This is a genomic window from Providencia rustigianii DSM 4541 (assembly GCF_000156395.1).
Lineage (GTDB): Bacteria > Pseudomonadota > Gammaproteobacteria > Enterobacterales > Enterobacteriaceae > Providencia > Providencia rustigianii.
The window spans coordinates 116,156-173,826 of record NZ_GG703820.1 but is presented as its reverse complement, the minus strand read 5'-3'; the positions used below and the strand labels follow the sequence as shown (position 1 = coordinate 173,826).

44 protein-coding genes, 1 tRNA gene and 1 other RNA gene (2 of these 46 running past the window's edge) are annotated in these 57,671 nt (G+C 41.4%); 19 read left to right on the top strand and 27 right to left on the bottom strand.

Annotated elements, in window-relative coordinates:
• On the bottom strand, positions 1–662 hold the 5' portion of the coding sequence (gene queC, locus PROVRUST_RS15150; RefSeq protein WP_006815747.1) for a 7-cyano-7-deazaguanine synthase QueC. 34 nt of this gene lie to the left of the window's left edge; 662 of the gene's 696 nt are visible here — the first part of the coding sequence; the start codon lies at positions 660–662; its stop codon lies off the left edge, out of view.
• A gap of 227 nt (positions 663–889) precedes the next feature.
• Here queC and PROVRUST_RS15145 point away from each other — a divergent pair, with 227 nt between their 5' ends.
• The 3 genes from PROVRUST_RS15145 to PROVRUST_RS15135 all read left to right on the top strand — a co-directional run bounded on the left by PROVRUST_RS15145 (position 890) and on the right by PROVRUST_RS15135 (position 4,952).
• Complete coding sequence (locus tag PROVRUST_RS15145) at positions 890–1,351, top strand: Lrp/AsnC family transcriptional regulator (RefSeq protein WP_006815745.1); 462 nt, start codon at positions 890–892, stop codon at positions 1,349–1,351.
• A gap of 74 nt (positions 1,352–1,425) precedes the next feature.
• Positions 1,426–3,171 (top strand): SmdA family multidrug ABC transporter permease/ATP-binding protein, encoded by a 1,746-nt coding sequence (locus PROVRUST_RS15140; RefSeq protein WP_039855593.1) that lies wholly within the window; start codon positions 1,426–1,428, stop codon positions 3,169–3,171.
• Positions 3,168–4,952, top strand: a complete 1,785-nt coding sequence (locus PROVRUST_RS15135; RefSeq protein ID WP_006815743.1) for a SmdB family multidrug efflux ABC transporter permease/ATP-binding protein — start codon at positions 3,168–3,170, stop codon at positions 4,950–4,952. The genes PROVRUST_RS15140 and PROVRUST_RS15135 overlap by 4 nt, the downstream gene beginning before the upstream one ends.
• A gap of 106 nt (positions 4,953–5,058) precedes the next feature.
• Here the strand turns inward: PROVRUST_RS15135 and tesB are convergent, their stop codons facing one another.
• Positions 5,059–5,925, bottom strand: coding sequence for an acyl-CoA thioesterase II (tesB, locus tag PROVRUST_RS15130; protein ID WP_006815742.1), 867 nt, complete (start codon positions 5,923–5,925; stop codon positions 5,059–5,061).
• 241 nt (positions 5,926–6,166) lie between these two features.
• Between tesB and PROVRUST_RS15125 the strand changes: the two genes are divergently transcribed.
• Both PROVRUST_RS15125 and ffs read left to right on the top strand, forming a co-directional pair.
• On the top strand, positions 6,167–6,625 hold the full coding sequence (locus tag PROVRUST_RS15125) for a YbaY family lipoprotein (RefSeq protein ID WP_006815741.1): 459 nt from the start codon (positions 6,167–6,169) through the stop codon (positions 6,623–6,625).
• A gap of 144 nt (positions 6,626–6,769) precedes the next feature.
• Positions 6,770–6,866, top strand: an RNA gene (gene ffs, locus PROVRUST_RS19035) — signal recognition particle sRNA small type.
• 330 nt (positions 6,867–7,196) lie between these two features.
• Here ffs and PROVRUST_RS15120 read toward each other — a convergent pair.
• The 4 genes from PROVRUST_RS15120 to gloB all read right to left on the bottom strand — a co-directional run bounded on the left by PROVRUST_RS15120 (position 7,197) and on the right by gloB (position 10,580).
• Positions 7,197–7,400 carry an HHA domain-containing protein gene (locus tag PROVRUST_RS15120; protein ID WP_006815740.1) on the bottom strand — a complete coding sequence of 68 codons (204 nt, stop codon included), beginning with the start codon at positions 7,398–7,400 and terminating at the stop codon, positions 7,197–7,199.
• A gap of 71 nt (positions 7,401–7,471) precedes the next feature.
• The gene (gene tomB, locus PROVRUST_RS15115; RefSeq protein ID WP_006815739.1) at positions 7,472–7,840 is read right to left on the bottom strand and encodes an Hha toxicity modulator TomB; all 369 of its coding nucleotides are present in this window, start codon (positions 7,838–7,840) and stop codon (positions 7,472–7,474) included.
• Between the two features lie 527 nt (positions 7,841–8,367).
• Positions 8,368–9,744: a murein transglycosylase D gene (gene mltD, locus PROVRUST_RS15110; RefSeq protein WP_006815738.1), complete on the bottom strand. Its 1,377-nt coding sequence runs from the start codon at positions 9,742–9,744 to the stop codon at positions 8,368–8,370.
• Positions 9,745–9,827: 83 nt separating this feature from the next.
• Positions 9,828–10,580: a hydroxyacylglutathione hydrolase gene (gene gloB, locus PROVRUST_RS15105; protein WP_006815737.1), complete on the bottom strand. Its 753-nt coding sequence runs from the start codon at positions 10,578–10,580 to the stop codon at positions 9,828–9,830.
• A 34-nt stretch (positions 10,581–10,614) separates the two neighbouring features.
• Between gloB and PROVRUST_RS15100 the strand changes: the two genes are divergently transcribed.
• Entirely contained in the window at positions 10,615–11,340 is a 726-nt protein-coding gene (locus PROVRUST_RS15100) for a class I SAM-dependent methyltransferase (RefSeq protein WP_006815736.1), read from the top strand.
• A gap of 8 nt (positions 11,341–11,348) precedes the next feature.
• Here PROVRUST_RS15100 and rnhA read toward each other — a convergent pair whose 3' ends face one another.
• Entirely contained in the window at positions 11,349–11,819 is a 471-nt protein-coding gene (gene rnhA / locus PROVRUST_RS15095) for a ribonuclease HI (protein ID WP_006815735.1), read from the bottom strand.
• A 54-nt stretch (positions 11,820–11,873) separates the two neighbouring features.
• Here rnhA and dnaQ point away from each other — a divergent pair, with 54 nt between their 5' ends.
• On the top strand, positions 11,874–12,635 hold the full coding sequence (gene dnaQ, locus PROVRUST_RS15090) for a DNA polymerase III subunit epsilon (protein WP_006815734.1): 762 nt from the start codon (positions 11,874–11,876) through the stop codon (positions 12,633–12,635).
• A gap of 121 nt (positions 12,636–12,756) precedes the next feature.
• Positions 12,757–12,833: transfer RNA gene (locus tag PROVRUST_RS15085), tRNA-Asp, on the top strand.
• A 139-nt stretch (positions 12,834–12,972) separates the two neighbouring features.
• On the opposite strand, the gene yfdE is transcribed toward PROVRUST_RS15085, so the two are convergent.
• The 5 genes from yfdE to frc (PROVRUST_RS15060) all read right to left on the bottom strand — a co-directional run bounded on the left by yfdE (position 12,973) and on the right by frc (PROVRUST_RS15060) (position 19,512).
• On the bottom strand, positions 12,973–14,106 hold the full coding sequence (gene yfdE, locus PROVRUST_RS15080; RefSeq protein ID WP_006815732.1) for a CoA:oxalate CoA-transferase: 1,134 nt from the start codon (positions 14,104–14,106) through the stop codon (positions 12,973–12,975).
• Positions 14,107–15,378, bottom strand: coding sequence for a formyl-CoA transferase (gene frc / locus PROVRUST_RS15075; protein WP_006815731.1), 1,272 nt, complete (start codon positions 15,376–15,378; stop codon positions 14,107–14,109).
• Between the two features lie 66 nt (positions 15,379–15,444).
• Positions 15,445–16,389, bottom strand: a complete 945-nt coding sequence (yfdV, locus tag PROVRUST_RS15070) for a transporter YfdV (RefSeq protein ID WP_119246409.1) — start codon at positions 16,387–16,389, stop codon at positions 15,445–15,447.
• Positions 16,390–16,488: 99 nt separating this feature from the next.
• The gene (gene oxc / locus PROVRUST_RS15065) at positions 16,489–18,192 is read right to left on the bottom strand and encodes an oxalyl-CoA decarboxylase (protein WP_006815729.1); all 1,704 of its coding nucleotides are present in this window, start codon (positions 18,190–18,192) and stop codon (positions 16,489–16,491) included.
• Between the two features lie 69 nt (positions 18,193–18,261).
• On the bottom strand, positions 18,262–19,512 hold the full coding sequence (gene frc, locus PROVRUST_RS15060) for a formyl-CoA transferase (protein WP_006815728.1): 1,251 nt from the start codon (positions 19,510–19,512) through the stop codon (positions 18,262–18,264).
• Positions 19,513–21,801: 2,289 nt separating this feature from the next.
• Here frc (PROVRUST_RS15060) and PROVRUST_RS15055 point away from each other — a divergent pair.
• The 9 genes from PROVRUST_RS15055 (at position 21,802) to fbaA (ending at position 38,250) form a co-directional block, all read left to right on the top strand.
• Positions 21,802–22,311 carry a hypothetical protein gene (locus tag PROVRUST_RS15055; protein WP_006815727.1) on the top strand — a complete coding sequence of 170 codons (510 nt, stop codon included), beginning with the start codon at positions 21,802–21,804 and terminating at the stop codon, positions 22,309–22,311.
• A 64-nt stretch (positions 22,312–22,375) separates the two neighbouring features.
• Entirely contained in the window at positions 22,376–27,280 is a 4,905-nt protein-coding gene (locus tag PROVRUST_RS20215) for an Ig-like domain-containing protein (RefSeq protein ID WP_084789710.1), read from the top strand.
• Positions 27,281–27,364: 84 nt separating this feature from the next.
• Positions 27,365–28,624, top strand: coding sequence for a TolC family protein (locus PROVRUST_RS15035; RefSeq protein WP_006815725.1), 1,260 nt, complete (start codon positions 27,365–27,367; stop codon positions 28,622–28,624).
• Positions 28,625–28,628: 4 nt separating this feature from the next.
• Positions 28,629–30,842, top strand: coding sequence for a type I secretion system permease/ATPase (locus PROVRUST_RS15030; protein ID WP_006815724.1), 2,214 nt, complete (start codon positions 28,629–28,631; stop codon positions 30,840–30,842).
• Position 30,843: 1 nt separating this feature from the next.
• A complete protein-coding gene (locus PROVRUST_RS15025; protein WP_039855589.1) occupies positions 30,844–32,079 on the top strand; it encodes a beta-barrel domain-containing protein in 1,236 nt (411 codons plus the stop codon).
• A 415-nt stretch (positions 32,080–32,494) separates the two neighbouring features.
• Entirely contained in the window at positions 32,495–34,489 is a 1,995-nt protein-coding gene (gene tkt / locus PROVRUST_RS15020; RefSeq protein WP_006815722.1) for a transketolase, read from the top strand.
• Between the two features lie 337 nt (positions 34,490–34,826).
• Positions 34,827–35,846 (top strand): erythrose-4-phosphate dehydrogenase, encoded by a 1,020-nt coding sequence (gene epd, locus PROVRUST_RS15015; RefSeq protein ID WP_006815721.1) that lies wholly within the window; start codon positions 34,827–34,829, stop codon positions 35,844–35,846.
• Positions 35,847–35,949: 103 nt separating this feature from the next.
• On the top strand, positions 35,950–37,113 hold the full coding sequence (gene pgk, locus PROVRUST_RS15010; protein WP_006815720.1) for a phosphoglycerate kinase: 1,164 nt from the start codon (positions 35,950–35,952) through the stop codon (positions 37,111–37,113).
• Positions 37,114–37,173: 60 nt separating this feature from the next.
• Positions 37,174–38,250 (top strand): class II fructose-bisphosphate aldolase, encoded by a 1,077-nt coding sequence (gene fbaA, locus PROVRUST_RS15005; protein ID WP_006815719.1) that lies wholly within the window; start codon positions 37,174–37,176, stop codon positions 38,248–38,250.
• A 122-nt stretch (positions 38,251–38,372) separates the two neighbouring features.
• On the opposite strand, the gene hpaC is transcribed toward fbaA, so the two are convergent.
• The 13 genes from hpaC to PROVRUST_RS14940 all read right to left on the bottom strand — a co-directional run bounded on the left by hpaC (position 38,373) and on the right by PROVRUST_RS14940 (position 52,744).
• Entirely contained in the window at positions 38,373–38,891 is a 519-nt protein-coding gene (hpaC, locus tag PROVRUST_RS15000; protein WP_006815718.1) for a 4-hydroxyphenylacetate 3-monooxygenase, reductase component, read from the bottom strand.
• A 19-nt stretch (positions 38,892–38,910) separates the two neighbouring features.
• On the bottom strand, positions 38,911–40,473 hold the full coding sequence (hpaB, locus tag PROVRUST_RS14995; protein WP_006815717.1) for a 4-hydroxyphenylacetate 3-monooxygenase, oxygenase component: 1,563 nt from the start codon (positions 40,471–40,473) through the stop codon (positions 38,911–38,913).
• Between the two features lie 446 nt (positions 40,474–40,919).
• Positions 40,920–41,798 carry a 4-hydroxyphenylacetate catabolism regulatory protein HpaA gene (hpaA, locus tag PROVRUST_RS14990; protein WP_039855587.1) on the bottom strand — a complete coding sequence of 293 codons (879 nt, stop codon included), beginning with the start codon at positions 41,796–41,798 and terminating at the stop codon, positions 40,920–40,922.
• Positions 41,799–42,150: 352 nt separating this feature from the next.
• Complete coding sequence (hpaX, locus tag PROVRUST_RS14985; protein ID WP_006815714.1) at positions 42,151–43,521, bottom strand: 4-hydroxyphenylacetate permease; 1,371 nt, start codon at positions 43,519–43,521, stop codon at positions 42,151–42,153.
• A 157-nt stretch (positions 43,522–43,678) separates the two neighbouring features.
• Positions 43,679–44,485: a 4-hydroxy-2-oxoheptanedioate aldolase gene (hpaI, locus tag PROVRUST_RS14980; RefSeq protein WP_039855584.1), complete on the bottom strand. Its 807-nt coding sequence runs from the start codon at positions 44,483–44,485 to the stop codon at positions 43,679–43,681.
• Between the two features lie 10 nt (positions 44,486–44,495).
• The gene (hpaH, locus tag PROVRUST_RS14975; protein ID WP_006815712.1) at positions 44,496–45,299 is read right to left on the bottom strand and encodes a 2-oxo-hept-4-ene-1,7-dioate hydratase; all 804 of its coding nucleotides are present in this window, start codon (positions 45,297–45,299) and stop codon (positions 44,496–44,498) included.
• Between the two features lie 184 nt (positions 45,300–45,483).
• Positions 45,484–46,947: an NAD-dependent succinate-semialdehyde dehydrogenase gene (locus PROVRUST_RS14970; protein ID WP_006815711.1), complete on the bottom strand. Its 1,464-nt coding sequence runs from the start codon at positions 46,945–46,947 to the stop codon at positions 45,484–45,486.
• A complete protein-coding gene (locus tag PROVRUST_RS14965; protein ID WP_154611252.1) occupies positions 46,944–48,173 on the bottom strand; it encodes a Bcr/CflA family multidrug efflux MFS transporter in 1,230 nt (409 codons plus the stop codon). Before PROVRUST_RS14965 ends, PROVRUST_RS14970 begins: the two co-directional genes overlap by 4 nt.
• A gap of 24 nt (positions 48,174–48,197) precedes the next feature.
• Positions 48,198–48,581, bottom strand: coding sequence for a 5-carboxymethyl-2-hydroxymuconate Delta-isomerase (locus PROVRUST_RS14960; RefSeq protein ID WP_006815708.1), 384 nt, complete (start codon positions 48,579–48,581; stop codon positions 48,198–48,200).
• Positions 48,582–48,590: 9 nt separating this feature from the next.
• Complete coding sequence (hpaD, locus tag PROVRUST_RS14955; protein WP_006815707.1) at positions 48,591–49,472, bottom strand: 3,4-dihydroxyphenylacetate 2,3-dioxygenase; 882 nt, start codon at positions 49,470–49,472, stop codon at positions 48,591–48,593.
• 406 nt (positions 49,473–49,878) lie between these two features.
• Complete coding sequence (gene hpaE, locus PROVRUST_RS14950) at positions 49,879–51,345, bottom strand: 5-carboxymethyl-2-hydroxymuconate semialdehyde dehydrogenase (protein ID WP_006815706.1); 1,467 nt, start codon at positions 51,343–51,345, stop codon at positions 49,879–49,881.
• On the bottom strand, positions 51,345–52,112 hold the full coding sequence (locus tag PROVRUST_RS14945) for a fumarylacetoacetate hydrolase family protein (RefSeq protein ID WP_006815705.1): 768 nt from the start codon (positions 52,110–52,112) through the stop codon (positions 51,345–51,347). Before PROVRUST_RS14945 ends, hpaE begins: the two co-directional genes overlap by 1 nt.
• The gene (locus tag PROVRUST_RS14940) at positions 52,112–52,744 is read right to left on the bottom strand and encodes a fumarylacetoacetate hydrolase family protein (protein ID WP_006815704.1); all 633 of its coding nucleotides are present in this window, start codon (positions 52,742–52,744) and stop codon (positions 52,112–52,114) included. Before PROVRUST_RS14940 ends, PROVRUST_RS14945 begins: the two co-directional genes overlap by 1 nt.
• 394 nt (positions 52,745–53,138) lie before the next feature.
• Between PROVRUST_RS14940 and hpaR the strand changes: the two genes are divergently transcribed.
• The gene (gene hpaR / locus PROVRUST_RS14935; protein WP_006815703.1) at positions 53,139–53,591 is read left to right on the top strand and encodes a homoprotocatechuate degradation operon regulator HpaR; all 453 of its coding nucleotides are present in this window, start codon (positions 53,139–53,141) and stop codon (positions 53,589–53,591) included.
• 56 nt (positions 53,592–53,647) lie between these two features.
• On the opposite strand, the gene PROVRUST_RS14930 is transcribed toward hpaR, so the two are convergent.
• Together PROVRUST_RS14930 and PROVRUST_RS14925 are read right to left on the bottom strand one after the other, a co-directional pair.
• Entirely contained in the window at positions 53,648–55,657 is a 2,010-nt protein-coding gene (locus PROVRUST_RS14930) for a BCCT family transporter (RefSeq protein WP_039855579.1), read from the bottom strand.
• 830 nt (positions 55,658–56,487) lie between these two features.
• Positions 56,488–57,225, bottom strand: coding sequence for an SDR family oxidoreductase (locus PROVRUST_RS14925; protein WP_006815700.1), 738 nt, complete (start codon positions 57,223–57,225; stop codon positions 56,488–56,490).
• A 95-nt stretch (positions 57,226–57,320) separates the two neighbouring features.
• On the opposite strand from PROVRUST_RS14925, the gene PROVRUST_RS14920 reads away from it, so the two are divergent.
• Positions 57,321–57,671: the 5' end (the start) of a LysR family transcriptional regulator gene (locus PROVRUST_RS14920; protein WP_006815699.1), read on the top strand. It continues 474 nt past the right edge of the window; 351 of the gene's 825 nt are visible here — the first part of the coding sequence; the start codon lies at positions 57,321–57,323; its stop codon lies beyond the right edge, outside the window.

Genomic DNA, 57,671 nt, shown 5'->3' with positions numbered 1-57,671 from the left:
ACAGCTTGTTTATTGCTTAAGTAATAATTCAAGCCTTTGCTGCGTAAGTGGCACGCTGCACACTCTCCACAGCCATCACCTTGAATACCGTTATAACATGTTAGTGTTTGTTGGCGAATTGTCTCTAGATGCCCATAATGATCCGCTAAAGCCCAAGTTTGCGCTTTATCTAACCACATTAGTGGAGTCTCGAATCGGATATCTTTAGCTAGACCTAAACTTACAGCATGGTTGAGGGATTTAACGAACTCATCACGGCAATCAGGGTAACCAGAAAAATCAGTTTCGCAAACTCCCGTGATCACCGCTTCGGCTTGTACCTGATAAGCATAAATAGCGGCTAACGTGAGAAATAAAATATTTCTACCAGGAACAAACGTACTCGGGAGACCGCTAGCTTCACTCTCCTTAAAGTCAGGAACCGGAATATTGTCTCGGGTAAGGCTGCTAATGGCTAATTCACTAAGTAGAGTGACATCAAGAACTTTATGAGCTTTAGCGCCTAATTGTAGGCTAAGTTTTTGTGCGACTTCGATTTCTAAACGATGGCGCTGACCATAATCAAAAGTGATGCAATGAACTTCATCATAATGTTTAAGTGCCTGTATTAGGCAGGTTGTGGAGTCTTGCCCCCCGCTAAAGACAACAACGGCTCGTTTCATAAGAACCTCCTGAACTCGAATAGGATTTAGATTTAAGGCTATGTTAGCGATGGGGAAAGGGAATGAACAGTCTATTTTTTTACTCTATTACTATTTAGTAAGCAATTTATGCTATATTCCCGCGATTTTTATAAAGTTATTCTACAATATTCACAACACGTAACACCTTTATTGTTTTCACATGGTAGAATTTTGATGATGAAAGTACATAAGGAAGGGGGCTAAATATGTTGGATAAAATTGATAAAAAGTTACTTTGCTTATTACAAAATGACAGTGGTCTATCATTAAGCGCATTAGCGGAAGCGGTGAACTTAACATCAACGCCATGTTGGAAAAGGCTAAAACGGTTAGAAGATGAAGGTTATATCCGCGGTCGAGTGACACTGCTGGATGGCGAAAAATTAGGTTTAGGACTTACGGTTATCGTAATGATTAAAACTCAGCAGCATAATAGCGAATGGTATGAACAGTTTGTCTCTTTTGTCGAACAACTACCTGAGGTATTAATGTTTTATCGTATGGCTGGGGAATATGATTATCTAATGCAAGTCGAAGTACATGATATGAAATCGTATGATTTATTCTATAAAAAGCTGGTTAATGGCGTTCATGGTTTAATCGATGTGACTTCCAGTTTTGCGATGGAAAAAATCAAATATACGACGGTGCTACCTATCCCCGATTAGTGGGCTATATCAATAGAACGCCAATATATAAATAGAAATTCGGTCGTTATTAACATCATTCAAGGCAGTAATACGTGCGATTATTTTCACAATTACGTTGGTACTTTTTTAGTGAATGGCGACGCTACTGCGGCGCTATTTGTTTTTTAATTATCATCGCTATTTTACAAGTCATTCCTCCGCGCCTAGTCGGTGAAGTTGTAGACGGTATCAGTAAAGGGTCTATGACTAACCCGCAGTTGGTCAATTATGTCTTAGCCATGTTGGTCATTGCACTGGCGGTATACGGATTACGCTATGTTTGGCGTTTATGGCTATTTGGCGCCTCATATAAGCTCGCCGTTCAATTAAGACAGAAAATTTATCAACGACTCAGTCAGCAAAACCAATCTTTCTATTTAAAATATCGTACTGGGGACTTGATCGCCCGCTCAACAAATGACGTAGATCGGGTTGTTTTTGCTGCTGGGGAAGGGGTATTAACCTTTGTTGACTCCTTAGTCATGGGCTGTGCTGTATTGGTCATGATGAGTGTAGAAATTAGTTGGCAACTGACATTACTTGCCTTGATCCCTATGCCGATAATGGCTTTAGTCATTAAGCGTTATGGAGATCTACTTCATCAACGCTTTAAGCATGCTCAAGGTGCTTTTTCTTCATTAAATAATCATGCCCAAGAGAGTTTAACCAGCATTCGTATGATCAAGGCATTTGGTCTCGAGGAGCATCAATCAAATCAATTTGAGCAGGTGGCGACAGAAGCTGGACGCCGCAATATGCATGTTGCGAAAGTCGACGCACGTTTTGACCCAACCATATTTGTGGCAATTGGTATGGCAAACTTATTGGCAATCGCAGGGGGAAGCTGGATGGTGTTGAATGACACATTAACCCTCGGCGAGTTAACCAGTTTTGTGATGTATTTAGGATTAATGATTTGGCCTATGTTGGCATTGGCGTGGATGTTTAATATTGTTGAACGAGGCAGTGCTGCCTATAGCCGTATATTGAGTTTATTGGATGAGCCTTTAGTTATCAAAGATGGTGCTCACTCTTTACAGCCAGATAAAGGCATATTAGAAGTTAATATTGGTGTATTTCAATACCCAGAAACTCAACGTCACGCCTTAAAAGATATTCGTTTTACTTTAAAACCGGGAGGTTTTTTAGGGTTATGCGGACCTACAGGCTCGGGTAAATCTACTCTAATAACCTTGTTACAGCGCCATTTCGATATTGATGAAGGGGAGATTTGCTACCAAAATCGCCCATTAACAGACATTCATTTGAATGAATGGCGAGCTAGGTTATCGATAGTTAATCAATCTCCATTTCTGTTTTCTGATACGGTAGCCGGAAATATTGCTCTTGGTCACCCTGACGCGACTCAAGCCCAGATTGAAGAGGCTGCACGTATTGCTTGTGTGCATGAGGATATTTTAAGGCTGCCTGAAGGTTATCAAACTGAAGTTGGTGAGCGAGGTGTGATGCTTTCTGGCGGGCAAAAACAACGTATTTCCATTGCTAGGGCTATTTTACAAAATGCGGAAATATTGATTTTAGATGATGCGCTCTCCGCGGTTGACGGGCAAACCGAGTTCACAATCTTGCAAAACTTAAGCCATTGGCGGCAGGGAAGAACGTTAATCATCAGTGCACATCGATTATCAGCATTAGTAGAAGCTGATAATATTTTGGTGTTGTGCCATGGCGAAATAGCAATGCAAGGCACTCATGAAGAACTCAGCCAACAGGTGGGCTGGTATAAAGATATGTATCACTATCAGCAGATTGAAGCGGCTTTGGATGGTGATCTATGAGTCAAAAAAAATCACTTTGGCCAGCATTAAAACGGTTGCTGTCTTATGGAAAAGCGTATCGCGGAACCATGGGAATTGCGGTCGGGATGCTATGGTTAGCGGCGATTGCGGAAGTCAGTGGTCCTTTATTGATTAGCTACTTTATTGACAATATGGTAGCTAAAAAACAGATTATCATGCCACTGACGCTGTATATGGCTGTTGGGTTTGTTTTACTGCAAATTACAGCGGCACTGCTTCATTATTATCAAAATATTTTGTTCAATAAAGCTTCTGTTGGGGTTGTACAAAGTTTAAGAACGGATGTGATGAATGCAGCATTACGCCAGCCATTGAGTACGTTTGATAAACAACCGGTAGGGCAAATTATTTCGCGGGTCACCAATGATACTGAAGTGATCAAAGACTTATTTGTGACAGTCGTACCAACCGTATTTCGCAGCATTGCACTAATATGCGCTATGCTGGTGGCAATGTTTTCCTTAGAGTGGCGGATGGCTTCGATAGCGGTACTCATTTTCCCCGCAGTCTTTATTATCATGTTGATTTATCAGCGCCTTAGTACGCCAATAGTTCGTCGGGTTCGTGCGTATCTTGCAGATATTAATAATAGTTTTAATGAAGCTATTAGTGGAATGACGGTTGTACAGCAATTCTTGCAACAAGCACGATTCGGCAAAAAAATTCAAGAAATCAACCAAGAACACTATCAGGCTAGAATGAAAGCATTAAGGCTTGATGGGTTATTATTGCGCCCATTACTCAGCTTAATTTCTGCCGCAGTTCTGTGTGGGTTACTGCTGTTATTTGGGCTTGATGGTGCGAGTACGATCGGGGTTGGGGTGCTCTATGCTTTTATTAATTATCTTGGGCGCTTGAATGAACCATTAATTGAACTCACTTCTCAGCAATCTATGTTGCAACAGGCCGTTGTGTCTGGGGAGCGCGTATTTGAGCTTATGGACAGCCCTCAGCAAGGGTATGGCGATAATATACAGCCGTTACAGCACGGAACAATTGAAATAAAGCACCTTGCATTTTCTTATCGCGATGACAAAAAAGTTTTAGATGACATTAATTTGTCTGTTCCAGAAAATAATTTTCTGGCATTGGTAGGGCATACAGGAAGTGGCAAAAGTACTATCGCTAATCTGATTATGGGCTACTACCCTTGGCAACAAGGTGAAATTTTATTGGATAGCCGAGATTTAAATACGTTATCACACCAAGTGTTACGTAGTGGAATTGCGATGGTTCAACAGGATCCAGTGGTGCTCGCGGCTTCATTCTTTGATAACGTTGCATTAGGGCGAGATGTCTCTCAGGATAAAGTTTGGGAGGTTCTTGAAACTGTTCAGTTGGCTCAGCATGTTCGCAATATGCCAGAAGGATTGGATACACTGCTTGGCGAGCAAGGAAATACATTATCTGTAGGCCAACGCCAGTTGCTCGCAATGGCTAGGGTATTAGTCATTACCCCTAAAATTTTAATATTGGATGAAGCAACCGCGAATATTGATTCAGGAACTGAGCAGGCAATCCAAAAGGCATTACGAGTTATTCGCCAAAAAACCACATTGGTAGTAATTGCTCACAGACTATCAACGATTGTTGATGCGGACCAAGTGGTTGTTTTGCATCGCGGAACGATTGTAGAGCAAGGGAATCATTCTCAGCTTCTACAGCAAAAAGGTCGTTATTATCAAATGTACCAGTTACAACAGGTGGGGGATTCACTGAACTCTCGCGATGAGGTTACAGTGGAGACCGTGCTAGTTTAGTCGAACCTAACTAAATATCAATTTTACCTAATCAAAAGAGCCACCAATATTTTTGGTGGCTCTTGAACTTTCAATTTTGAGTAAGTGACTACTTATTTTTTAGCCCTCAGCGAAACTTTCTCTTCCGAATAACCCCTTCTTGGACTGTGGTTGCAACAAGTTCTCCTTGCTGATTATAGATTTGACCTTTTACAAATCCTCTGCCTCCTGAAGCTGATGGGCTTTCGATTGCATATAGTAGCCATTCATCTATTCGATAAGGTCGATGGAACCACATCGAATGATCAATAGTGGCAACTTGTAAGTCTCGTTCCATAAAGCCACGACCGTGAGGCTGTAAAGCAGCAGGCAAGAAATTATAGTCAGATGCGTAACCTAATAAGTAATCATGTAAGGCAGGGTTATTGGGCAACTTACCTTTTGATTTAAACCAAATATAGCGGAACGGTTCTTGAGGAGCACTATCAAATGGGCTGTAAAATTGAATAGGGCGGAATTCAAAAGGATTTGGGCGTAGAGCATACTTTTTTACAGATTCTGGCAGTTTATCAGCTAATCGCTGAATAATTTCATCTTGTGAGATTAATTGCTCTGGTGCGGGGACTTCAGGCATTAGATTCTGGTGATTGAATCCATCTTCTTGTACCTGAAAAGACGCAGTCATAAAAAAAATGGGTTTACCATTTTGGATTGCACTGACTCTGCGGGTACTAAAGCTACCTCCATCTCTTAAAATTTCCACATCGTATACAATTGGGCGTTGGCTATCGCCTGGACGTAAGAAATAGCTATGAAATGACGTGATAATACGATCTTCTGGTGTTGTTTGTTTAGCGGCATATATCGCTTGTCCGACGACTTGTCCACCAAAAACTTGAGGTAAACCAAGGTCTTCACTTTGCCCTCGAAAAATGCCTTCTTCAATTTTTTCGAGTTTTATTAGGCTCACTAAATTTTGTAATTCTGGGCTCATAGTTACCTTGATGATGGTTAAAAAATATCAGATAGCACTATTTTCCCATTAATTACAAAAAATAGGTAGGCAGTTTGTGTATGACTAAATAGGCATTCTTTTTCTGTTACATTTTGAAATATAATTTCATTATTTAATATGTATTAGATATAATTTTCTAAGGTTAGATAAATGAAGATGTATAGATTATAATGGCGACGTAAAAATATACAGTAAAAACAATTAGTTATAGGGATTTTTTATGGGGTTGCAGCGCAGTGTTATTAGTTTGTTGGTAATTGTTTTTTTAGTGGGCTGCGAAGGAAATAACGCTAAACCCGCAGAAAAAAGGTTACAAGGAAAAGATAACCATGACAATCAACAAGTCGATATCGGTAAGGTCAGTGGTAATCTAATGATTATTAAAGGGGCCGTGCTTCCTGAGGATGTGGATATTACGGTCACATTGGCAGATACATCGATCATTGATTTACCTGCTTTAATATTGTCACAAAAACACTATAACCAATTGAATAATAAAACATCCTTACCATTCGAGTTGACTTATCATAAAAATGAAATTAGAAAACAGGCTCGGGTGATGGTGAGTGCGACTGTGTATGGAGAAGGAAAGTTATTGTATATCAGTGATTCTTCAATTGAAGTTATCAATAATGGTATAACCGAAAATATAGATATTTTATTAGTACCGGCGAATTAACCTTATTTTTAGGTTAATTGATTTTGAAATGAAAACTCTCGATTTTTTGAGTAATAAATCAGCACTTGATTTCCACTTTCTTGCTATTTTAATGGCTATCAAGCATAATGCCCCTGCTTTGAAAGAAGCATTCAATGGGGGCTCTGTTGGTTCTCCCGCAACGCTAACTTGTTAACTAGGTCAGGTCCGGAAGGAAGCAGCCATAGCAGGGGTCGTGTGTGCCGGGATGTCGCTGGCAGGGCTCCCACCCAAATTATACCTTTCCTTTTTTGTTCTTTTTTTGAATTGATTTCCCTCTATCCCAAGAATACTGTCCAGTACACTCACTAACCCTATTCTAACCCTATTTGATAAATTTTATGATACTTATAGAATATTTTTAGGAATATTAGGTAATAACAGAGAGCTATTGAAGTTTCAAAAACTAAAATATATCAGTCAGAGATTATTTCTATAATAGAAAAATAGAATTACATTTATTGAATGCTGAAAATTAAGAAAATGAAATACTATTGAGCCGATAAAAAGTTACCGGCTATAACCATTTACTATCTGTGCGCGTAAATAGAATTTATCTAACAAACTTCCAAACAGATGGAGGGATCTTATCGTAAAGTTTATTCATGGTGAGCTCTGCAAGACGGTGGTCTGCAGCAGAGTAAAATAACTCTAACTCATCATCTGATAACTCATATTTATTTTTTTCAATGACGCGCTCAAGTGTTTCAAGAGTTGTGCATTTTCTCAAACGCATCAGATAATCAGATTTGGTCATAACGCCCTTTCTTTTATGAAAAATAATCTAAAACTTAGTATGTCATAGTTAGGAGAAGGTAAATGATATACCTATGTTTTACTTGTCAGACATTTTAGATCATCATCTAGCACGGCGACAAGATTTTGATTCATACTTTCCCAGTCAGTGATTTCGCTAAAGGTAATAACTGGACTGCCAAATAAATCATATGTTTCGTCAAGATACTCTTCGACTAATGATATAACGAGATTTTCTTTTGGGTATTTGATCTTAAATCGCCAAACAAAGGAAGTGATGTGTTCGACAAGCTCGTTAAGACTCACACTTAGGGGTGAGCTGAGATCATTTATCCAATGAGTTGTTGTTTTTTGTAAACTTGATATCGCATCACGATTCAAGCTGTTACATAGATACTTTAATTCTGCTATATCATGTTTTTTGGGTGAATATTCATCCATAATCACCTCCACGGGCGAATCTGACTTTTACTTTGTGTGTTTTATATCAAAAATAATGTCATGTTAACTAAATATAAGCATCAGTGTTCAGTATAAATAGACAGAAGTTAATATACTGAAAAATATAAGATTATCACTGCGTGAGAGAATTTTTTAGATTATCAATGCTATATAAGTAATATTCGAATATAAACTGGCTGCTCAAAACAATTTTCGCCACGTTGATAATAATAGCACTTTTATGACATAAGTCACCACCCAATAACTACTTTTTTACAGATAATCGTAACAAGTAGAACTGATATTGCCATTTATTTTCTTGGTATTGATTGAATGAAAAATGTAAATAACACTGAACTCTTTATACATTTTAGTATGCTTAATATGAAATATTACAACTAAAAATGTAACATTGATTGATAACTTGATTAAAACTAATTAAATAGTTTATTTCTAGTCATTGAGTTTTATTTAATATAAAAAACTCCGCAGTTTTGAACTGATACGGAGTTTTTTATTAAATTAATTTAAAGATATAAGTTTAAAGTCACACCCGGCTTTAAGTCTGCCATTTTAACGCCTGAGTTCCAGTTCATCAGGTCATTTAGCTTAATGCCGTGACGTTTCGCAATACCATAATAAGTATCGCCTTTTCTGACTTTATAGGTACCATTCTTACGACTATTCGCAACAGGTGCTGCTCCAGATATTTTTAGCGTTTGCCCTGGAACGATCGCTTTGGCGGTTTTTAGACCATTAAGCTGCTGAATATTTTTTGCGGTCGTATTGAATTTTCTCGCTATACTTGCTACCGATTCACCTTTACGTACTTTATAAGAGAAGGTTTTACTTTGTTTGGTATTGTTTTTAGCGATATGAGTATTACGCTTGGTCTCTTGTGCATAACGATGTTGAGACAGGGCAGTTCGAATATCATTCAAAACATCTTGATCCGTAAGTGATAGCTTTAGCTTCTCAGCTTTTGCTGTCGGTAACAGAATATAATGTGGACCATTAGGGGCAGTCACCCCGCGAGTATACCCCGAGTTATATGTTTTAATTGACTCTTCAGTCAGCCCGACTAATTCGGCAGCTTGGGTTAAACTAATCTGTTGACCAACGTCAATTTGAGTCAAACCGCGATTCTTATTACTTTTCGGTAATTTAACCTGATAACGCTCAGGCTCTCTTAATACTTGGCTTAACCCTAGAATTTTTGGAACGTATTGCTTAGTTTCTTTCGGTAGTTGCAGAGACCAAAAATCAGTTGGTAATCCAGCCGCTTCATTCTTTTTAATTGCATTTTGTACGCAGCCTTCACCACAATTATAGGCCGCTAACGTTAGCTCCCAATCGTGGCCAAACATAATATTAAGGTTTTCAAGCAAATCCAACGCAGCTTTTGTTGACGCAACCACATCACGGCGTTCATCAACCCATTGAGTCTGTTTTAACCCGTAACCGCGAGCGGTAACTGGCACAATTTGCCACAGACCTGCTGCTTGAGCAGGGGAGGTTGCTTTAGGATTAAATGAACTTTCAATGACGGGAATTAGAGCTAATTCCATCGGTAAGTTACGTTCATTAATTTCATCTACAATTAAATACATGTAAGGTTCAGCTCTTACAGCAACATCATAGATAAAATTTTGTTTGTTTGAATAGCTGTTGGCCATTTCCCTAACGGTTGAGTTGTTAGGGATATCCATCTTCAGTTCACCACTAATATAACCCCAAAGGTCGTGATCGACTTTTGAGAGTTGTCTACTCGCTGCCTGATTATGAGATGCAACAGTGTCAATTGAGTGATTAGCTGAAGATTTTTGATGCTTTGCGGTAACTTTTGGTGCACTTTGGCAGCCAGCAAGCAAAACAATGGCGATGAGGGTCGCAATTATCTTCATTATCTCTATTTATCTTTCATTTTTAATGTTTAAAAGTTGAACAGATAATACTGATTTTACCTGTCATTGACAATGATTATACGTCAATATTGATCTTTTAATTGGCGTAACAATGTGAAAATGGCTCTTAATGATGGATTTACCATCTTAATGTTCAATTTTTGTTGTAATTCTACATTATTACACTGTAAAAAAATGTTAATATTTCTCTCTGTTTTCAATGTGCTAGGTACGGTCGCCTGTTGATTTTCACGTAATGCTGTGACTTTTTCGGAATAATTCTTAATAGCTTCATTTTCAGGCCAAATATGCTGCGCAAATTTTAAGTTAGAAAGCGTATATTCATGAGCACAACAGACCAAAGTATCGTCGGGTAAAGCGGCAATTTTTTGAATAGATTGAAACATTTGTTCTGGTGTACCTTCAAAGATACGACCGCAGCCTGCCGAAAAAAGAGTATCACCACAAAATAGATACGGAGCTTGATAAAAACCAACATGCCCTAGAGTATGCCCTGGCAATCCTAGTACTTTAAAATTAAAGTTACCGATCACGACAGAATCACCATCTTCAATTAGCAGTGTTGCCCCCTTTGCTAGCGTTTCTTGAGGCCCAAAAACAGGAATATTGGGATATGCTGCAATAATATCTTTAACGCCTTGGGTATGGTCGTTATGATGATGAGTGAGCAAGATTGCAGCAGGATTTAATTGGTTAGTTTTTAATGTTGCGATTACGGGCTCTGACTCCGCAGGGTCAACGATGATACATTGTTGGTTATCAGCTAGTAACCAGATGTAGTTATCGCTTAAAGCGGAAATTCGAATTAACTCCATAAATAACCTCGATTCTAATTCTAAGGGGAATGTGATGAAACCTGCGCGTATTGAGAAAAACATTCAAATGCCCGCCAGTTGGTCCGCTATTCCTTTTGGCGAACATTATCGCCAAGCCTTGGATATTCAATTAGCACCATGGTGGCAAAAAATATTTGGTTTTCATCTGCTTAAATTAGGGCATTTAAGCACAGAAATCCAGACTAAACAGTGCATGATACCTCATCAATTTTCGCTAGGAGAAGATTCGAATATCTTTGATGTAGCTGCTGCCCCGGAAGCACTTCCATTTGCAGATAAGACAATAGATGCTTGTGTTATGTCGCATATGCTGGCGTATAGCAACAACCCACACTGGATCTTACGTGAAGTGGACCGAGTATTAATTGATGATGGATGGTTAATTATTTCGGGATTTAACCCATTCAGTTTAGCGGGGATGGCGAAGCTAGTTCCGATACTCAGAAAGCAGCAGCCGTACTGTAGCCGGTTTTTCCCATCATTAAGAGTTTTTGACTGGTTAGGGTTATTGAATTATGAAGTTCTGTATCACCAAAATTGCCAAGTAATCCCTTGGATGTCTCCGGATAAGCGCATAAATAAGTGTGGTGGAGTTGGGGTGATTAGCGTCATTGTGGCGAGAAAAAGAACCTATCCCTTAACACCGACGCCCCTAAAATTTAAACAGCCAAAAGTGAAAATCACAACGGCATTAGGGGCGACGAAGGAAATCAGTAAACAAACGAAACTAACTAAATAGTCGAATGATTATTCTTGAGCTGGCTGGTATCCAGTATCTTCTTTAGTAGGGGAGTTTGCTGCAGCGCGGGCTAATTCATCACATTTTTCATTTTCTGCATGCCCTGCATGTCCTTTGACCCAACGCCAGTCAATCGTGTGGCGAGTGATGGCTTGATCGAGACGCTTCCATAGGTCGACATTCACAACAGGCGATTTATCTGCTTTTTTCCATTGGCGACGTTTCCAATTATGGATCCACTGAGTGATCCCTTGGCGTACATATTGGCTATCCGTTGTCAGGATCACATCGCAAGGTTGAGTTAATGATTCAAGGGCGATGATCGCAGCCAACAATTCCATACGATTATTGGTGGTGAGGAAAAAACCGTCACTGAGTGTTTTTTCATGCTGCTGATAACGCAACACAATGCCATAACCGCCGGGACCTGGATTACCTAAACAAGACCCATCAGTGAAAATTTCTACCTGCTTTGTCATTTCTGTTACACTCTTTCTTATTCATCAACTTCTAGTTTGACACAAAAAAACATTATGAGCACGGCGATAACCAGACAAATTGTCCTCGATACTGAAACCACGGGTATGAACAAGCTTGGTGTTCATTATGAAGGTCACAATATTATTGAAATTGGTGCTGTCGAGGTAATAAACCGTCGACTAACAGGGCGTAATTTCCATGTTTATATTAAACCTGACCGCCTAGTTGATCCTGAAGCCTTTGGTGTTCATGGTATCAGCGATGAATTTTTGCAAGATAAACCTGTTTTTGCAGAGATTGCCGATGAGTTTATTGAATTTATTCGAGGGGCTGAGCTTATTATTCATAATGCTCCCTTTGATATCGGCTTTATGGATTACGAATTTCGTAAACTGAATCGTGGAATTCCGCCCACTGCGGAGTTTTGTTCTATTACCGATAGCTTGGTTCTCGCTCGAAAAATCTTCCCGGGCAAACGTAATAACTTGGATGCATTGTGTGATCGTTACTTAATCGATAACTCTAAGCGAACACTGCACGGGGCATTGCTCGATGCGGAGATCCTCTCTGATGTTTATCTAGCGATGACTGGAGGGCAGACATCCCTCGCTTTTTCGATGGACTCTGACTCAAAGAATATTCAACAAGCAAATGAAATCCAACGTATACAACGTCCTGCTAGTGGATTAAAAGTTCTTTATGCCTCCGATCAAGAAATTGCAGAGCATGAGGCTCGCTTAGATATTGTCGATAAAAAAGGTGGAAAGCCCTGTTTATGGCGAAAAAGTGATGATGAGGAAGATGTCCTTCACTAATTAAAGTCAGATAATGCCCTGCAAGACTAAAAATTGTTCAACTGTACGATTTTTCAAGAAAAAGTGTTGACTGTGATACCGAGTATTCGTAATATGCTTGGCGTTCCCAGTAGGGAACTTCGGAGCGGTAGTTCAGTTGGTTAGAATACCTGCCTGTCACGCAGGGGGTCGCGGGTTCGAGTCCCGTCCGTTCCGCCAAATTATGACGCCATGCTATTAATTAGCATGGCGTTTTTTTTCATCTAATGTCTAAGCATTTTGGGTTTTGTTATTACTGTAGTAACTCTAATATCTCAATAGTGCTTTTCTACTCGTAACGAAGACTTATTAATTAAAATTAAGAAAACTCTTTACGAAGTATCTCTCCATGCTCATTTAACTCTGGAGCACCTTTTCTTTCTTTAGGATCTGGGTAGCTACTTATTTTTATTGGGTTACCGGGCATCTTGATACCACCAGCTTCAATTAACATATTTCTGGCTTGTGTCTGTGGTAGTTGCATTGCTTCCGCTACACTCAATAATGGAGCTGCGGGAACTCCGGCTACATCTATAGCGTTAATCCAATAATCTGCGTTATGTTCTTTTAGCTTATGTTCAATAAGCTTTTTGAGTTGTTCTTGATTTTTAACCCTATCAATATTTGTTAAGAAACGAGGATCCTTGATTAGTGATGGTAACTCAATGGATTGGCATAGCTTAGAAAATAAAGAGTCATTTCCACAGCAAATAGTAATAGGCTTATCCTTAGTATTAAAAACATCAAAAGGGGACATATAGGGATGGCGATTTCCAATCCGTTCAGGCGCTTTCCCCGTTGCAACATATGCCATTAATCCATGTTCAAGAAATGATATTGTTGAGTCGAACATAGCAATATCAACATGAGCCCCTTTACCTGTTTTTTCTCTTGCATATAAGGCGCTGACGATACCACAGAACATATATATACCAGCGCATAAGTCAGATATTGATGTTCCAACGCGGACGGGAGGTCCATTATGAAAACCTGTTTCCATCATGATGCCACTCATCGCTTGAATAATCGTGTCATAGGCAGGAAAGTCTTTTAATGGTCCGGTATGACCAAAACCAGAGGATGAAGCATAAATGAGTCGAGGGTTTATTGTAGATAGTTCTTCATATGAAAACCCGAGTTTATCCATAGTTCCTGGACGAAAGTTTTCGGCAACGATATCTGCTTGTTTTATCATATTGATAAAAATCGCGCGATCATCGTTATCTTTTAAATTAAGAACGATGCTTTCTTTTCCTCGATTCACAAAACTATAATATAAAGATTGCCCATTAACATAAGGCCCATATGTCCGGGTATCATCACCATGACCTGGAGTTTCAATTTTTATGACTCTTGCTCCAAGATCACATAGCATTTGAGTTCCAAATGGGCCATTTAATACATGCGTAAGATCTATAACAAGTAAATCTTCGAACGGGCCTTTGCTTTTCATTTAATTACCTTTTTTATTTATTGTCATGCTTTTTTCTATTTCTATTATTTGAGTATCATTGTAATTAAGTTCTTTTAATACTTCGTGTGTATGCTCCCCCAATAAAGGTGACCTCACTATTGTAGGAGTAAATCCAGAGAATTTTATCGGACAACCGATTGTGAGATAACTGCCGCGTTTAGGATGATCTACTTCAATAATAGAGCCACTATCTCTCAGTGATTTATCATTTATGATTTCTTTCATACTTAATACAGCGGAACAAGGAATATCAAATTTATCAAAATAATCTGTTGCTTCATGCTTATCTTTATCTTTAATAATATTTTCTATTGCATCCCACACATCCTGAATATGGCTTACTCGCGCTTCAACTGTTGCAAAATTAGGATCAGTTTTCCATTCAGGACGACAGATTGCATCGCAAGTTTTTTCCCAATTGTGATCTTGATTAATAAAATAAATATAGGCATTAGGATCAGTGTCGCTTCCCTTACATTTAAGCATCGTGCCTGGTTGCCCTCCACCGCTTGAATTACCTCCACGGGGTACTGCATCACCGAAAGTACCATTTGGATATTGAGGATATTCTTCTAAGAATCCAATTTTCTCTAAGCGTTGTTGGTCCCGTAATTTTACCCTGCACAGGTTCAATACCGCATCTTGCATTGACATCGTCACCCGCTGGCCTTTACCTGTTTTTTCTCGATGTAAGAGTGCGGCAAGTAAACCGATAAGTAGATGCATACCTGTATTGCTGTCACCCAATGCAGCTGAACTCACTAAAGGTGGACCATCCCAAAAACCTGTCGTTGATGCAGCGCCACCAGCGGCTTGAGCGACATTCTCGTAAGCTTTAACGTCGGCGTAAGGTGAATTTTCATTAAATCCTTTAATGGAGCCAAAAATGAGGCGAGGATTTAATTCTTGGATGTGTTCCCAAGTAAAGCCCATATGGTCGATGGCGCCGGGATGAAAGTTTTCGACTAAAATATCGGCTTGTTTAATAAGACGCTCCATAACTTCTTTACCTTCAGGCGTTTTGGTATTGAGTTCAACGGAGCGTTTATTGCCATTCAGCATGGTGAAATAAAGAGCATCAACATCAGGAATATCTCTTAATTGATTTCGAGTGACATCACCAACGCCCGGGCGTTCGATTTTAATTACATCAGCGCCAAACCATGCCAGCATTTGGGTGCAGGATGGTCCAGATTGAACGCCTGTGAAATCAAGTACGGAAATACCATCAAGAGGTTTTGAATTACTCATATTTTCCCTTATTGAAGAATATAACCATGATAAAAATAATTTATCATGGTTATATATAGAACGAATTTAGCTCACGAGCCTTGCTATATATATCCATAATGGTGCTGCAATTATGAAACCAATAACACTGACTGCAAGCGATGCGGTTCCTGTTCTGGTATAAACATTAAATCGGCTTGCGATAATCGTTCCTGAAAAAGCAGGAGGAAGAGCACCAGCCAAGACCATCATTTGTAGTTGAGTGGATTCCATGTGAAATAACAGACCAGCAGCCAGCATTAATCCTGGCATTAAAATTAGTTTTAACATGGTGTTATAAACAATCTCACCATCAAACTCGAATTTATTTGCAGCCAGCGTTAACCCTGCTGCAAATACAGCGACACCAGAGTTGGCTTTTGCAATTAAATCAAATGTAGGATCTAATACATTTGGTATTTTAATTCCGATTAATACTAAGACGGTTGCTAAGATAGGTGACCAAACAACAGGTTCTTTAAATGCAGATTTAAGCGCACTCATACCACCACTACTTTTACCTCCACTCGTACTTGATGGATTAAGTAAAAATAACCCAATAGGTATAGTAATCGCGTTTACAATAATAGAAATAATGGCAACAACTAATCCTGTTGAAACAGTATCACCATAAATAGGATCTAATACTGCAAATCCAAGAAAACCAATAGTTGGAGAGCCTGCAATTAATGCACAAACAGCGGCTTCAGAGCGTGAATGCTTAAATAATTTTTTACAGCTAAAAAATGTAAAAAAGAAACATACTAATAGAACGACTAAAGAAATAATAGTTAGCTTCATATCAGCAAAAATCATTTCTCTATTTGCTCTAACGAGAGAGACAAATAATGCCGCGGGCAATGCATAATTTAGAACTAATTTATTGAATGCTCTCGCTTGATCTTCAGTGAAAACGTTTTTTCGACCACTGAAAAACCCCAATGCTAATATAACGATTATTGGCAATAAATCGCTCATGAATATTTTATACATGAAATCAATCATAATAATTCACCTAATATTTTCAAATAGAGCTAATGCGCTAAAAATAAATTAACGCACTAGTTACTCATGTGTTTTCCTGCCGGATAATTAATTTCCAGCAACAGACTTAGGATTTAAGTTTCCAATATGACCGCTTTCTGTACCAACCGCTGGGTCAATAATGACATTTATTAATGTCGGAGAGCGAGAGGTAATTCCTTTTTTTAAGGCTTGCTGAATTTCTTGTGGCGTTGTTGCGTAATAACCTATTCCGCCAAATGCTTCTATCATTTTATCATAGCGAGCATCAGCCATAAGAACAGTTGGCGAAGGATCTGTATCGCCATGGAGATTTTTATCATCACCACGATAGATGCCGCCATTGTTAAAGATAAGGATAGTTACTGGTAATTTATAGCGGCATATTGTTTCAATTTCCATACCACTGAATCCAAAAGCACTATCGCCTTCAATTGCAACAACGGGAATACCACTTGTAACACTGGCACCCACTGCGTATCCCATACCGACACCCATGACGCCCCATGTTCCACAATCTAATCGCTTACGCGGTTGGTACATATCAATGATATTTCTTGCATTATCAAGGGTATTGGCACCTTCATTAACAACATAAACATCTTTATGGTCTACGAGTACATCTCTGATTGCACGTAGCGCATTAAAGTAATTCATTGGTGAAGTATCGGTATTTAACTTCGTTGCCATTTTTTCAACATTCACTTTCTTATGTTCATCAATAGTGGCAAGCCATTCATTAGGGGATTTTACGGGGATTGATTTTAACCCGGTCAGCAATGCTTCTACGCTTGAATCGATATCACCGACAATAGGGGCTGAAATAGGTCGATTACTGTCAATTTCTGTCGGTTCGATATCTAATTGAATAAATTGAGTATCAGGCGACCAATGTTTACCTTTGCCATGGTCAAGTAACCAATTAAGGCGTGCACCCATTAATACTACAACATCCGCATTTGATAACGCATAGGAACGAGCAGAAGCTGCTGATTGAGGATGGTTATCGGGTAATAATCCTTTTGCCATCGACATCGGTAAATAAGGAATACCTGTTTCTTCAACAAATTGACGAATCTTTTCATCTGCTTGAGCGTATGCTGCACCTTTTCCTAAAATGATCAGAGGCTGCTTGGCTGATGCGAGTAATTGAAGAGCTTTCTTTATTGAATATGGTGATGGAAGTTGTTTAGGGGCTGGATCTTCAACTTTGAAAATGGTTTTATCTGCTTCATCTTTATCCATTACAGCCGCTAAAACTTCGGTGGTGAGGTCAAGATATACTCCACCAGGTCGGCCTGATACTGAAGTTCGTATTGCTCTGGCTAATGCAATTCCTAAATCTTCAGGTTTATTCACTCGATAGGATGCTTTTACAAATGGTTTAGCTATATTCATTTGATCCAATTCTTCATAGTCCCCTTGTTGGAGGTCTATAATTGCTCTATTACTAGAGCCACTGATTTGAATCATAGGGAAGCCATTGGTTGTTGCATTGGCAAGTGCCACCATACCATTTAAGAAACCTGGCGCAGAAACGGTGAGGCAAATACCTGGTTTTTGGGTAATATATCCGCTAATTGCAGCTGCATTACCTGCCGATTGTTCATGGCGAAATCCAATATAACGTATTCCCACTGCTTGAGCGTGCCTAGCCATATCGGTGACAGGGATGCCAACAACGCCATAGATTGTATCAATATCATTTTTTTTCAACGCATCAATAATGATATGCATACCATCTGTTAAATTTTGATTTTGGTTAGTAGACATGTCAACCTCATAAATAACATCGTAACAGAATGATGGGGAAGTTAATCTTCCCCTCTCAAATTTTAAAATTTAGATAGCTTTATTAATGCGCATAGAGGCAATTTCATCTGCGTTATAGCCCAGTTCAGCCAGAACTTCGTCGGTATGCTCACCGAGTAATGGGGCGCTTTTAATCTCTGGTGTAAATGAGGAGAATTTCATTGGGCAGCCTACAGTTAAGTAACTACCTCTTTTAGGTTGTTTGACTTCGACAATACTTCCACTACCACGAAGTGATTGATCTCGAGCGATTTCACGCATGCTAAGTACTGGTGCACATGGAACACCGTATTTACTTAGATATTCAACGGCTTCATGTTTATCTTTATCAGCTAAAAATTTTTCAATTTCAGCAAAGATATCAAAGATATGTGGCTGACGTGCTTTTGGAGTACTGTAAGCAGGATCTGTTGACCATTCCGGTTTTCCTATTGCAATGCAGGTTTGTTCCCAATCCTGTTCTTGGATAGTAAAGTAGATATAAGCATTTGGGTCAGTTTCCCAGCCTTTACATTTTAAAATCCAGCCTGGTTGGCCTCCTCCACCCGCATTACCTCCACGGGGTACTGCATCACCGAAAGTACCATTTGGATATTGAGGATATTCTTCTAAGAATCCAATTTTCTCTAAGCGTTGTTGGTCCCGTAATTTTACCCTGCACAGGTTCAATACCGCATCTTGCATTGACATCGTCACTCGCTGGCCTTTACCTGTTTTTTCTCGATGTAAGAGTGCGGCAAGTAAACCGATAAGTAGATGCATACCTGTGTTGCTGTCACCCAATGCAGCTGAACTCACTAAAGGTGGACCATCCCAAAAACCTGTCGTTGATGCAGCGCCACCAGCGGCTTGAGCGACATTCTCGTAAGCTTTAACGTCGGCGTAAGGTGAATTTTCATTAAATCCTTTAATGGAGCCAAAAATGAGGCGAGGATTTAATTCTTGGATGTGTTCCCAAGTAAAGCCCATATGGTCGATGGCGCCGGGATGAAAGTTTTCGACTAAGATATCGGCTTGTTTAATAAGACGTTCCATAACTTCTTTACCTTCAGGCGTTTTGGTATTGAGTTCAACGGAGCGTTTATTGCTATTCAGCATGGTGAAATAAAGAGCATCAACATCAGGAATATCTCTTAATTGATTTCGAGTGACATCGCCAACACCTGGGCGTTCGATTTTAATTACATCAGCGCCAAACCATGCCAGCATTTGAGTACAGGATGGTCCAGATTGAACGCCTGTGAAATCAAGAACTTTAATACCTTGTAAAGGAAGATCCATAGGTTACCTCATCATTTCTATTTTAGATTCGTATTATGTTTAACGTATATTAAGTACCGTGTAATCACGGGTTGCTTTTATACGAAATGTAATCATTTAATGATATGTAAGACGTAGTTAGTACTTAATGAATACTCTAATAAATACCCACACATCTTGTATTTTAATAGATGCAATTTGTCTCCTTTAAATTTCGCAATTTAGCTTGTAATCCTTAAAGTTACAGGAGAATAAGCACTATATGTTTAAAGTGATATAAATTTTGTGGAATTTCTTTATTTATATTCAATATGTTTTCAGTTGAGAATTCAATACTATATAGGTTTTAACTACAGCTGAAGTTATATATCTGGCCATATGGCAATATTCCGTTTTGTATTTTTAGATTAAGACCATTTTTTGTTTAACTCAAGGGATAATTGATAATAATTAACCTGTATCAAATTAATTATATTTTTTTTGCTTTTCTCTGGCTTATTTGTAAGTAAATGTTAGGTTGTGTGTTTGAATGAAACCATTTTCATTTAAATTTCATCCATAACTGATTGTCTTTAAATGATTATCTGTAATTGAATTATTTTATTTTTTATTTTTGGTTATAAACGTCATTGTAATCAAAATGAAAAAAAAGTTATTTTTCTTAGGTTCTGGGTTGAATTTGAAACAAGTTAGTACTCAATCTAAATTAAAATTTATATTTTAAAACTGTAATTTTTCGAATAAGGACCATTCGTATAAAGACTGATGGTTGGAGTTAATAACGTCTAATTATCCATAAAATGAAAATAAACAAGTCAGAAAGTGTCTCTATAAAGCTTTAAGTAAATTAATAATTTGGGAGCTATGGGGAATTTTCTATAATTAAAAAATCAGTCAAATTGATCGTATTCATCTTTGGAGTGCAGTGTTCAATATTAATTAAATCGATGTAAATGGATCTCGGTGTCGTGCTGCAAGACTTTCATTAAATAATCGAGGCTTTAGTGGTAATCGAATGATTGAGGATGTTTTTATAAACTGAAAATATACCCATCACTTTCTTATTGATGTAATTGATAGCGATACCAGCCATCAGAGATGCTTGTAGCATGTTTATGGTTTAAAGAGCATTGATAGTCGTACAAGCGTTTAGGGATGTTAAACAATGCTACATAGCATAGAGAGAACGGTGGCTGATATTGTCACTATGAAATCACTCAGATTAGTTGGAGAGAAAGCATAGTTTCTTGCACTATCGGCTCCAATTATTTGTTATGCAGACAGCTCCTTCTGCGAGCTTACATGAAAAAGCTCTGGGGATATTGAAAACGGTTGTCCTAAATGTGTTGCGATTGGGAACCGTCATATGGAGAAATGTAGTTCTGTGAAAAATATATCGTGATTTTTAAATTTTAAGAAGGTGCTTCGCTCACAGAGAAAAAATTAGCTATAAAAGGTGTGATGTAGTTACAAAATAAGTAGTCCTTATTTGAAGTATGGCAGCATAGTTCTTAAAATAGGAATAAGTCATCTAGGATTGATTAGGAATAATTCCTAGGTAAATGTTATTATAATAAAGATAATTCTTAAAATAACATCAATAATTAGATTTAGGTTATATCCAATAAGATAACTGATGAAATATAGGTTCAATTATGAGCAGAGTTAAATATTAAAAACATCAAATCAATAAAAAGATCTATTTAAATATTTAAAGCTAAATATATACTCGTACCGCGAGTATATTGAGGTAATTAATTATAAAATCGGATTTAGATACATCAATTCAATTGTTACTTATTATTAACAATAGTTGTTATCCATAAAGTGAGTAAGGATTTCCGATGGATTAATAATCTAACAATATATATATTTATAGTATTTTATGTTTATTTTATGTTTTTTTATGGTTTTTATACATATACACCATATGGGTTAGAAAAATATTCATTTTCTTAACATGTTTATTTTTTCTTTAAAAACAATCGGTTGAATTTTAATTGATAGAATAACGACTAAAATTGATAGCAATTCTAGCCATTGGTATTTTTAGAGGCGTAAAATTGACGCATATCAAGTTTGAAAGATATAATGATGAAGTTTTCACCATGTAATAAATAATTTTTATCTACACTGAGTGGATAGAATTAAGGCATAAAATAATAATAAACTTTCTATTTTTACGCTGAATTTTCATTGAAATTCGGCTTTAGTTTTATTCGTTTTTATTTCAATATTATTCCCCGAAATACATAGTTGGGGAAGTGTAATCTACATAATTTAAACACCATTAGCATTGATAGGAATATTATGAAAAAGATATATGGCGTTGTAATGCTATTATGCATTGCAGCATTGACTGGCTGTATGCGTAATACAGGGCTGCATGGTTATAATAACGAATCTTGGAAGAATAAGAACATTCTTAAAGAGAGTAATGAGATAGATAATAATAAGTCTCAAATCTCTTTCTATAGAGTAGATAATCAAGTTGAAGGTAAAACAATTAATATATTTGTGAATAAACAGTACCTAACTTCTTTAGAACCCAATGCATCTAAACAAATTAAAGTGTGCTCAGGAAATAACAATTTAACTGCACATAAAACTGATGTTACAGAACGTTATAATACGAAATTAAATGAAGAAGATAATAACATACTCGAAGCTGGAAAATCTTACTCATACTTAGTGACTGAAACCGATGGTAAGGTATCGCTAAAGCTAATGACAGAAAAAGAAGTTAATGATTTTAAAGGGAAAGTAAGTACGCAGGTTCACACGCTTCCTCGTGTAAATGTGTCCACAGAGTGCCAATAAAAAAACACCCTTAAACTAAATTTAATTCAATAAATAATTGTCTTATATGAGGCAATGGATAACTATGTCTACTAAAAAAATATCAATTAAAGTTAATAATAGTAAAGAAACTATTGAGCAATATTCTGTTACCGGTGGGGAAAACGGTGCGGGTAAATTAAAGCAGCCATTGCATATTAATGCACAAAAAGATGTAAACTATTTATTAGTTGATGAAGAAACTCAGTTTGCACCAGAAAACATTGCAGTCAAACGTGTTGATAAAAACCTCGTTATCGCTTTTGAAGGCGGTGATGTAGAGAATCCAGACTTAATTATTGAAAACTACTTCGCAGATAACGGTGCTATTGGTTATCAAGATGGAAGTTCTAACCTCATTATTGGCCAGTATGAAAATGGTCAATATTTCCCTTATGTTCCTGAAAGTGCTGTAAAAGCAGATGCAATTAGCCAGTTAGCGGATGGCCAAGCGGCTGGGCAAGCGATCGGCGGTGATGCATTACCTCCAATTTGGGCATTTAATCCATGGTGGCTGGCAGCACTGGTTCCTCTTATTGGTATTCCTGCTGTCGCTATTAGCGGCGGAGGCGGAGGCGGTGGTCATTCCAAAGTTGTTGACCATGCGCCTATTGCTGGTGATGATTCCGCACATGCAAAACATAATACCCCAGTAGCTATCCATGTTACGGCTAATGACAGTGATGTTGATGGCGACTTAAACCCGAATTCTATCCGTATTGTCAAAGAGGGTTCTAAAGGAACTGTGGCTATCGGTAAAGATGGGAAGATCATTTATACGCCTAATAAAGGCGAATACGGTGTTGATACCGTTACTTACGTAGTAAAAGATAAAGCGGGTCACGAATCTAACGTAGCAACGATTACTATCAACATTGATGCGGCGCCAGAAGCAAAAGATGATACTGCAGCAACCAAAGAATCTAAGCCTGTCACCATTGATATGGAAAACAACTACTCCGATAAAGACGGCGATGTTGACCATAGCTCTTTAGAGATTAGAACCAATGGTGGCAAAGGTTTTGCGAGGTTTGTTAATGGCAAGTTAGTGTACCAGCCGAATAAAGGTGAAGTGGGTACAGACACCATCACTTATACCGTGACAGATAAAAATGGAAACGTCTCTGAAGATGCGACTATCACTATCAACATCGATGCTCCGCCAGTGGCAAACGACGACTCAGCCAAAGCCAACAAAGCAACGCCAGTTGAATTAGATGTTTTAGTCAATGATACCGATCTCGATGGCGATATTGACCCAACGACATTAGAAGTGGTGGGTGAGCCAACCAAAGGCACTGTAAAAGTGGTTGATGGCAAGCTGGTGTACACCGCGAACCCAGAAGCAACAGGCCAAGATACCATTACGTATTTGGTTAAAGATAAAAATGGCAACGTGTCCAACAAAGCGACGGTGACCATTGATATCACTGAGCCGCCAGTAGCGAATAAAGATGAAGCGGAAACTCGCCACAGTACGCCGGTTGAAATCGATATCACAGCCAACGACACCGATCGTGATGGTGATTTAGATAAAAGCAGCGTAGTGATCACCCATCCGGGCACCAAAGGCACAGTGACTATTGGTGAAAATGGCAAGCTGACTTACACCCCAAATCCGGGTGAGCACGGCACTGATACCATCACGTATCAAATCAAAGATAAAGCGGGCAACATCTCTAACGAAGCGACGATCACGGTTAAAATCGATGCCGCGCCAGTAGCGACGAATGATAAAACGGATACACGCCACAATACCCCAGTAGAAATTGATATTACGGCGAACGATACCGACACAGACGGCGATCTGGATAAAAACAGTGTGCTGATCACCCAGCCGGGAAGTAAAGGCACAGTGACCATCGGTGAAGATGGCAAGTTGACGTATACCCCAAATAAAGGTGAGCACGGCACGGATACCATCACGTATCAAATCAAAGATAAAAATGGCAACGTGTCAAACACTGCGACCGTGACGGTGGTGATTGATGCACCGCCAGTGGCAAACAAAGATAGCGCGGCAATCAAAGAAGGTGAAACGGTCACGCTGGATGTGTTGGCGAACGACACCGACTTGGATGGCAAAGACGATATCGACCCGAGCACACTGACGATCATCACTAATGGTGGCAAAGGCACGGCAGAGTTTGTTAACGGCAAGTTGGTGTACACCGCGAAGCCGGGCGAAGTGGGCACGGACACCATCACGTACACCGTGAAAGACAAAAACGGCAATGTGTCCAATGAAACCACCGTGACCATTGTTATTGACGCGGCGCCGGTAGCAAACAAAGATAGCGCGGCGATCAAAGAAGGTGAAACGGTTACGCTGGATGTGTTGGCGAACGACACCGACTTGGATGGCAAAGACGATATCGACCCGAGCACACTGACGATCATCACTAATGGTGGCAAAGGCACGGCAGAGTTTGTTAACGGCAAGCTGGTGTACACCGCGAAGCCGGGCGAAGTGGGCACGGACACCATCACGTACACCGTGAAAGACAAAAACGGCAATGTGTCCAATGAAACCACCGTGACCATTGTTATCGACGCGGCGCCAATCGCAAACAAAGACTCAGCCAAAGCTAACAAAGCGATACCTGTCGAGATCGATGTTTTAAAGAATGATACCGATCTCGATGGCGATATTGACCCAACGACATTAGAAGTGGTGGGTGAGCCAACCAAAGGTACCGTGAAAGTTGTCGATGGTCAGCTGGTGTACACCGCAAATCCGGATGCAACAGGTCAAGACATCATTACGTATCTGGTTAAAGATAAAAATGGCAACGTGTCCAACAAAGCGACGGTGACCATCGCAATCAATGAACCACCGGTTGCTGGTGATGATCATGGTCAAACTAAGCAAGGTGTTCCAACAGTTATTGATGTGTTGAACAATGACAAAGACCCAGATGGGGAGCTGGATAAATCAACCCTGCATATCGAAAAAAATGGTAGCAAAGGTACCGCGACATTTGATGCAGATGGCAAACTGATTTACACGCCAAAACCAGGTGCAATAGGGCAAGACACGATTACTTATACCGTGAAAGATAATGACGGTAAGGTTTCAAACATAGCAACTGTGACGATTGATATCGCACCAACGCAGACAACTCCAACAGAAGTCTTTGAAAAAGGTCTCAGAACTGATGGTACTGCTGGCTCATCGGCTATCGTTGCGGATGGTGTTGTCATTCTCGCCAACCCTGATGATAAGCCAGTTGCGGAGCAAGACATTCAAATTACGAAACCAACAACGGAGTTAACATCCGGTGGTAAACCTATCACTTGGGAAAGTACCGACAATGGTTTCGTTGGTAAAGACGCGGGCGGTAAAGACGTTATTACGCTGACAACCAATAGCTCTACTGAAAATGGTCAGACAAAAGTCGGCTATGAAGTGACTCTGAAAGGTTTGGTTGACCATCCAGTAGGCAAAGAATCACTGAATATTGAATTTGGTGTGAAAAATGGCAACGATGAAGTGAAAACTGAAATCGTGGTCCATGATGATAAGCCAGAAGCTGCGAATGTTGAGTTGTCGGTAGAGCCGCCATCGGAGAATACATTCTACGCTAACCTGATAATTTCATTAGATCTATCCAGTAGTATGGGTAAGGATGACAGTGGTATTCAAAATAGCAATTCATCAGGAATGAAAACACGATATGACGCTGCGTTAGACTCAATTGATAGCCTGTTAAACAGTTATGAAGAACGTTTAAATAGTGCTGATGCGGGAGAAGTTCGCGTTAGTATCAATGGTTTTGCTAAAAAAGCATCAGCGATTGGCGCTGAAGTTGGCTATCCGATGGATCAGCCTTATTGGTGCACCATTGCTGAAGCAAGAAAAATTGTTGAGGGATTACGTGGTTATGAAGCGCTACGCCCAGACTGGGGTGTTATCGGTGTAGATACTAACTATGATGCGGCATTGCAGCAGGTGATTAGTATTTTCCAAAAAACATCCAGTAGTGGCATGGAACCTATTGATGCTAAAAATATTGATGGGAAGTTAGATAACACATTATTTGTGATTACTGATGGTATCCCGAACTTTGGTAACCAAGACTATACCCAGCAAAAAGGGGCAGGTGCAGGTATAGATCCAACATCCCCTGAAGGTTATGTTCCTGGTAGTCCTACCTCGGATATTGGTGAAGATAATTGGAAGTCCTTCTTAACGGAAAAGGGTATTCGTTCAGTAGCGATTGGTATTGGTCAAGATATGCTCAAAAGTTCCAATGGTAAAACAGGGGAAGAGTTTATTAAGCCAATCGCTTTTGATGGTCAAAAAGGTGAAAACAACGACGCTAACGACGTTATCGTCCTGAAAGATATGAGCTCTTTAGGCAATATCTTGAGCAAATATGTTCCTAACGAAAACACCATTGAAAGTAACTTCGCAGAAGGTAGCGACGGTAAAACAACCTTGAGCTTTGGTGCTGATGGTAAGTCGTCAATTAGCATTGATGTTGATGGTGTGACTTACACCTATGACGCCAACAAGGGCACAATTACTTCTAATGGTACAGATAAGAGTAAATGGGCTGATTTCGGTGAGGGTGAGGTCGCAATTAAAACTGATGCCGGTGGGTTGCTATCCATTTCTTTAGGTGACAAAAACTTCGGTCATTTAACTTATCGTCCGGGGGCGACTCGTCCTACTGGCATGACGGAAGAAAAATTCACGTTAACGCTGACAGACAAAGATGGCACGAGCTCTAAGCCAACCATCACTGTTGACATCAGCAAGCTCAAAGAGTCGGGTAATACTGGCTTAAATGACACTGACCTGACAGCGCTAAAACTGTTCTCGCCAGAAAGTGCCATGGAGCTGCATGGAGTAGACACCGATGTCAATGCAACATCCAGTCACTCAACAGGGTTCATGAATTCATCATTAGATGCATTACAAGAAACCCAACACGCTATGATTTAAAACCTTAAGAGAGGGTTACCAATTAGGTAGCCCTCCCTATTTCAATGTCGTCAACACCAGTTTCTCTTACTTTGTGTCCATTTTATGAAATTAATTATTAACAGCATTTTAGTGGCTTTAGTCGTTAAAATGTTATCGATCACTGCCATTGCAGATGTTGTTGAATTAAAAAATTTATTAAAAGATTCCTTAGATAATGCCCCTGAAGTCCAAGAGGCTTATGCCAATTATCAAGCAGCACAAAGCAATGTAAAAGCCGCAGAATCAGGGCACTATCCTGTTGTGAGTTTGATGGGAACCCAGCCACTGGCTCAGCAACATAAATATGAAAGTAACTCTATGGAGTCGGGATTCCATCTCGGCACTAAAGCCACCATGAATATCTATGCGTGGGGCGGGATTGAAGCGGGTGTCGACCGTGAACAATCCAAACAAAGTTACTATGAAAACCAATATTATCTTTCTCAGGAAGATATCAGCGTTCGTATTAGCCAACTCTATTTGTTGGTTTTACGTCATAAAGAAACTCTTGATGTGATTGATGAAAACCTGGTTCGTCACCATCAGGTTTTAAAGCAATTAACCACTATCGTTCAGCATGACCCAGGTCGCATGAGTGAATTAACTCAAGTTAAAGCGCGAACCTTAAAAGTTGAAATGAGCCGTGCAGAAACAGAACGAAACCTTTATTTAGCGCTAAGCCAATTGTCTATTTTGACTCAAAAAGAGTTAACTGTAGATCAGTTTGCCGACCCATTTAGAGAAACCACCAGCGGTGCGATTCTGGCAAAGTTTCAAGAAGATAACCTAGAAAATAATCCAAGTTATAAAGCTCAGGTCGCAGATGCTAATAGCCTTGATGCAGATGTTAAAGTTGCCAGCGCCATGAGAAAACCCGCATTGAATTTGGAAGTGAATGCAACGCCAGATAACAGCGAAGTTTTTTTACGTGTCTCGTGGAATATTTTTGATCAAGCCAGTTACTACAGCCAAGCACAAAAAGAATATGCGTTGTCAGCGGCGAATGAGCGAATTAAAAAAACGTTTCGTGAAATCAAAGAGATGAGTCAGTCTGCCGCCATTAATATGGCGCAGAGCGAAAAGCAAGGCAGTATCGCAAAAGAGTATATTGCAGAACAAAAAGTCGTGGTCAGTAACTATGAAAAACAGTTCACCATCAACCATCGTACATTGATCGACCTGCTAGACGCTTATAACGAGCTCGCCAATATACAAACCAGCGCGGTGATCCTGCAAAACGACTTCAGAGACGCAACACTCAATTATCTCAGCGTGCAGGCAAAAATGTCTGCGTGGATGAACCAAGAATTAGCATCTAAATAAAATTATGAATATTATTAATAATATATCTTTAGTCACCAAACGTTTGGGTTATACACTTTCACCTGAAATTTTATTATCACAAACCAAACGAACTGAGAGTAAATCTCTCGATTATGCCTCTTTAGTTAATGTGCTGGATTCCCATCAGTTTGATAATCAAATTATCGAAATCGACCTGCAAAAAATCCCAACCATTGCCGCCCCTTTTATGCTGTTACTGAATAACAATGAATCGGTGGTGATTAGCAAAATTGAAGAGAGTCAACAGGGCCGCCGTTTTGAAATTTTAACGGAAGAGGGTTTACGTCAAACTCTAAGCCTGCAAGAACTTATCGCAAACTATTCAGGTTATAGCTGGTTTATCAAGCGTAATATCAAATCAGAAACTCGTTCTGAGATTGATAAATATGAAAAAAGTGGTTTTTGGAAGATTATTTGGCGATATAAAAAATACTATTACCAAGTAATTATTGCCTCATTCGTCATCAACGTATTAGCGCTGATTAGCTCATTATATGTCATGAACGTCTATGACCGCGTGATCCCAAACCAAGCCTATGAAACCCTATGGGTGCTGTCAATCGGCGTGGTATTGGCGATCTGTTTTGAATTTTTAGCCAAAATGTTGCGCTCTTACCTGCTGGATATCGCAGGAAAAAAAGCGGATATCGTAATCAGTGCAATGCTATTTCACCGAGTGATGGGGATCCGTTTAGATAAGCGCCCAGCCTCATCCGGATCGTATGCAAATAATTTACGCGACTTCGAATCTATTCGTGAATTTATGACCAGTGCCAGCTTATTGGCTCTGGTCGACTTGCCCTTTATTTTATTATTCATTGGTGTGATCAGTGTGATTGGTGGTGCTCTAGCATTGGTTCCATTGACCATCATTCCGATTGTGGTGATCGCGGGGATCTTGATCCAAAAGCCACTAGCTCAAGGCATCAACGCATCCATGAAAGAAACTTCACAACGCCAAGGTTTAGCGGTGGAAGCAATTGAAGGCATTGAAACATTAAAACTGAACAATGCGGTTAACTGGGCGCAACAACGTTGGGAAATGTTAACGGAAAAAACCGCATTCTCATCAATTAAAGTGCGTAACTTAACCAACTTTATGGTGAATTTTAGTGCTGCAATGCAGCAATTAAATACGGTAGGTTTAGTGTTTGTCGGAACCTACTTGATCCATGCGGCTGATGTGAACTCACGTATCACCATGGGGGCATTGATTGCCAGTGTGATCTTATCCGGTCGTGCATTAGCACCACTGGGGCAGATAGCGGGCTTAGCGACGCGATTTCAATCTGCGCGCATGGCATTGGCTGGTGTCAGAAATATTTTTAGTCGCCCAATCGAACGTGAAGATCACAAGAAATATATTGCGCCAACTGCTGTGCAAGGGGCATTGAAATTGGCGAACGTCACTTATCAATATAATAAAGATAGTCAGCCAGCCCTGAACAACATTAATTTGACGATTCAGGCGGGGGAGAAAGTGGCGATCCTCGGTAAAATCGGTGGCGGTAAAAGTACCCTGTTGAAATTATTAACCGGACTGTATGAACAGCAGCAAGGAAATATCAGTTTAGATGATCTCGATATTCGTCAAATTGATCCGATTTTTCTGAGAAGCAAAGTTGCGCTGTTAACTCAAAAGCCACGTTTATTTTTCGGTACCTTGCGTGAAAACTTAGATTTAGCACGTCTCGATGGTTACTCCAGCGATGACGATTTAATTCAAGCATTAAAACGTTTTCATCTCGACAAGATTATTCGTCAGCATCCGGCGGGGTTGGATATGCCATTAGGGGAAGATGGCTTAGGATTGTCTGGTGGGCAAAAACAGATGGTTGCTCTTGCTCAGCTAACCTTACATCACCCAAAAGTTGTTTTACTGGATGAGCCAACGACAGGTATCGATATTGATACAGAGAAAGTGGTACTGAAAGCGCTGGAAGCGTGGACTCAAGATAAAACACTGATCGTGGTTACCCATAAGCTCCCAATTTTAAGCCTAGTCGACCGTATTATTGTTATGGATGAAGGTAAAATTTTATTAGATGGTCCAAAGCAAACGGTATTAAAAGCATTAGGGCAGACGGAAATCCCAAGAGAAACCATTGCGACGGATAAGCCTGTTGTTCAGTCAGCTCCGCAAGTTCGCGTGGTCTCTCAAGTTAGGCATGTTATTAAGAAAGAAGAGGAGGTTTAAGATGGATGACAACGGTAAAGTACCTAAACAGCAGAAAACCTTCTCAAGCGATTTTTCTCATGATCTCGCTTCAGTGATGAAAAAAGAGCGTAGTAATTTATTGTTTCTGCCCATTATTTTTCTCGCTTTATTACTGACTATTTTTATTGTTTGGGCTTACAACAGCAATTTAGAAGAAATCATTCGTGGGCAAGGGACGATTATCCCAAGCAGTCGCGAACAGGTCATTCAAAGCATTGATCCGGGCAATATCCAAGAGATGTATGTTAAAGAAGGGGATATTGTCGATAAAGGCCAGATTTTACTGAAACTGGATGATGCAAGAAGCATGGCGATACTACGAGAAAGCCAAGCTAGAGTACAAAATTTAGACGCTATTTCAGCGCGTTTACATGGGGAATCTCATAATGAAGCGCCGGATTTTTCTAAAATTGCCGATCAAGAGCTGGTTGAGCGTGAAACCAATGCGTATAACGCGAAGAAAACCCAGCGTGACCAAGCCATTTCAGGATTGCGTCAGAGCAAAGCACTACTGGATAGAGAAATTAGTATTACTAAGCCGTTAGCAAAAGAAGGATTGGTTTCAAACGTAGAAATTTTGCGAATGGAAAGACAGTCTGTAGAGTTATCGACTCAGATAAATGAGCGCATGAATAGCTACCTTGCAGAAGCGAATGCGGAGCTAGTGAAAGTTGAATCGGAGCTGGATCAAGCGGAAGAAAACATGCTGATGCGTGAAGACCCAGTGACGCGTTCTGAAATTCGAGCTCCAGTACATGGTATTGTCAAAAATATCAAAATCAACACACTAGGCGGTGTTGTGAATACGGGACAGGACATTCTGGAGATCATTCCTCTGGATGATAAGTTAATGGTTGAAGCCTATATTCGTCCTCAAGATGTGGCTTTTTTAAGACCAGGAATGCCGGTAGTGGTGAAAGTAACCGCTTACGATTATGCGATTTATGGCGGCTTAAACGGGGTAGTGAAACTGATCAGCCCAGATACGTTGAGCAATGATACTCGTCGTAGCGAATTGAAGTTAAATCCGGATGAAACTTTCTACCGAATTATTGTGGAAACGGATACCAATTATCTGTTAGATAAAAATAACCACAAGATGGAAATTATTCCCGGAATGGTGGCTTCAGTGGATATTAAAACGGGTGAAAAAAGTGTGTTTGATTACTTGATTAAACCGATCACTCGAATGAAGCAGGCGATGACTGAACGTTAATCGCAGTTTGCAAACAAAGGCGCTCATGGTAGCGCCTTTTTATTTGGCTCAAGGTTTTACATCAAAAAATTTGCCAAATATCACTAATGTTGCGGCTAATTAATTAAGAAACATAAATCACCTTGATCCTAAGTGGTGAAGTCAGGTTTAATAAGGTTAGATAATTGCGCAAAACAGATTAGTTACAGGGAAAATTTGCGCAATTGAATGGATTCAGCTTGACGATAGCTAAAAAAATCCTCAGTCTGCTGTCATGATTGTTTCAAATAATTGCTGTATGGATGAATTTGCGCTAGTTTCGTAGGGTCTTTCGCTCAACATCGAATAGCGGAGACTTACCTTATGAAAAGCAATAATCCGTATTGCGTTGTGAAAATTGGTTTAAGTACGTTCTTATCCTACTTGGAGTATACTAATGACGACTCGTAAAACCCTTGCTAATGCTATCCGTTTCCTCAGCATGGATGCGGTTCAAAAAGCAAAATCAGGGCATCCTGGCGCACCAATGGGCATGGCAGATATTGCTGAAGTTCTTTGGCGCAACCATATGAATCATAACCCAGCAAACCCACATTGGGCGAACCGTGACCGCTTCGTACTGTCCAATGGTCATGGCTCAATGTTGATTTATAGCCTGCTGCATCTGACGGGTTATGACTTATCGATTGATGAGCTAAAAAACTTCCGTCAATTACATTCTAAAACCCCAGGTCACCCAGAATATGGCTATACTCCAGGTGTTGAAACAACCACGGGTCCTTTAGGCCAAGGTATTGCAAACGCAGTGGGCTTTGCCATTGCTGAACGTACTTTAGCAGCACAATTCAACCGTCCAAGCCATGATATCGTCGATCACCACACATACGTGTTTATGGGTGATGGCTGTATGATGGAAGGTATCTCTCATGAAGTGTGTTCATTAGCAGGTACATTAAAATTAAATAAACTGGTCGCATTCTACGATGACAACGGCATCTCTATCGATGGTGAAGTTGAAGGCTGGTTTACTGATGATACAGCGGCACGTTTCGAAGCATACGGCTGGCATGTTATTCGTGATATTGATGGTCACGATGCTGACCAAATCAATGCTGCGGTTAACGAAGCGCACAAACAAACAGATAAGCCAACGCTGATCATGTGCAAAACAGTTATCGGCTTTGGTTCTCCAAACAAAGCGGGTACAGAAGCGGTTCACGGCGCACCTTTAGGTGATGCTGAAATCGCAGCAACCCGTGAAGCATTGGGCTGGAACTACGGTCCATTCGAAATCCCAGCTGAAATCTATCAAGCTTGGGATGCTCGCACTGCGGGTAAAGAGAAACAAAGTGCTTGGGACGTTAAATTTGCCGCTTATGCGAAAGCATATCCTGAATTAGCGAAAGAATTCGAACGCCGTATGGCGGGTGAATTACCTGCGAACTTTGAAGCAGAAGCGAAGCAATTCATTGAAAATCTGCAACAAAATCCAGCGAACATTGCTAGCCGTAAAGCGTCTCAAAATGCGTTAGAAGCGTTCGGTAAAGTTTTACCTGAATTTATGGGTGGTTCTGCGGACTTAGCGCCAAGTAACTTAACCATGTGGTCAGGCTCTAAACCTCTGAATGAAGATAAAGCGGGTAACTACATCCATTACGGTGTACGTGAATTCGGTATGTCTGCCATCATGAACGGTATCGCATTACACGGTGGTTTTATTCCTTACGGTGCGACTTTCTTAATGTTTGTCGAATACGCGCGTAATGCGGTTCGTATGGCTGCATTGATGAAAATCCGTAGCATTTTTGTTTACACTCACGACTCTATCGGTCTGGGTGAAGATGGTCCAACTCACCAACCAGTAGAACAACTTGCAAGCCTGCGTGTGACGCCAAACATGAGCACATGGCGTCCTTGCGACCAAGTTGAATCTGCGGTGGCGTGGAAATACGCGATCGAGCGTAAAGATGGCCCAAGTGCACTGATTTTCTCTCGTCAAAATCTGGAACAGCAACCTCGTACTGCACAGCAATTAGCAGATATCGAAAAAGGGGCTTACATCCTGAAAGATTGCGTGGGTACACCTGAGCTGATCTTTATTGCAACGGGTTCTGAAGTTGAATTAGCAGTGAAAGCTGCTGACCAATTAACGGCAGAAGGTCGTAAAGTTCGCGTAGTTTCTATGCCATCAACCGATGCATTTGACAAGCAAGATGCGGCATACCGTGAAGCGGTTCTGCCTTCAAGTGTGAGCGCGCGTGTTGCTATCGAAGCGGGTATTGCTGACTACTGGTATAAATATACTGGTCTGAACGGTGCCATCATTGGTATGCACTCATTCGGTGAGTCTGCTCCTGCGGATCTTCTGTTCAAAGAATTCGGTATCACTGTTGAAAATGCAGTTAATGCAGCAAGAGCGCTACTGAAATAATCATTTTTATTGACTCTATTGGTGCCGTGAAAATTTTCGGTACTGATAGAAGTAAAGCTGATTAACGTTATTTACGCCTCAATATCAAGTTTGGTATTGGGGCGTTGTTTTTTTGTGCAGTAGTATGGGTTTTTCTATTGCGTTCTGTAAATATATATTTTAATCTAAACCCAGATTAGCTGAACCGTTTCAGTCTCATTTGAAATAATGTAATTAAATTTTAAAAGTGTCGGTTGAAGCACACTTTTGATGTTTGACAGTTAAAATGAGCAGTAGAGTTGGTGGTAGTCAGTTATCCTTAGCAACCGTGTGATTTTGCTCAGATACAAGGTGTAGAATGGCGATCAGGGTAGCAATTAGTGGCTTCGGTCGAATTGGTCGAAGTGTCCTCAGAGCGTTATATGAATCAGGTCGTCGGGCAGAAATTGTCGTGGTGGCAATCAATGAGTTAGCCGAACCGGAAGGTATTGCTCACTTGCTGAAGTATGATTCAAGTCATGGGCGCTTTGCATGGGATGTTCGCCTCAATGGTGACCTGTTACAGGTAGGGGATGACAATATTCGTCTATTCCATCAATCTGATATCAGCGAGCTACCTTGGAAAGAGTTAGGCGTGGATGTGGTGTTAGACTGCACTGGAGTTTATGGCTCTCGTGCCGATGGTTTAAAACATCAGGCGGCGGGCGCAAAAAAAGTGCTGTTTGCCCATCCAGGAACTGACGATCTCGATGCCACTGTTGTGTATGGTGTTAACCATATGGATTTACAATCAACAGATAGCATCGTCTCCAACGCATCTTGCACCACTAACTGTATTATCCCAATTATTAAGCTATTGGATGATGCATTTGGTATTGAGTCGGGCACTGTCACCACCATTCATGCATCCATGAATGATCAACCCGTTATCGATGCCTACCATAAAGACCTACGAAGAACTCGTGCAGCAAGTCAGTCAATTATTCCGGTAGATACCAAGTTGGCTGCAGGAATTACCCGAATTTTTCCTAAGTTTCAGGGAAGCTTTGAAGCGATTTCTGTTCGTGTTCCAACCACTAACGTGACCGCAATTGATTTAAGCGTTACTGTAGATGCCGATGTCTGTGTTGATAAAGTCAACAAGCTATTACAGAGCGCCGCGCATGGGCATTTTCGTGGTATAGTAGACTATACTGAACTACCGTTAGTCTCGATGGATTTTAACCATGATCCGCACAGTGCCATCATCGATGGAACTCAAACTCGAGTCAGCGGTAAGAACTTAATCAAAACCCTTGTTTGGTGTGATAACGAATGGGGGTTTGCTAACCGGATGCTAGATACAACACTAGCAATGGCAGCAACAGGTTTAAACTAATTGGCGATTGACAGACTGCTGGGCACAATAGGTAACAAAATTACTGAGTACCTCGCGCTGTCGCTAATGAAAACTTTATAGAGAATCAACAAGAGGATTCACCATGTCTGTAATTAAGATGACCGATTTGGACTTAGCGGGTAAACGCGTTTTCATTCGTTCGGACCTAAACGTTCCTGTTAAAGACGGTAAAGTTACTTCTGATGCACGTATCCGTGCTTCATTACCAACAATTGAGTTAGCACTAAAACAAGGTGCTAAAGTCATGGTTACTTCCCACCTTGGTCGTCCGACTGAAGGCGAGTATAACGAAGAGTTTTCTCTGCAACCTGTTGTTGACTATCTGGCAGAAAAATTAGACAACCCGGTTCGTTTAGTTAAAGACTACTTAAACGGTGTTGATATCGCTGAAGGCGAATTAGTGGTTCTGGAAAACGTTCGCTTCAATAAAGGCGAAAAGAAAGACGACGAAACACTGTCCAAACAATATGCTGCTCTGTGTGATGTCTATGTTATGGATGCATTCGGTACGGCTCACCGTGCTCAAGCATCAACTCACGGCGTCGCTAAATTCTCTCCAGTTGCTTGTGCAGGTCCACTGTTAAGCAATGAACTGGAAGCATTAGGTAAAGCTCTAGGCAATCCAGCTCGTCCAATGGTCGCTATTGTTGGTGGTTCTAAAGTGTCCACTAAACTGACCGTATTGGATTCCCTGTCTAAAATTGCTGACCAACTGATTGTCGGTGGTGGTATCGCAAATACCTTCATCGCAGCAGAAGGGAACAATGTCGGTCGTTCACTGTACGAAGCGGACCTGATCCCTGAAGCGAAAAAATTACTGGCTCATTGCCAGATCCCAGTACCAACAGACGTTCGTGTTGCCACTGAGTTCTCAGAAACCGCTGAAGCGACTTTGAAAGCTAGCAACACTATCAAAGATGATGAGCAAATTCTTGACTTAGGTGATGAATCTGCAGAACGTCTGGCAGAAATTCTGAAAAATGCAAAAACCATTCTTTGGAACGGTCCTGTGGGCGTATTTGAATTCCCTAACTTCCGTAAGGGAACTGAAATCGTTGCTCGTGCTATCGCAGAGAGTGACGCTTTCTCAATCGCTGGTGGTGGTGACACCCTAGCGGCGATCGATTTATTCGGTATCGCTGATAAGATTTCCTACATTTCTACCGGTGGTGGTGCTTTCCTTGAATTCGTTGAAGGTAAAAAGCTCCCAGCTGTTGTGATGCTAGAAGAACGTGCTAAAGCGTAATTAATTTGTTCATACATAACAGGCAGCCTACGCTGCCTGTTCACCACAGGACCTTTTCACATGTCTAAAATTTTTGATTTTGTTAAACCAGGTGTGCTTACTGGTGATGATGTACAGAAAGTTTTCGCGGTTGCCAAAGAAAATAACTTTGCATTGCCAGCTGTGAACTGTGTTGGTACTGACTCAATTAACGCTGTGCTTGAAGCAGCAGCAAAAGTACGTGCTCCAGTGATTATTCAGTTCTCTAACGGTGGAGCTGCATTTATCGCAGGTAAAGGCCTGAAAGCGGAAGGACAACAAGCTGCGATTTTAGGTGCAATCTCCGGCGCTCATCACGTACACCAAATGGCAGAACATTATGGTGTTCCTGTTATCCTGCATACCGACCACTGTGCAAAAAAATTACTGCCATGGATTGACGGTCTGTTAGATGCGGGTGAAAAACACTACGCTAAAACAGGTAAGCCACTGTTCTCTTCTCACATGATTGACCTGTCAGAAGAATCATTGGAAGAAAACATTGCAATCTGTTCTAAATATTTAGCGCGCATGGCGAAAATCGACATGACGCTGGAAATTGAATTAGGTTGTACTGGTGGTGAAGAAGATGGCGTTGATAATACAGGTATGGATAGCTCTGAGCTGTACACTCAACCTGAAGATGTGGCATACGCGTATGAAAAACTGCACGCAGTAAGCCCGCGTTTCACTATCGCAGCCTCTTTTGGTAACGTACACGGTGTTTATAAACCAGGTAACGTACAATTAACGCCAAAAATTCTGCGTAATTCTCAAGACTATGTTTCTGAGAAATTCAATCTGCCACACAATAGCTTAGACTTCGTTTTCCACGGTGGTTCAGGTTCAAGCGCTGCTGAAATCAAAGAAGCGGTTAGCTACGGTGTCATCAAAATGAACATCGATACTGACACTCAGTGGGCAACTTGGGATGGTATTTTACAATACTACAAAGCGAAAGAAGGCTACCTGCAAGCTCAATTAGGTAACCCAGAAGGCGCTGATAAGCCTAACAAGAAATACTATGACCCACGTGTATGGCTGCGTAAATCACAAGAATCCATGGTTGTTCGTTTAGAGCAAGCATTCAAAGAACTGAACTGTGTAGACGTTCTGTAATTTACGAGTCTAACCGTTAGTCTCTTATCCCCCAGTAGGGTAACTTACTGGGGGATTTTTTATATTTTTCCCTATAAAAAAGCCCCTTTTGCAAGAGGCTTCATCAGCAACGTTCAGTTAAATTATGACGTCGGCTCTAGGATTTTATGTATCACTGGATGAAACTTGCGTTTGAAGTAGACTAAACCGTGCCCATCATCACTAACGACAATTTGCTTCATTTCAACCATATACACTGAATGGGTACCAATATCCTGAACTTGGGTAATTTCCCCTTCAAGATTGGCAAGGGCATTTCTTAACAGTGGTTGTTCTAAAATACCTTTATCCCAGACATCCCAACCAAAACGCTCATCCATCGTTGAACCTTTCATACCAGCAAAGTGGCAGGCAAGTTCTTCTTGATCATGATTGAGTACGTTAACGCACAGGCGGCCATTCTTTTGAAAAACCGCATTCATCGCACTGTTGCGGTTCACGCATACCATCAAAGTGGGTGGCGTATCGGTCACTGAACAAACCGCAGTCGCCGTAATTCCACAGCGACCTTCAGTACCATCTGTCGTGACGATGTTAACTGCGGCACCGAGACTTGCCATCGCATCTCTGAAACGTAGGCGATGTTCATTTTCTAAAGACATTTTGACCTCCTGCTGCCAATTATTTCAGCAGCGAATCTAACAGATTAATATCGTTGTTGTTGTGCAGGTGAGGACGCTTCCAACCGTGCTGGTCGTAGTCAGATAGGCAGCGATCAACCATATCTGTCATGGCTTTCATATTGCCGGAACCTTGAGCATGACGCAGACATTGCAGACGAATCTCGTCTTGGCTTCCTGCGTAGTTAATCTCATACAGTTCGTGGCGACCGCCAAATTCACTGCCGATAGCATCCCACATTAATTTTAAAATTTTAATACGTTCAACGTGATCCATCCCATTTGACCCGCGAACATATTTAGCCAGATATTTATCAATCTCTGGGTTATTCATATCACGAACGCTTGATGGCAGATAAATCAGACCGCTGGTCACGTTACTTTCAATGATATTCTTGATTTTGGTATAGGCCATTGGTGCCATAACACGATAAGTTTGGATTGCTTGTGTGTCTGGTAAGTATGCTCCACCTTCCCACGCTTTGGCTTCCGAACACATTGCATCGGTTAGTGACCAGAACAGATTGCGCCATGCAACCACTTCACCGAGATCCGCTTGAACACCACGGAAATCAATAACACCCGTACATTCAAGGCTCTTTTGTAACAGACCGGTGATGAAATCCAGTTTAACCGCTAAACGTACGCAAGCTTGTAATGGGAATAAGCGAGCAAAACCACCTTGTACTGCCCAGTTACGTGCTCGGTCGAAATCACGATAAATCAACACGTTTTCCCATGGAATTAAAACATGGTCCATAACCAGAATGGCATCATTCTCGTCAAAACGGCTAGATAAAGGATAATCAAATGGTGAGCCAGTTGCACCTGAAACTAATTCATAGGATGCGCGAGAAATTAATTTCACGCCATCAGCATCCATTGGGGCAACGAACATCAGTGCAAAATCAGGGTTATCACCCATCACTTGTGCAGAACCAAAACCGATAAAGTTATAGTGTGTCAGTGCTGAGTTCGTCGCGACCACTTTTGCGCCGCTGACGATAATACCTGCATCAGTTTCTTTTTCTAGTTTTATATAAACATCTTTAACTTCATCAGCTGGCTTATGGCGATCGATAGGTGGGTTAACAATAGCATGGTTAAAATACAATCCGCTTTCTTGGACGCGTTTGTACCAGTGACGTGCGTTATCTGCGAACTGCCCATAATATTCAGGATTAGCACCTAAACAGCTGGCGAATGCCGCCTTATAGTCTGGAGTGCGTCCCATCCATCCGTAGCTTTGACGTGACCAGTCTGCGATAGCATCACGCTGTTGGCGTAAGTCGTTGGCACTTTTTGCGAAACGGAAGAATTTATGTGTGTATCCACCGTTACCGGTATCTGTATCCCAGCAAAGTTGGTCATGAGTCGTTTTATCATGGAGCGCATCATATAACTGTCCTATGGAAGCTGCTGAATTACGAAAAGCGGGGTGAGTCGTGACATCTTTAACTCGCTCACCATAGATATAAATCTCACGACCATCTTGCAAACTTTTTAGATATTCTTGGCTATTAAATGGGCGCTTGGCATCGGAACGAAAATCTTCGGGTTTCATGTCTACCTCGTTTTATAACAAAGAGGGCTTGCGGGCTGTAGGTGTACAAAAGTTGCAAGCTGAATAATGTTAATATTATGTTTATTTTGTGTTTATCAATTGAATCGTTTTCTGTGGGGTTTTAAAAGAGATTTTTCAAAGGATCGCTGGTACTTTTCGTTGGTGGGCTGGTTTTGTGAAAGAAATGTGATCGTAACGATGTTTTGATATTAATAATATATTTATATTTTCATTTATTATCAATAAATACAATTAATTAAAATATATTACGATATTAATAATAATAATTTAAATCTGTTTTTATTGTTTTTTTTACTCAAAATCTTCACTTTTTGTTAAGCGCTAATAGTACAATTGTAACTTTAAAAATAAAAATGTAAGACATCAAAAATGTTTGCAATATGTAAAATATATTGAGAGTGACTTTAAATTTGTGGAATCGGTATTTAATGGAGGTTTTGTTCACGCCATTGGCTCGGTGATGTTCCCACTGAGCGATTAAAAAAGCGCGCAAAATAAGCCGGATCTTTAAATCCAAGTTGGTAGGCAATTTCAGAAACCGGACTATCACAAAATAGCAGCATGCGTTTTGCTTCACGTAAAATTCTATCGAAAATTAATTTTTTAGGCGGGCGGTTAGCAAATCGCCGGCACATATCTTTAAGTCTCGACTCCGTGATGCCAAGCTTATTTGCATATTCAGGCACAGAGAGATGTTCACGATAGTGCATATCGATCAGTTGGTTAAAGCGTTGGAATAACCGATGTTCCCCTCGAACCCCACTCACATGGTGCTCATCTAAAGGAATAGAACGCAGTAAAAAGGTAAATAGCCCCTGAGCTAGGGAGGATAAAACCTGATCTCGACCAATATCGTTATTTGCGGATTCTCGCGCCATTAAAGCCCAATAATGGTTAAACGTATCGATATCCTGTGGTTTATCTGCCACGGATAAACAAATTGCTGGAATATCGACCAGATCGGGATTGGCGGAGTATAGAGACTGCAAAAGTGGTGAAATCAAATCCTGACGTACTGTCAGAACGTGCCCATCGGTATCTTCTTGGGTGAAAAAAGCGTGAGCGACAGACGGGGGCGTTAAGATAAATAACGGCGCTTGAACCGAATAACGAGACTCATCTAACTGTAGAGTAATGTGCCCAGTAACCAAATAGTGCAGCTGGAAGAAGCCGTCATGACGGTGAGCCTGCATGTCGCGACCGAAGAAGGAGGCGAGTTTGCCGAAGGTTTGGTAGTGGACGTCGTCGTTACCCAAGGTTTCATCGTAGTCTTTCCCAATATCTATATTTGTAATGCCCGTCATATTTCGACCCATAGCGTTGTTGGCTGCTCTCCGCTACTCGAGTCACATACTTATGTATGCTCCCCGAGATATCGTCGCTTGCCGCCTAGCTATAAGCCGAACTATTTAGGGCAGTCCCAGAAAATTCGACTTATAGCATTATTGACTTAGTTTGAATTATTTTGGGGAATTACTCCCCTTTAGCCTACAGATTTATGAACATTGGGCAGCCCCTGAGAATTCAGCCTGTAGCATAGTTAGCTGCAACTCTAATTATTTTGAACAATATTTAGGGGGAGGCTTAAATAAATTCAATTTTTCCAATCTGTTGCAGCACTCATTTTTAGCTAACAAAACTATATAACTCTACCGTTTACGGTGTGGCTCTTGGTCTTGAGTTTTTCATTGGGATAGCGATGACCAGAAGAGCACCGACGACCAGCAAACCTGCCACAAAATAGAGACCAGAGTTGAAGCTACCGGTTTGATCCTTTAGCCAGCCGATTAACAGTGGACTGACCGCGGAACCTATATTACCTGTTGCGTTGATGACGGCAATACCGATTGCGCGAGCGCGTAAACTAATCGACTGATCTGGGGTGGTCCAGAAAACCGCCATAGCCGTAAATGACCCCGTCGATGCCATAATAATCCCCAATAACTGGATCATCGGCTGATGAGTCATCGCAGCGATAACCCAACCGGCGGCCGCGAACAAATACGGTAACGCAGTATGCATTTTACGTTCTTGCAAGCGATCAGAACGCCGACTCCAATAAATCATCCCAAAAATAGTACAGAACTGCGGAATCGCGGTGAGTAAACCAATCATGGCATTGCTGCTGCCCTGATTAAAACTCTGCATGATTTGCGGCGTCCAAATATTAATGGCGCTCAATGTGTTGGTCAGACAGAAATAGGCCACGGTATACATCAAAATAACCGGAGTGAAAATCTCTTTCCATAAGCTGGTATTTTGCATTGCAGTATGGCTTTTTGAACCGTGGGGTTGCACTAACTCCAGCTGATCCTTATCCATCATCTCTTGCAGCGTATCTTTATCTTCTTGAGTTAACCATTTCGCTTTTTTCGGTGAATCATCCAGGTAGAACCAAACCAGCACACCCAGAATGACGGATGGGAAACCTTCCAATAAGAATAACCACTGCCAGCCTTTGAGATTCAGAATGCCATCCATACCTAAAATATAACCAGAGGCAAGGGAGCCAAATGCCATGGTCACTGGCATTGCAATCATAAATAAGGCATTAGCACGAGCACGGAAATAAGCAGGGAACCAATAAGTTAAGTAAACCAGTATGCCCGGCAAGAAACCTGCTTCAGCAATACCAACTAACATTCGTAGAATGTATAAGCTGGTGGGACCGGTAGCGAACATGGTTGCCGTGGATGCGATTCCCCAAAGCACCATGATGGTTGCAATCCAGCGGCGAGCGCCGACAATGCCCAGCATGATATTACTTGGAATACCGAAGATAACGTAAGTGGCATAAAACAGCGTGGCAGCCAGACCAAACATGGTGGAAGACAGACCAATGTCTTTCCCCATAGTGAGCCCTGCAAAGCCAATATTAATACGGTCTAAGAAAGAAAAAACGAATAGAACGAATAAAAAGACGATCAATCGCTTAAATAATTTATTGATGACTCGCTGCTGAGGTTCCGTCAAATTTTTATGCTGATCAGCAGGGTTAGTGCTGGTCGCATTTTGTGAATTACTCATGATAATGCCCTCTATTACAATTTATTATAGGTACAAGGGTCTACTGGGCAGTCCTAAATGGCTGCCTTAAGTTGTGGTTGCGATGTATAACTTACTTTCTAAGTCGCTCGTGAGTTTGTAGGGTAAATTGAGCGGCTCAGAGGAGTTCAAAATTGCTTTAGTACACGCTGGATGAACTCGGGTTCATATCGGAAACTGTTTTACCAAACTTTGCGGCAAGCGTTTCAGCGGTACGGGCTAATAGGGTGGTGTCCACCCCTACGGCAACAAACAGAGCACCAATTTGGATATAGTGCTCAGCAATGTCAGGTGCTGCCATTAAAATTCCAGGGGCTAAGCCCGCTTTACGAATCTGTTTAATAGCATCTTCGATAACCGCTTTGACTTCAGGATGGTTAGGGTTACCTGAAAAGCCCATGTCTGCACTGAGATCCGCAGGGCCGATAAAGACACCGTCGACACCTTCGACTTTTAAAATTTCAGGAAGATTTTTGATGGCTTCACGGGTTTCCACTTGGACTATCACACACATTTCGTCGTTAGCGCGTTTGAGATAATCAGGAATACGATTCCAGCGAGAGGCGCGCGCTAATGCGCTACCGACACCACGAATCCCTGCGGGTGGATAACGAGTGGAGCGTACCGCAAGCTCTGCTTGCTCGGCATTTTGCACCATTGGCAGTAAGAGTGTCTGTGCACCAATATCCAGTAATTGTTTGACGATCACGGGATCATTCCACGGTGGACGAACTACCGGTTGTGATGGGTAAGGGGCGATAGCTTGTAATTGGGCTAAGGTAGTTTGTACATTATTCGGAGCATGCTCCCCATCAATTAACAGCCAGTCAAATCCTGCGCCAGCGACTAATTCTGCACTGTATGGGCTACATAATCCGAGCCATAAACCAATCTGCGGTTTGCCACTTTTGAGTGCTTTTTTGAATTTATTTTCTAACAGATCCACAGTGAACTCCTTAAGCAAAGCGGCAGCTAATTGAACCCATCACGCCGTAATCAACGTGAAAAACATCCCCTTTTCGAGCAGGAACTGGGCGAGTAAACGAGCCACCAAGGATAATTTGTCCCGGTTGTAATTCTACATTATGGGGAGCCAGTTTATTGGCCAGCCATGCAACACCATTGGCAGGGTGGTTAAGTACTGCCGCCGCAACACCAGATTCTTCGATCACACCATTACGGTAGAGCAGTGCGCTGATCCAGCGAAGATCTAAATCACGAGGCTTAATTGGGCGTCCACCTAAAATCACGGCGCCATTTGCGGCATTATCAGAAATGGTATCGAACACTTTACGTGGGCGATTAGTTTGCGGATCGATATTATGGCAACGGGCATCGATCAATTCGAGCGCGGGGATCACATAGTCCGTTGCATTATACACATCGAATAAAGTGCAGTTAGGGCCACGCAGTGGTTTTGCGAGGACAAATGCTAGCTCAACTTCGATACGTGGAACGATAAAACGATCCGTTGGAATATCACAGCCATCATCAAAGAACATATCGTCAAGCAGTGCGCCATAGTCAGGTTCATCAATTTGGGAGCTGGCCTGCATCGCTTTGGATGTCAGTCCGATTTTATGACCTTTTAACACGCGACCTTCTGCAATTTTCAGTCCGACCCACTCTTTTTGAATAGCATAAGCATCTTCAATGGTCATTTCTGGGTGATCCAGAGAAATTTGGCGGATCTGTTCACGGTTTTTTTCTGCCTGATTTAGGCGCTGCGCGACTTGTGAAATTATGTCTTTGTGTAGCATCAATTTTTCCTTTTTTATCTAAGCTCGCCATGCTTCGAGCTATAACTACGTTAGCTTCATTCGCTAACCCTAGTCACATACTCCTGTATGCTCCTAGGGATTAGCCTCATTTGCTGCCTTGTTCTAACTCGAATTATTTAGAGCTAAGATTTTAAAAGCTAAGACCGCCAGCTAATGTTTCTTTCTAGTTAGATAACCCACCGAAGCAGAGATATTTCACTTCCAGATAATCTTCAATTCCGTAGCGTGAACCTTCACGTCCCAGCCCAGATTGCTTAATGCCGCCAAATGGAGCGACTTCGTTTGAAATAATACCTTCGTTAATACCGACCATTCCGCTTTCTAAGGCTTCAGCAACGCGGTAAATGCGCCCGATATCCCGTGAATAGAAATAGGATGCCAAACCAAATTCAGTGTCATTGGCGAGGTTGATAGCTTCTTGTTCATCGCGGAATTTAAACAGTGGCGCTAATGGTCCGAACGTTTCTTCTTTGGCAACTTTCATGGATTCAGTCACGTTGACCAATACCGTTGGTTCAAAGAACAGACCGCCTAAAGTTGCTGGTTTTCCACCCGTTGCAACGGTGGCACCTTTGGCGACAGCATCTGCAATATGCTCAGAAACTTTATCAATAGCAGCTTGGTTGATCAGCGGACCTTGTTCAGAATCAGATTGAGTCGCTGGACCAATTTTTAATGCGCTGACCGCTTTTGCGAGGCGAGAGGCGAACTCATCGTAAACCCCTTCTTGAACAAGAATACGGTTTGCACACACACAAGTTTGCCCGCTATTGCGGAATTTAGCCGCTAAAGCCCCTTGAACTGCAGCGTCTAAATCGGCATCGTCAAATACGATAAATGGCGCGTTACCGCCTAATTCCAGTGACATTTTTTTCACGGTATCGGCACATTGTGCCATCAGTAATTTACCCACGCGGGTCGAACCGGTGAAGGTCAGTTTGCGAACAATTGGGCTTGAAGTCATAACCGCACCAATCGCTTTGGCATCGGTACCTGGAACGATGTTGAACACGCCAGCAGGAATACCCGCTTCTTCACCCAGAGCCGCTAAGGCGAGGGCGGATAATGGGGTTTCTGCCGCCGGCTTTAATACCATGGTACAGCCGGCAGCCAGTGCAGGACCCACTTTGCGAGTGATCATCGCATTGGGGAAATTCCAAGGGGTGATGGCTGCGACAACGCCAACAGGCTGTTTGATAGTCACTAAACGGCGACCCGGTAGTGGTGAAGGAATAGTTTCACCGTAAGTGCGTTTACCTTCTTCTGCAAACCACTCGATAAAGCTTGCTCCATAGGCAATTTCACCCATGGACTCGTTAATGGATTTACCTTGTTCGGTGCTGAGAATTAGCGCAAGCTCTTTTTGGTTTTCCATCATTAAACGGAACCATTTATTTAAAATCTGGCTGCGTTCTTTAGCGCTTTTAGCCCGCCATGCTGGCAGGGCTTTTTCTGCGGCTTCAATGGCTTGTTGAGTTTCTAATGCACCCACATTACTGACGCGAGCAATCACTTCACCATTTGCGGGGTTAGTTACATCAAACTGGCTGTTATCTTTGGCATCAATCCATTGACCATTAATGTAAGCCTGTTGGCGGAATAATTTAGAATTGGTATTTAAACTCATTTTTCGTTGTTCTCCGAAGACACTGAGTGAACTTGTGTGCGGACATTCTTAGCTGACAAACGTTGGCTTGCGAAACTGAGTCCGGCACAAATCGCCATCACGAGTGCCATAGCAAATGGGGATTCATCTTGTAGTATGGAGACTGCAACACTGGCTAGGGCAGCCAATGCAAATTGAATTGAGATAGCGAGCGCACTTGCGCTGCCAGCAATTTTTCCACGATGTTGCAGTAACAGTGACAAACTGTTGGTGCCGATAGCATTGACCATCGATAAGAACAGAACCACTAGGATAACAATAATTGGTAGGCTTTGTTGATAGAATGTGAGTAACAACACGCCAAAAATCAATTGAATACCACTTTGCATGCCAAGTAGGCGCGGCAAACTATACACTTTGAGTAATTTCACATTCAGCAGCAGCATGGCGATCATACCCAAAATATTACACCCAAATAGCAGCCCGTAATATTGCTCGGAAACCCCAAAGTAGTTGATGTACACAAACGGCGAACCACTGATAAAGGCAAACATTCCAGAAAACGAGAATGCCATAGTGCCAATAATGCTCAGTGCTTCTCGGTCTGTAAGCACCTGTCCATAGTTACGAAATGCCACGCTCAGTAAATTTTTTGATTCTCGTTGGTGAGGCAATGTTTCTGGTAATAATACGAAAATAGCGGTGACAGAACATAAACCTACTGCGGCTAACAGATAGAAAATAGCTTGCCATTGGTAGTGAATTAATAAGAATCCCCCCAGCAATGGCGCCAGTAGCGGAGCTATCATGGTCACTAGCGTCATTAATGACAGGACTTTTGGTAATTCATTGGATGGATATACGTCACGGGCAATCGCACGAGCCATCACAATAGCGGCTCCACTCCCGAAGGCTTGTAATGCCCTAAAGGTAATTAAGGCTTCTGAGCTGGTGGCTTGGGCGCATAACAGGCTAGCGAGGGTAAAAATCACCAGCCCACTTAATAACATTTTACGGCGCCCCAATAGATCGCTGAGAGGGCCATAAAACAGCATACCAACGCAGAAACCACCAAAGAATGCACCAAGGGTATATTGCATTTGTCCTTGCGTTGCATTCAGCTCTAGCCCCATTTGTGGTAAGGCGGGAAGGTACATGTCAATCGATAGGGGACCAAATGCGACCAGCGATCCTAATAATGGGATTAGCCAGCGCGGTATCGGTCTGTTGGTAAATGAAGTTGGCATATTACCCCCTATCGACATCTATGATTAAGACTTAAACAACGCGTGAACGTTGTTCTGCTTGTAGTTCAAAACGGGGTCCAGCTCTTCCATGGTGAAAGAGAGTGCTAAATAACGTTTTGCCATCAAATCTGCAAAGTGTGCTTTGATCAGGTCAAATAGCATTTCCCCCGTTTTTTGGCGATCTTCAAGGGAGCGACCTGCGCCGATTTTTAACGTCATATGCACAAATGCGTAATCGTGTTTACCATCAGCCATTTGCCAAGTATCGAGCCAAATAGCGCGGCTACGTACACCCGCTAAAGGAAAAATACCGGTTCCTGCCAATGCGCTATTTACTTTGGAAAACAGCTCTGGTAGAGCGGCTTCTTCACGAATATTATCGGTACATTCTGCATAAAAGTGTGGCATAGGTATCCCTTAAGCTTGTGCTGCTTGCTTGTCAGTAATAAAACTTGGCAGAGGGAAAATGGCGTTGATTTGCCCTGTACCGGAGCTTGCAAACAGATCAGTCAATACTTCGACTTTCTGGTCATATTTATCCCAGCCTAATAGGCCTAATAACATCACTGTGTCATGCATGTGACCTTCGCCGTAGCAGTAATCCGCATATTCAGGCAGCATTTTGCAGAACTCAGCAAACCGACCTTCGCGCCACAGTTTTACGACACGTTTATCCATTTGTTCATCGAATTCGCGGGTATAGCTATTCATCCCGTTTTCAGCCAGTTGGTCATCAATAAATCGGTGAGACAGTGAACCACTTGCCAGCACCGCCACTGTTCCATCGTATTTTTCAATGGCGGTCAGTACGGCTTCACCCAGCTTGCGACTATCTTCAAAGCTGTGAGAAGTACAGAAAGCAGAAATAGAAATCACTTTAAAATGGCGGTCGCTATTCATATAACGCATGGGTACGAGTGTCGCGTATTCTAGAGTTAAGCTCGGAATTTCATGAGATTGAGCACGGACGCCTAACTTACGAGCTTCCTCACCAATCATCCGGCCGAGTTCAGAGTTACCGTCATATTCATATTCCATATCGCGAATGAAATGCGGGAGCTCGTTACTGGTATAGATGCCTTTAAAGTGATCGGCGCAGTTAATGTGATAGGCACTGTTGACCAGCCAGTGGGTATCAAAAACGATAATGGTATCGACACCCAATTCACGACAACGACGGCTAATTTCTTTGTGACCGTCAATGGCGGATTGGCGACAACCGTGGTTTTTACCCGGCAGTTCAGATAGGTACATTGATGGGACGTGTGTTATTTTTGCCGTCAAAGCCAGTTTACCCATTTTATTTCCCCTTATTCGTCATACTTCACGTTGTAGCTGTGTTGGCTTTACTCTGTCACTCGGGTCACATACTTATGTATGCTTCCCGAGATGCCATCGTTTGCCGCCTTGCTACACCGCGAATTATTTAGAATAAGTAGCTGAATTAATTATCATTGATTCAAAATTACTTAGAATAAAAAATGGTGTAGCTTGCTACGGAATCATTTTGCTTTTTACTGTGTATGCTTCTCTAGATGCCATCGTTTGCCGTTTTGCTTAAGGGTAAGACATTGAGTCTGCCTAAGTTGTGGCTCTTCTAACAACCTGAAGTGACTTGGTTTATCAGTTTTAACGATGCTGAGTATCAATAGAACTCAGCGGAAAGTGCTGGAATATAAGGTTTCCAGCACAAAGCGTTGTAAGCTTACACACCCCAGCGTGGGATGTTGTGGTCGCCGTAGGAGATGCAAACGTTCTTCATTTCGGCGAAAACTTCAAAGCTGTACTCGCCACCTTCACGGCCGACGCCGGAGGCTTTTACGCCGCCGAATGGTTGGCGTAAGTCACGAACGTTTTGGGTGTTAACGAATACCATGCCCGCTTCGATATTGCGTGAAAGACGCAGGATCTTGCTGACATCTTGAGTCCAGATATATGAAGCTAGACCGTATTCAATGTCATTTGCCATACGCAGACCGTCTTCCTCTGTCTTGAATGGGATCAAGCAAGCGACAGGCCCAAAGATCTCTTCTTGTGCTACACGCATACGGTTGTCGACATCAGCCAGAACGGTTGGACGTAGGAAATGACCATTTTTCAGATGAGCAGGTAGATCCGTTGGTTTATCTGGACCACCTGCTAACAAGGTTGCGCCTTCTTCCATACCAATGCGGATATAACCGGAAACTTTGTTCCAGTGCTGCTGGCTGATCAATGCGCCCACTTGAGTTTTCGGATCCATCGGGTCGCCGACGATCAGACGATTTGCTCGTTCAGCAAAGCGTTTTACAAATTCAGGGTAGATACTTTCTTGAATGAAAATACGTGAGCCCGCAGTACAACGCTCACCATTGATAGAGAAAATGGTGAATAGGGCGGCATCCATGGCACGTTCAATATCCGCATCTTCAAAAATGAGAACTGGGGATTTTCCCCCTAATTCCATTGAATATTTTTTCAGACCCGCATTTTGCATGATGGCTCGACCCGTCGCGGTGCCACCTGTAAATGACACTGCGCGCACATCTTGGTGTTTTACTAACGCATCACCGGCTGTGGCACCATAGCCTTGAACCACGTTCAAAACACCCGCTGGAATTCCGGCTTCAAGGGCTAATTCACCTAAACGGTTGGCAGACAATGGAGATAGTTCAGACATTTTCAGAACGGCAGTGTTACCCAATGCTAAGCAGGGGGCCGTTTTCCATGTCGCTGTCATAAAGGGTACGTTCCACGGAGAAATTAACCCGCAGACACCCACAGGCTGGATCAGGGTGTAGTTCATCATTTTGTCGTCAACCGGATAGGTACGACCATTCATTTGTTGGCAGATTTCAGCAAAAAATTCAAAGTTATGGGATGCGCGTGGGATCAACACATTTTTAGTTTGGTGGATCGGTAAACCGGTATCTTGGGTTTCCATTTGTGCAATTTGTGGCACGTTTTCGTCGATCAACTCACCCAAACGGCGCATCAAGCGAGCGCGTTCTTTCATTGGGGTGTTTGCCCACTTAGGAAACGCCTCTTTTGCCGCAGCAACCGCTTGATTGATCTCGTTTTGACCCCCTGAGGCGACTTCGGCTAAAACTTCACCCGTCGCTGGATTAGTGGTTTCAAAATATTCTTTGCTTTCAACGTTTTTGCCATTGATCCAATGATTAATCTTAGTCATCACACTCGCTCCTCATACTCTTTTTCGCTGATGATGGTATTGATCAGCCTGCCCACACCTTCAACTTCCACGATCACTTCATCACCCGGAACCACATCGGATAGCCCTTTAGGCGTACCGGTTGCGATCATGTCCCCCGGTTGCAGAGTCATAAACTCACTCAGATAGGAAATTAAAAATGGGATATTGAAAATCAGATCCGCAGTCGTGCCTTTTTGACGTAATTCACCATTTACGTAGGTGTACAGCGCCAGATTATGTGGATCTTTAATATCGGACTTGTCCACCATCCAAGGGCCGATTGGCGTCAGTGTATCGCGGCTTTTTACGCGCAGGTTTGGACGGTAGTAATTCTCTAAATAGTCACGGATAGCGTAGTCGTTACACACGGTATAGCCTGCTACATAGTCCATCGCATCTTCTGGAGATACGTTGCGCGCGTTTTTACCAATAATGACTACCAGCTCAGATTCATAATGCATATATTCCACATTATCTGGGCGTACAGAAACTTGGCGGTGACCTGTTAGGCTGTTTTCTGCTTTGATAAAAACCAGTGGCTCTTCAGGTGGCTTAAATTCTAATTCTGCTGCGTGGTCAGCATAGTTCAGCCCAAGTGCGAATAACGTTCCTTGCGCGGGTGGCAGCCACTCAACATCAGCAGAAGCCCCTGAAATAATGTCTCCAGAAGGCAATTTTATTTCTTCGTTGTCACCGACAGTGACAGAATATTCGATACCTTGATAACGAATTTTGGCGTGTTTCATTATTGTTGTCCTCCTGCCGCAACGACCGTGTTTTTCAGGCTAGGGAAGCCTTCTGCTTGGATCTCCACTTTATCGCCGGGTTTAATGGTGGCTCGTTGATGAGGGGTACCCAACAAAATGACATCTCCTTGCTTTAGGGTCGCAAAGTCACTCAGTGCAGCAACTAAATCGCAGGCATCTCGCACTAAATCTTTGGTTGACCATCTGTCGACTTCTTTGCCATTGACAAGCGTAATGATGTCGATAGGCGCGGATAAATCAGTGTTTACCATTTCGCCAATCGGGCAGAAGCTATCACGGCATTTGGATTTAATGGCAGGACGATAAAAAGTGTCTTCCGGTAGACTGACTTCATTTGCCAGCGCAAAGCCTGCGATAAACTCCATCGCGTTTTGCTTGCTAACTTTGCGCGCATCTTTACCAATCACCAGTGCCAATGTGGCACCACTTTGCACTTCTTCACCCATTGGATGAAGAATGTTGTCCCCTGAATTAATTCGCGTATTACGCGGTTTAATAAACCACACAGGTGTTTTAGGTGGGGTTTTATAAGGGGCTTGCTGGAAGGCCTCGAGCCAATAGTCAAGCTGGCTTTGGTGGTTGAGGGCAACGGCAAATACAGTGCCTTTCATGGACAACTCCTTATTAAAGAAATCTACTTTTGAATAATTATTAATATATTAATAAAGTATAAATTTGTAATTAGCAATAGGTTTGTATAAATGTTAATTTTAATTGTGATCTCATTAACATTATCTAAGGTCACATGTGTAACGCACTGTTATTAGTGTTGTTATTATTTTTTTAGTTTTTAAAAATTCACAATAAATTAACTTATATTTTTTAAATAAGTTTATTTACTCATTAATATTTTAGGGTTTTTCTTTGAGATTATTATTGCTGCATGCTACTCTTGCACTTAAGATAATAAAGGGTGTTTGTTACTTGTCGTAACTAGCACGGAGGCTCATTAAACTCTCTTATGAGTGTTTAATAACGTTAAATTGAGTGGTGAGTTTTAAGCTTATGCATGAATCATTGACAATTGCATTATTACAGGCGAGAGAAACCGCAATGGGATTCTTTCGACCAATATTGAAGTCATATAATTTGACAGAACAGCAATGGCGTATTATTCGAGTTTTGGCTGATAAGCGTTCAATTGATTTTCATGAGCTATCAGTACAAACCTGTATTCTTCGCCCAAGCTTGACCGGTATTCTGACGCGAATGGAACGTGAAGGATTGATCTTTCGTTTAAAACCGTTGAATGACCAGCGTAAACTGTATGTGTCACTGACACCGACAGGGCAAGATCTTTATGATAAAGCGCGTCAAGAAGTTGAAGAAGGTTATCAAAAAATTGAGCAAGCCTTCTCACCAGAAAAAATGCAGCAATTGACCGCGTTGCTAGATGAGCTGATCGCGTTGGAAAGTCCAGATTACAGTAATATTGCGGATAGAACGAAGAGAAGTTAATTGTTCAAGAGAATATTCAGGGGTTGAGTGCATAGCACTCAACCCCTTTTTTCTATCTATTGTTTACCAAGCAGATGTAAGAAGTGAATATGCTTTTCATACTGGTCAAGAATATCATGGATGATCTGTTCTTTTGCCCAGCCCATCACATCATAGTCCTGCCCGCCTTCTTTCAAGTGAATTTCAGCTCGATAATATCGCTGCTCTTCGCTTTTTTCTTCATCATTTTCCGTACCCATGCCAGATAACGCAAAGGATGGTTGAATGTAGTAACGTAGGCGAACTTCGTATAAAAAGTTCATATCGTCGCCTAAATCTACCTCAAAGCCGATACGGTCATCTTTGTCAGTATGAATATGGCAAACAGTGCCTTGCTTGGCTAATTCCTCTGACACCATCTCCATCGATGGTTTTACGGACTCGTCCATAAAGCGTTTTACATGTGCGCGTTTCGGGAAATAGACAATATTACGCAAACGGCGCTGCCATGGGATTGGATTACGGCTAGCCGTTGGTGCGATGGTGGCTAATTGCTGGCTATCTCGTTTATAGGCATCGACTCGTAGCGCTTTAAATAACCCATAAATAGAAATTAATAATACGATAGCAAATGGCAGAGCGCTGGCAATGGTTAAGGTTTGCAGTGCTTGTAAACCACCAGCCAGTAGCATAGTGATGGCGACAACACCCATTAAACCAGCCCAGAAAATACGTTGCCAAATTGGGGTATCGGAATCACCGCCTGAAGCTAAAGTATCAACCACCATTGCACCTGAGTCAGCGGAGGTAACGAAGAATACCACCACCATCAACATCGCAAAAAATGACAGTACGGTTGAGAATGGAAAGTAAGTTAAAAATTCAAATAGCGCGAGGGAGACATTGGATTGAACAGTTTCGGCTAAGCGAGTTGCACCTTGATTTTTAATTAAATCAATTGCGGTATTTCCAAAGAATGTCATCCACATTAGGGTAAAACCTGCTGGGACAAACAGTACGCCAGTGACAAACTCTCGGATTGTACGACCACGGGAAATACGTGCGATAAACATCCCGACAAATGGTGACCATGATAACCACCATCCCCAATACAGTAGCGTCCATCCCCCTAGCCAGTCGCTCGATTTGGGTTCGTAGGCATATAGATTGAATGTCTTACTGACAATCTCAGAAAGGTATCCCCCCGTATTCTCGACGAATGACTTTAGCAGCAACACGGTAGGACCTAAGATCACAATAAGCAGTAATAATAAGAATGCTAATCCAAGGTTAAGCTCCGATAGAATGCGGATCCCTTTATCCAAACCGGAAACGACTGACAGGGTAGCTAAGGCGGTAAATGTAATGATCAAGCCAACTTGAACTGTCGTATTTACTGGTAAGCCAAACAGATGGTTCATTCCCGCATTAACTTGCAGTACCCCAAAACCTAATGAAGTGGCGACACCAAATACAGTTCCTACTACAGCAAACACATCGACGGCATGACCAATAGGGCCGTAGATCCGGTCACCAATAATTGGGTAGAGCGCCGAACGCAAGGTTAGCGGTAATCCGTGGCGGTAGCTGAAAAATGCCAGTATTAATGCGACGATGGCGTAGATCGCCCAAGCATGTAACCCCCAATGGAAGAATGTGAGGCGCATGGCTTCTTTTGCCGCTTCAATGGTCTCTGGTGTGCCCACAGGAGGATTGAGGTAATGCATGACGGGTTCTGCAACTCCGAAGAACATCAATCCAATGCCCATTCCGGCAGAGAACAGCATGGCAAACCATGACACATAGCTAAAATTAGGTTGGGCGTGATCCGGACCGAGCTTTATTTGTCCATAACGTGAGAGTCCCAGATAAGTCACACTCAGCAAAATGATTGCTACAGCGAGAATATAGAACCAACTGGCGTTGTTAAATAGATTCTTTTGAAGATGACTTAGATGGGATTCTGCCATTTCTGGCATTAGAGCAGCAAAACCGACGATAAGTAGGATAATTAATGCTGAGCTATAAAACACCGGGGGACTGATTTTTGTACGTACTTTTTTAGTTTCAGTAACGTTTTGACTCATAACGACCTTCTTGGTTTTTATTTTATTTTTGCATACCAATCACATAGAGGTATACGGCGATCTATCCTTCTGAATGAAACAATAGGTTATTGCGAAAGGGTTTCTGGTGAGAAACGGGGTAGAAAACACAATAAAATACATCAAATCGTGGCGCTGAAAATGTTAGTTTTTGACTAAATTATCAACTGAAATTTATGAAAGTTATCTCCCTTATATTCTTATTATAGATAAAAAATGATGGGCTATACTGCCATGATGGGCATCAATGATCAACCCAAGGAGAAAAGGGGGATATATTTAAAGTTAAAATATCATGTTATTTATCATGTGATTGCAACAAAAATGTAGTAAATATTGAGGTCGGTAATATGAAGTAAATCAGATAAGTAAAATTCACAGTTATGTCTGTAAAAATTGATAACAATTCAACGATCTATAAAGGTTGTTGAAGGTAAATATCTGCCATCGTTTAGGGGGATAAATAAGGCGATTTATTAGGATCTACCAAGAGGGTGAATTTTACCATTCCTCACTCACCTTTTTTAGTTAACTTGCCGTCATCATCATATTGCTCAATGATGCTCTCAAAAACACGATTATTCATCGTGGTTAGTATATAAACGTCCCTTGTTTTCACTATGATTTTTCTTAATGCCGAGGCCTTCATAAACGAGATAACTTTTGTGATTAAAATGGTTTTTATTTCGATACGTATAATTGATTAATTCTTAGAAAGGAAAATGTTATTTTATCTTCAGTGAAACATGACTAAAGGGATAATTTTACTCCCTTTAGCCATGATTATTTTTATTTATTCAGTAATAAAAAATTTAAGCGCTTTGACGGGTGGCCGCTAAAACAATTTCACGGATACACACACTTTGAGGTTGGGAGTAAGCAAATAGGATTGCATTTGCCACATCTTCTGGAGATAACACTTTGCCACCCATATCTTGTTTCCAAGATTGGTAACCAGCTTTAATATCATTGTTGGTTGTATGGCTTAAAAGTTCAGTCTCTACAGCTCCGGGAGCAATGACGACAACTCTGACATTATGGGGAGAAAGTTCCTCTCGTAAGTTTTCGGATAACCCATGTACCGCAAATTTTGTTCCCACATAAGCTACATGGTTTGGGAATGTTTTACGCCCAGCGACAGAACTGATATTAATAATCGTGCCTGCATTACGTTTAATCATGCCATCGGTGACGGCATGAATTCCATTCAAAAGTCCCTTAACATTCACATCTAACATTTGTGTCCATTCATCAGGATTTTGATTCTCAATATTACCAAGTAGCATAATACCGGCATTATTGATGATGGCATCGACGGGACCAAATTGTTGCTCAGCCTCTTTCACCGCAGCTTGAAATGATTGACGATCGGTGACATCAACGGCTCGGCATAATGTATTGGGTAAATTAAGCGCTTCCATTAATTCAACACGACGGGCTAATAACAGTAATGCGTGACCTCGCTCAGAAAGTAACTTTGCAGTAGCTTGACCAATACCCGAACTTGCACCGGTAATCACGACGAGGGGTTTGCTATTATTCATGTTCATTTTTTCACCTATAGATATAATTGATGTGTATACTTTAAAATCGAATTAAAACGAAAAAAAATAGTTTATTTTTCTTACAGGCATAAAAAATATCTATGGATAAGCGACAACTGAGAGCATTTATTTGTGTATTTGAAGAGCGGAATATTACACATGCCGCTGAATTGTTGCATGTCACACAACCTGCATTATCCTCAACCATTAAAGCACTTGAAGATGAACTGGATACGCAACTGTTTATCCGTAAGCCTAGAGGCGTGGATGTCACTGAGCATGCGCGGATGTTGTACCCCCATGCTTGTCGAATGATTAATGATATGGATGTGCTTGCCTCGCGTTTTTCAAAACGTCAAAGCCAAACCGAGTTAACGATCGGTATTGAACAAGATATACCATCCTCTTGCTTAAGCTACCTTTTAGCGACAATACAACATAATTTAGACAAT

Coding starts and splice junctions, on each gene's coding strand:
- tkt (WP_006815722.1), top strand. CDS start 32,495: ATGACGACTCGTAAAACCCTTGCTAATGCTATCCGTTTCCTCAGCATG.
- PROVRUST_RS14965 (WP_154611252.1), bottom strand. CDS start 48,173: ATGCCAACTTCATTTACCAACAGACCGATACCGCGCTGGCTAATCCCA.
- hpaE (WP_006815706.1), bottom strand. CDS start 51,345: ATGACTAAGATTAATCATTGGATCAATGGCAAAAACGTTGAAAGCAAA.
- pgk (WP_006815720.1), top strand. CDS start 35,950: ATGTCTGTAATTAAGATGACCGATTTGGACTTAGCGGGTAAACGCGTT.
- PROVRUST_RS14970 (WP_006815711.1), bottom strand. CDS start 46,947: ATGAGTTTAAATACCAATTCTAAATTATTCCGCCAACAGGCTTACATT.
- PROVRUST_RS15030 (WP_006815724.1), top strand. CDS start 28,629: ATGAATATTATTAATAATATATCTTTAGTCACCAAACGTTTGGGTTAT.
- PROVRUST_RS14930 (WP_039855579.1), bottom strand. CDS start 55,657: ATGAGTCAAAACGTTACTGAAACTAAAAAAGTACGTACAAAAATCAGT.
- tesB (WP_006815742.1), bottom strand. CDS start 5,925: ATGAGCCCAGAATTACAAAATTTAGTGAGCCTAATAAAACTCGAAAAA.
- hpaR (WP_006815703.1), top strand. CDS start 53,139: ATGCATGAATCATTGACAATTGCATTATTACAGGCGAGAGAAACCGCA.
- hpaA (WP_039855587.1), bottom strand. CDS start 41,798: ATGACGGGCATTACAAATATAGATATTGGGAAAGACTACGATGAAACC.
- PROVRUST_RS15125 (WP_006815741.1), top strand. CDS start 6,167: ATGGGGTTGCAGCGCAGTGTTATTAGTTTGTTGGTAATTGTTTTTTTA.
- rnhA (WP_006815735.1), bottom strand. CDS start 11,819: ATGACAAAGCAGGTAGAAATTTTCACTGATGGGTCTTGTTTAGGTAAT.
- PROVRUST_RS14960 (WP_006815708.1), bottom strand. CDS start 48,581: ATGCCACACTTTTATGCAGAATGTACCGATAATATTCGTGAAGAAGCC.
- PROVRUST_RS15100 (WP_006815736.1), top strand. CDS start 10,615: ATGAAACCTGCGCGTATTGAGAAAAACATTCAAATGCCCGCCAGTTGG.
- frc (WP_006815728.1), bottom strand. CDS start 19,512: ATGGATCTTCCTTTACAAGGTATTAAAGTTCTTGATTTCACAGGCGTT.
- PROVRUST_RS15135 (WP_006815743.1), top strand. CDS start 3,168: ATGAGTCAAAAAAAATCACTTTGGCCAGCATTAAAACGGTTGCTGTCT.
- epd (WP_006815721.1), top strand. CDS start 34,827: ATGGCGATCAGGGTAGCAATTAGTGGCTTCGGTCGAATTGGTCGAAGT.
- oxc (WP_006815729.1), bottom strand. CDS start 18,192: ATGTCTACTAACCAAAATCAAAATTTAACAGATGGTATGCATATCATT.
- PROVRUST_RS15025 (WP_039855589.1), top strand. CDS start 30,844: ATGGATGACAACGGTAAAGTACCTAAACAGCAGAAAACCTTCTCAAGC.
- PROVRUST_RS14940 (WP_006815704.1), bottom strand. CDS start 52,744: ATGAAAGGCACTGTATTTGCCGTTGCCCTCAACCACCAAAGCCAGCTT.
- PROVRUST_RS15055 (WP_006815727.1), top strand. CDS start 21,802: ATGAAAAAGATATATGGCGTTGTAATGCTATTATGCATTGCAGCATTG.
- mltD (WP_006815738.1), bottom strand. CDS start 9,744: ATGAAGATAATTGCGACCCTCATCGCCATTGTTTTGCTTGCTGGCTGC.
- PROVRUST_RS15035 (WP_006815725.1), top strand. CDS start 27,365: ATGAAATTAATTATTAACAGCATTTTAGTGGCTTTAGTCGTTAAAATG.
- hpaX (WP_006815714.1), bottom strand. CDS start 43,521: ATGAGTAATTCACAAAATGCGACCAGCACTAACCCTGCTGATCAGCAT.
- fbaA (WP_006815719.1), top strand. CDS start 37,174: ATGTCTAAAATTTTTGATTTTGTTAAACCAGGTGTGCTTACTGGTGAT.
- dnaQ (WP_006815734.1), top strand. CDS start 11,874: ATGAGCACGGCGATAACCAGACAAATTGTCCTCGATACTGAAACCACG.
- hpaH (WP_006815712.1), bottom strand. CDS start 45,299: ATGCTACACAAAGACATAATTTCACAAGTCGCGCAGCGCCTAAATCAG.
- PROVRUST_RS14945 (WP_006815705.1), bottom strand. CDS start 52,112: ATGAAACACGCCAAAATTCGTTATCAAGGTATCGAATATTCTGTCACT.
- hpaB (WP_006815717.1), bottom strand. CDS start 40,473: ATGAAACCCGAAGATTTTCGTTCCGATGCCAAGCGCCCATTTAATAGC.
- yfdE (WP_006815732.1), bottom strand. CDS start 14,106: ATGAAAAGCAAAGGCCCGTTCGAAGATTTACTTGTTATAGATCTTACG.
- yfdV (WP_119246409.1), bottom strand. CDS start 16,389: ATGTATAAAATATTCATGAGCGATTTATTGCCAATAATCGTTATATTA.
- PROVRUST_RS15120 (WP_006815740.1), bottom strand. CDS start 7,400: ATGACCAAATCTGATTATCTGATGCGTTTGAGAAAATGCACAACTCTT.
- frc (WP_006815731.1), bottom strand. CDS start 15,378: ATGAGTAATTCAAAACCTCTTGATGGTATTTCCGTACTTGATTTCACA.
- tomB (WP_006815739.1), bottom strand. CDS start 7,840: ATGGATGAATATTCACCCAAAAAACATGATATAGCAGAATTAAAGTAT.
- PROVRUST_RS20215 (WP_084789710.1), top strand. CDS start 22,376: ATGTCTACTAAAAAAATATCAATTAAAGTTAATAATAGTAAAGAAACT.
- gloB (WP_006815737.1), bottom strand. CDS start 10,580: ATGGAGTTAATTCGAATTTCCGCTTTAAGCGATAACTACATCTGGTTA.
- PROVRUST_RS14925 (WP_006815700.1), bottom strand. CDS start 57,225: ATGAACATGAATAATAGCAAACCCCTCGTCGTGATTACCGGTGCAAGT.
- PROVRUST_RS15145 (WP_006815745.1), top strand. CDS start 890: ATGTTGGATAAAATTGATAAAAAGTTACTTTGCTTATTACAAAATGAC.
- hpaC (WP_006815718.1), bottom strand. CDS start 38,891: ATGTCTTTAGAAAATGAACATCGCCTACGTTTCAGAGATGCGATGGCA.
- hpaD (WP_006815707.1), bottom strand. CDS start 49,472: ATGGGTAAACTGGCTTTGACGGCAAAAATAACACACGTCCCATCAATG.